The organism is Desulfovibrio inopinatus DSM 10711 (genome assembly GCF_000429305.1).
Taxonomy (GTDB): Bacteria; Desulfobacterota; Desulfovibrionia; order Desulfovibrionales; family Desulfovibrionaceae; genus Alteridesulfovibrio; species Alteridesulfovibrio inopinatus.
Map to the genome: position 1 here is coordinate 1 of NZ_AUBP01000030.1, position 57,671 is coordinate 57,671.

The window sequence follows — 57,671 nt, forward strand, 5'->3', positions numbered from 1 at the left end:
TACGTCTTCGTCTCCCCTTCGTCAAGCACTTTCTGAAAACTTTTTTTCAGCCGCTTGGCGAAGCCGGCAAAACCGGCCCCCGTTCGCGTCGGGAGGTGGATGTCTATGAGAATGACGCGCCAACGTCAATCACTTTTTTTGAAGAAGAGTACATTTTCTTGTATTCTACTGATTTTAAATGTTTTTATTTTGATTAATTTCATCCAGTACTTTCCGAGTTCCCTTTTGGCTCATGTCCTCAAAAGAGCTTTCTTGTCATTTCAATATCTGCCGTTTATGAATTGTATCTTAACTACTGAAGTTGAATATCCTCCTTCACGGCAGCTTCGGTCCTTCCCTTACGATAAATACCATGAATGCAATTCTTCATATTGGACTTGAAAAGACTGGCACCACAGCACTTCAATGCTATTTCGACCAGAATCGCGCTCTCCTGCTTCAACATGGGATTGCCTACGCGACCTCGCCAGCACTTCCCGATCATACCAAACTCGCTGCATACGCGTTACGCGACGACGTCTTTCCAGACATCAGACGTCGCCATCGAATACATTCTCCTGAAACTCTTGAGTCTTTTCGTCAGCTGTTTGAACAGGATTTTGCTCAAGAAATGGCCTCGTTAAAAGCCAAAACTGTTGTTTTTTCCAACGAACATTGTTCATCGAGATTGATTTCAGTTCAAGAAATCCAACGATTATATGACCTGCTCAAGCCATACTTCGAGCACATCACCGTTGTTATCTACTTGAGACGCCAAGATAAATTTTTTCTCAGCTCATACTCAACGAGTATCAAATCCGGTCACAGTCAGCCACTCACTATCCCTGATACAGAAACCATCAAGGCAACCCCTCACTGGATTCAGCGATATGATTACCGTGAGCTTTGCCAACGCTGGGGGACGGTGTTTGGCGAAAACAATCTCCTTGTACGAATCTACCAACGATCTCAACTCTACCAAGGAGATATTGTCTCGGACTTCTTACAGGGAACAAGTCTTCCCGAGGTAGCCAAACCCAAACGCCTTCGAATTAACCCTTCCATGCAATTTCCTGCTTTAGAATTTCTTCGGCGCATGAATGCATACCTTCCCGCATTCATTGATGGTGCTCCCAATCCTCTTCGCGCGGATATTGTGAGCTTGCTCGAACGAAATCCCGATTTCAATCGAACCCCACTCCGTGCCGATATGCGTCGGTTTCTCGATTTTTTTAATGAGAGCAATGCGTATGTAGCGAAACACTATTGCAACCAATCTGATGGACTTTTGTTTGATGAAGAGGGGTTTGAGGACCTGCCAACCAAAGAGTCTGCTGATCTTGATGTCGAAACGGCAGCGGCTATTAGTGCCTTTTTATGGAAAGAGAAACAACAGGAGATAGAAAAAATCAAAAAAGTCAGGATGAAAATTCAACGCCGCCGATCCTAAATTCCATGTGCTTTTTCAATTCAATATGTTTAAATCACAATGAATGAAGCCAATTCTCGCACTATCGACATGACGTATGTTGAATGCTTTTCGTAATACAAGACCGTAGACAACGCGAAAAAAGTTATATGATCAGTTTTTTCCACAAACATATGATGATGCGGAATTCACCATTCCGATATATCCTTGAAAAGCATGAAACAAACTGCTCCCATCTCAGATCGCAGCGCGACCAGCTCCTTGATAAAATAGGAATTATTGGGCAAATAAATTCTTAAATTGCTTTCTGCGGTACGCCGATCCTTCTCTCTCTTTTTTACTGGATATCGGTGGCGCACCTCAATACGCTGTAACTATGGAAATATCTCAAACAAAGGGGTAACCTGTATGATGGCATTTATATTTGTATTGGGACTCTTTTCAATTGCCCTCGGCTGGAAAGGTCGTCGCAGGCAGGCCACAATGGTAGTTCTTCTCATGCTCGTCGTTAGTGCGATCGTGTTCTGGCATCACGTTACATCCCCGCTCACCATTGATCTGTAAAGGATTTTACGAATGTATAGGACACTTGGTCGAGTTCTCAACGCACTTTGTGTTTTCATGGTCGATTTTGTCTTGGCCGGCGCATTGTTTTTTCAATTCGTCCTCCAAGAAATGCCCTGCCCTCTTTGCTTGCTCCAACGAATCGCTTTTATTGGGTTGGCAATTGGCCCCATGCTGAATGTTCGTTTCGGTGTGCGCGCCGGGCATTATGGTATCAGCCTCCTGAGTGCCGTGTACGGCATGGCTGTATCTGGCCGGCAAGTTTTCCTTCACATTATTCCCGGCACCGGCGGCTATGGCGGAACTGTTTTGGGTCTCCACCTGTATACTTGGGCTTTCATATTTTTCATTACATCAATTGTAATTATTGGAATTTTTCTTTTTTATCATGATAATTTCCTAGAAGAGCGAGACATTGTCTATTCTGATGGTTTAACGAAACTCGTATTCATTATCACGGCTTTGATTGTTTTGATTAATATCATTTCAACTTTCTTTGAATGTGGTATGGGGCAATGTCCTGACAATCCAACGCATTACAAGATTCTCCCGTAGATATTACCTCAACGCAACACTATTCCTATTGCATAAACAATGCTTTTTAGCTGGACACGTTGTTTTTTCTCTCTGCAAATAAAAAAGGCCGACATATCGGCCTTTTTTATTTTAAATACAAACTTATAAAGCTCATTATAATGATGGAATATCCACCGATTTATTCGATTCTTCGAAAGAGTGAAGCGCCTGCAATAGTTTTTCTTGAGAAACTGGTTTTACGATGACTTGATCGGCGCCAAAAGCCTGAGCATATTTAAGATAGTCGACTCCACTTCCAAAGTATGCGCCACCAGATATTGCGATAGTCTTACATGGATACCCTTTCTGCTTGAGCTCAATAAGAAATTGAATTCCATCTTTCTCCGGCATAAAGATATCGAAAAGCAGGACATCAACAGCATTCTCTGCAAGAAGACGCAATCCTTCGTTACCATCGCTTGCGAGTAACGTACTGTAACCAGCTTTTTCTGCCATCAATGACAGTAATTCTCTGGTGGTTTCATCATCATCCACAATTAGGATTATTTTTTTTCCCATTGCATCTTTCTTCTTTTTGGGGACTCATCCCGTGATAAATAGGAAGTCTTTCTCATGGAATAATACTGACGTCGTAACAGTACATTAATACCTATATAAAAAAGGAATCGAAATCAATAAAAACCAACAAGTACCGCCATCAGTGCTTTCACAGCGAGAACACGTTTTGCCAAAACGCTCTTGCTACCTACAATATGTCCCTCAATTCATCTATTATAATGCCACATGCGAGAATATTTCTCCATGAATACGACACATGAGAAATAACGAATTGGATATTTCCTTCCTCCACGAGGGGATATAACCATATAATCAATTTTTTCGTTTTTTCTTTTGTGAAATTCCCCACAATAACCACATCCATTTACTATGGTGTTTGAAATAACCAGAAAGAAAAATCAGATTTTTCAAACTGCTTATTGCCGGAAAGAGAGTTATGTTTGAGGAACAAACTTGGCTCGTATAAACTTCTCAAGCTCAACCAACAGCATTGCAGTAAAAGAAACCATGAAAATACGGAGCCATGAAGACCAAGAGAGCGGAGAACTCTTAAATAAATCATTCATAACAGGAAGATATGTATACAGAACTTGTAAGATCATCATGAGAACAATACCAAACGGTATCCAAAGGTTCCCTCGCACATTCTGTCTCCAGAAGGGATGACGAAGAGAGCGACAATTCAAAAGATATAAGGAAGATACGACGACAAAAACATTAACGCTTACCGTTCTGGCCTGCTCAAGTGAGGCATTCAAAGAACGTTCATAAAAAAAGAGTCCAAAGACAACAACCAACAACAATACGCCGACGACGGTAATGCGAAGAACCAAATCGAACGACAAAATGGACACCTGAGGATCTCGTGGTGTCCGCTCCATAATATCTGATTCCATAGGCTCAAAAGCGAGCATGATACCAAGCGAACCAGCCGTTGTCATATTAATCCACAAAATTTGAACCGGAGTCATGGGCAACGTGATACCGAGAAAAAGAGCACAAAGAACGACCAATCCTTCTCCCAAATTAATGGGCAAATTCCACACAATAAATTTAATGAGGTTATCAAAAACGGCTCGGCCTTCCTCTACTGCCGCTTCAATTGTAGCAAAATTGTCATCGGTCAGAACCATATCGGCGGCTTCTTTGGCAGCTTCAGTTCCAGTTTTCCCCATGGCTGTACCGATATCGGCCTGTTTTAAAGCAGGGGCATCATTGACCCCGTCGCCGGTCATCGCAACAATTGCGTGATCGTGTTGAAATGCTCGGACTAAACGCAATTTTTGCTCAGGAGCAACACGGGCAAAAACCGAAACACTACGGCAAGCCTGCTCGACCTCATCATCTGTCAATGTCGCGAGCTGCTCCCCCGTCATAACACGACCAAACGTAGGTGTTGCCATTTTCTGATTGGGAATATTGAAGGATTCGGCAATCGCCAATGCTGTATGCGCGTGGTCCCCAGTAATCATAACGACCCGTATTCCTGCCTTCATACAAGCATCGACTGCGTGGACAGCCTCTTTACGAGGAGGATCAATCATGGCTTGAAATCCAAGAAAAACAAGCTCGCTAAGGTCACTCTGCTCAACAACGTTTCTTTCTCGTGAACTATGACTATATGCAAAACCAAGCACTCGCATTCCTTCTTCAGCCAAAGTCGAGAGAGTAGCTCGTGCAGTAGCCGTATCAAAACATACAACATGATTATCGCTGCCCAATGCCTGTGTGCAAAATTCTATAATTCGTTCCGCTGCACCCTTTACATAAATTATATTTTCGTCACCACATTCATGTAGTGTTGCCATATATTGACGTTCTGAGGAAAAAGGAATGGCGTCAATACGTTTGCATTGTAAAAAAAGTTCATCAATATTTATACCAATTTTGACAGCAGAAACGAGCAAAGCACCTTCTGTCGGATCTCCAATAAGAGTCTGAACATTGTCTTGCATCACGAACGTTGCATCATTACATAACGCCCCTGCCTTCAGACATTCAAACAAAGCATAATCGCGCTCTTTTGAAACAATTGAATTGTCTTTACTACCTGTAATATGAAGAATTTCCCCTTCAAATTCATACCCCTGCCCTGTCAGCTCGTATTGACGGTCAAGAACCTCAATACGAGAAACAGTCATTTGATTTACCGTCAAAGTGCCTGTTTTATCCGTGCAAATCACTGTCGTGCCGCCCAACGTTTCAACGGCGGGCAAACGCCGAATGACTGCTTTTCGCTTTGCCATTCGGGACACCCCAATTGCCAAAATAACAGTCACAGCAGCAGGTAATCCTTCAGGAATAGCTCCAACAGCGAGAGCAATCGCCGCCATAAGCATCTCGACCATGGGCTCTCCCCGAAGGACGCCGGCTCCAAAACCGGCAACACCCAGGCCAAGGATGATATAAAGTAATATTTGACTAAACCGGCTAATACTTCGCGTGAGTGGGGTCTCAAGTTCTTCGGCTTGTGAAACTAATTCGGATATACGACCGATTTCTGTTGCATCGCCCGTTGCCACTACAACTGCTTTCGCTTGTCCGGCAGAAACAAGTGTCCCCGCATAACTCATACAGGTTCGGTCGGCGAGTCCAACTTCTCTGGAGACAGGCTGAATATCTTTTTCAACGGGAAGTGACTCTCCCGTCAAAGAAGATTCATTAACACGGTATTCGTTCGATTCAACAAGACGAACATCGGCTGAAACTTTATCCCCCGCTTCAAGAAAGAGAATGTCACCAGGAACAAGATCGTGCGCAGCAATTCGTTCAGTTCCTCCGTCGCGAACAACACGCGCTTCAACTTGCAGCGTTTGTCGCAAAGCAGTCAGCGCCTTTACCGCCTTGGATTCCTGGATGTAGCCTAAGGTCACATTAACAAGGACAACACCGAAAATAACACTTGCGTCAACGTATTCATGAAGAAACAATGTAATAAAAGCTGCAGCATTGAGAATGTATAATAAAGGTTGATGCCACTGCCGAACAAAACGCATCCACGACGACTCATCTCGATATTCTCGAAGTATGTTCGGGCCGACAAGCTTCAGCCGTGAAGCTGCTTCTGTCGATGTAAGTCCTTGTCGTGAAGACGTGTTTAAGATTCTCAGGACATCCGCAACACTCAATGCGTGGGAGTTATGAGTCGCCTCGTCAAAAGCATTACCAGTATTTTTATTCATAATTATCGTTATAGAAAGCCAGCGACGACTTGTAAAGATATTTTTATGTTTTCTCAAAGCATGCACAACAAGGAAAATGATGGAATAAATTCGCACACTACATATAAATAATCACCAATCTTATTCAATTGCAACGTTTAAAAAAAAGATTACAATGAATGTGATGATGCGACTGCTGTGTTGATAAAATCATTAGCATTCGTCACAGCTTCTTCTCCCCCTTAAAACAGAGCATACTTCAAATGAATTTCTATTGATACGAAGGTGAGTATGACTGATCCCCACATTTCGCGTGTGCTGGATATCGATTCCAGCAGGCGCTTTGTCCTGAAATATCTTGGCTTGATTGCTCTTCTTGTTAGTATCGTTATCGCCTCTCTCTTTTTTGCATTTAATATCAACGCTTCGAAGACATACCTTCAACAACTCCACGAATATGGAAAAACTTTTTTTGATGAGATTGTCGTCACGCGAAGTTGGGTGGCAAAACATGGAGGAGTTTATGTCCCCCTCGATACAACAGATGGAATCAATCCTTACCTACAAAGAATAGAAGGAATTCAAGCTGTAATGACTTGCAATAATCGCGACTACACCTTGAAAAATCCAGCACTTGTCACGAGAGAGCTGTCTGAATCCCCTAGTCACAGGGAAAGATTGCAATATAAAATCACAAGCTTAAAAACATTAAATCCTTCAAATGCTCCTGATACATTCGAAATAGAGTCTCTTCATGCTTTTGAGCAAGGACAAACTGAACATACAAAGTTCGATATATTAGATGGCAAGTTGTACTATCGATATATGGCTCCGCTCATGACCGATGACACGTGCTTAAAATGCCATGCTCAACAAGGGTACAAACGTGGTGATATTCGAGGAGGAATTGCCGTTTCCATCCTTGCAGAAGACTTCAATAAAAAAATATCTGAATCACGCTTCTACATGGTTGTCAGTGGCATTGGGGTCGTCGCCTTGGTCATCTTTTCGATTATGTATATTTCACGTCATTTCATTCGAGATTTACAAAAAGCACAAACCGTTCTGACCAATGTCGCGCTGACAGATTTCTTGACCGGTCTCTATAACCGATTCACGGGAATTCGCCTACTCTCTCAAGAAATTGCTCGATGTCAACGCAGTCATGATGCTTTAAGTATCGCGCTTTTCGACCTTGATCACTTTAAAAAAGTCAATGATACCTACGGCCATAACGTTGGCGATGAAGTATTAGTCGCTCTGGCTTCACTTTTGAAAAAAAGTGTCCGGACTTATGATATCGGATGTCGGTATGGGGGAGAAGAGTTTCTTTTTATCATGCCACAAACTTCGCTTGAACATGCGAGTATGATCACCAATCGTCTTCTGGAAGAATTGACGTCAGCACCTGTTATCACCAGCGCTGGCCCTCTATCTATTTCATTTAGTGCTGGCATTGCTCAATATATGCCCGACGAACGGCTGGAAGAATTCATTGCCAGAGCTGACACGCTGTTATACGAAGCCAAAGCGAAAAACCGCAACCAAGTTTGCAGTTAATATCTTTTACCATCAGTACACATATACCAACACCAGGGATTGGTTCTAAAGACCAGTCCCTCTTTAAACTATCCGTGCTGTTTCACACAATAACCTGCCTGCTGCCGTCATTTCTTTTCTCAAACGCTCTCACTTCATAGAAAAATTATCACTATTTCTTTATTCATCGTCCACCCAATGCGCTTTGGCAGAACTATACGGCGTCACAGGGGTGGGACAATTTTTGTCGCAGTGAATGTCAACACATACCGGTCCACCACAATGCAGTGCATTGGTGAACGCTGGAATGAGTTCATCCGGTTCATGGACTGTGATACCTTCAAGTCCCAAAGATCGAGCAAATGCCGCCCAATCATGACAAGGAAGTGTCGTCAATGTTCCCGGTACAACTCCCTGAGTATGCGCGCGAAGCCATACATTCCCGAGTGCAGCATTATTGATGACGACAAAGAGAACAGGCAGGTTGTATCGAGCTGCAGTTTGCATCTCAATACCATGCATGAGCATGCAACCATCTCCCGTAACAACAGCAACCCGACGGTCCGGCAGCGCGGCCTGTACACCTATGGCTGCTGGAATTCCCCATCCCATCGGTCCGATGTTGGCCGCGGTAAAAAATGTCAACGGTTCATAGGTCTGCCAATAGTGTGTGCAAAAAGCCCGATGCGCCCCAGAATCCATTAAAAAGGCACCATTCCGGGGAAAAACCTGGCGCAACGCCGTGACAACACGTGCAGGATGAAGGGGCGAAGCATTACTTTCACAATTTTCTCCCTCATAAACGCGCGGTCCGCTCTCAAGAATGAGCTTCACCCAAGTCCTGCGCCCCTCTCTCGTCGTTTCCAGACCAGCGGCTCCAGCACCAGCCATCTCAAGCAATCTCGCCAAAACGACACCACAATCTCCCATGATACTGACTTCATCATCAAATGTTCGTCCAAGTACGGTTGTGTTGATATCAACATGAACCATGGAGCGAATAGGACGCATTTTCCGATTCCAAAACATGGTATCACGTTGGCTCAGCCCCGAGCCAAGCACAAGCAAGACCTCCACATCACCGGAAAGCAACGCATCAATAGCAGGTCGGTGACCGGCATACCCAAAGATTCCCAAACTTAGCGGGTGGTCTTCGGGTAAAACACCTTTCGCTTTCATGGTCGTGGCAACGGGAATATCGAAACGCTCCGCAAACATTCGAAGCTGTTTCCAGGCATTCGATCTGACCACACCATATCCGGCGAGGATCGCTATTTTTATTGGAGCCTGAGTTGCCTGCATCGGATTCAGCATCTCCCACAAGTTCCTTAACGCTTCATTGTCACAAATTTTTGCATGTGCGCCAGACTTATGGACGGGATACCATGAATGTTCGACATCTGATCTCTGCACATCCACAGGCAAACTCAAATGCGCTGGTCCTGGGGGAACTCCAACAACACCGGCAACACATGCTCGAAGATGATGATGAACAAGACGAACATGCTCGGCTGACAACGAGGGATTCGCTACAGGAGACAGCATAGCAACATCATTAAGCGATGCAGGTGAAGAGTCCTGAAATCCTCCCCGCCCTTCCCATGATGTCGGGACTTGGCCGCTGAGAACCAAGAGCGGCACACCGTCTGCCCTGGCCGACGCAACGGCGGTGGCCATATTCGTAACTCCGGGCCCACCAATGGCAAGACAAGCACCAAAATGATTCGTCGCACGCGCATAGCCGTCTGCCATAAATGCTGCACCACCTTCATGTGCACATACAATGGGAGTCAGTTCCGGATTATTTTCAAATGCGGAAAGAAACGGATCGACAAGCCCTCCCGGAACCATAAAGATGTGTCCAAGTCTCTCGTCAGCAAGTGCATGAAGAATATATTCAGCAGCTTTCATGGATCATATCTCCTGACGTTTCGGAAAAAGGATCACTTTCACCATGAGGAAGTGGTACGTCGAAACATGTAATGATCCCACCAATAAGCCGATAGAATCCTACCAAAGCGACAAGTTCCAACATGCCGTGCATACCGACATGACGAACAACGCGATCTTGAAGTTGTTGTGGAATATTTTGCAATGATAATGCGCAGTCTGCGATGGAGACCAAATCAATCTGAAGGTTATCCAAAGGATCACGGCCACCTTGCCGTAATGCTTCTATAATGTCTTCTGAAATTCCTGCATCGCGAGCAGGTCCCTTATGCTTAACCCATTCATAGGCAATACGAAGACGTGAAGCGACATACAAAATAACGAACTCTCTGGTTTCATCATCCAATACAGAGTCACCAAATCGAAAAAATGTCCCTAAGTCGCCAATCATCCCGGCAAGCTGTGGGTGATTCAACAGCGTTGTATACATGCCGTCAATTCGACCACGTTTCGCTATCAGTTTCTCAAATAGTGCAGCAGCTTCACCGCGAACGCCAGACTCAACAGCATCGGGTAAACGGGCCATACACGTTTCTCCTTGGGCATCAGCTTGGTCAATAAACATGCATAGTTTTACTTCTTAATTGTGCATTACATAAGAATGTATGTTTCGTCACTATTCGAACGACAATAAACACAAGTCAAAATAATACTATTTTGTTCAATCTCTACCACAAAGAATACCAACATCGCTTTCATCGTTTTTACAATACCACCGACAACATCCTGTTTTTATAAAGAACTATAGTAGTTGAAGATCATTAGCATAAGAGATAAAGCGATATTTCTATGAAGAGACCGCATAACGACACTTGTAATCATTGCGAACGACAAAGAGCACACCAAGAAATCACGACCATGGCGCGTGTTATTGGGGCCAAACCACGAGTATTATATGAGGCGCCGCAACCATTTGGGCACTTTGGTTCGCTTTTGGCTCTGCGTCCAGGGAATTACTTTACGATTGAAACCTGTCTATCCCCGCATCACGGGCCATCAAAACTTTGGCTGACTGTAAGGGTATCCCGTTCATCACGACCGTTTTGGGGGTTACGAGATCATGTCGTTCGGCTTTTTCATCATGAGCCGGATTGGTTGCTTGTCTTGCTTCGTCCCGGTGGATGCGGTTGGCTTTACAATAAAACAGAAATTCAGACAAAAATACGGACAAATCGTTGGCGAGTCGCCAATGACGATGAATACAAAATCAATCCACCTCTTGATGCGACGAACCGCTTCGAAACCTTACACACACTGCGTCAACAAATCGAAGACCGTATTGATTGTCTCTCATGACGTATAAAGAGTCACAGCAATCGGGGAAAACAGAAGAAAGGAGGCCGTTTATCTCGACCTCCCCTCATAAAATCTATGCGTTCATGGCTTCTTTAAAAGCCCGATGCGCTTGAATTTCTCCCCTGGGAGGATGTGCTCCAAACGCAAGCCCAAGAACAAATTCGTCTGGTACTCCAGGGTATGTCAGCCCGGAATAGGATCTCAATCCAAAACGCGAATAATACCCAAGATCGCCAACAAGCACGACACCTTCTACGCCTTGGACTTGTGCTTGCTTGAGCGCCACTTGCATCAACGCAGTGCCAATTCCCTGCCGTTGGTGTGCGGGTAACACCCCTATCGGTCCAAGCAAAAACCATGGGTTGTGGGTTTGTCCAAGAATTGCGGGTGAAAGAGCAATATGCCCGACGATTTCATCATTCTCTTCAGCGACAAGCGAAATCGTTAATTCGCCAGCCTGTCGCAGCAATATAACAATCAGGTGTTCACATGGTTCAGCGCCTGATTCATGGGCGGGATGTCCTTGAAATGCAGCGTAGTGCAACTGTGAAATCGCTTCGATATCAGACGGCTCTTCCTGTCGAATACGCATAGATGTGGCTCCATATACTGAAAGAAAACGGAATAATTCTACATACCCACGGACAACTCCCCTCCGACAACACATACCCCCTCGCCAAACGTCGAACAATGGGACAGAGGAAATATGAAGAATCAGGATCATGCGAAAATATGCCAACAACCGGAGGGAATACCACACGTTCTTTCGGTTATTCATATAGAACTATGGAGTATGCACACAGAGAACGAGCATGATCATCATATCCAAGACAATCATGCTCGTGTTGCTAAACAAATTTTATGTAAAAAGACAAAGTTTACATTCCTTGGCGTATTTCAAAAAATCTTCAGCCGTCCACACAATGACGCCTGAAACGAGTTTAGACTCGTCGATTTCCATCATATCAACGGTCATCTTGCAGGCGATGAGCTCCACCCCTTCAATCTGAGCCATTTCCATCAGTTCGCCAAGGCTTGGGATATTGGCTTTGTCGATCTTTTTTTTCATCATACCAGTGGCGAGCGACACCATACCAGGAATTGCCCCCATGACCCCTGGGGGGAAAAATTTGGCATGGTCTACCCCGCCTTTCAAGACAAGGTTCAGCCCCATGAAAGAATAGAAAATTTTGCTTTCCATGCCCAACCTGGCCGCATTAATGCCCAGAACCAGAGACGGATAGGCTCCATCCAAAGTGTCCTTGACACAAATGAAACCGGCTTTTTCCTTTTCTTGCGTCATAATTCCCCCCCAAGGTGGTTGGATTAATATTGCTGTATATGTACTACAGAAAAAGCACGGGGAGAATAGAAAATAATATATTTGTTTCAGGTGATCTTTGTTCACGAGTCAAGAAGCAAAAGAAGGACATAACCAAGGTCCGGCAATGTTGTCATCGTGTCCGCTCCAATATCAGTTGGGTTCTGACGTAATTGTCCATCGAAATCCTGCGGGGCCTGTGAAAGAAGAGGAGCGGCACCTACCACTGAATCCACAGCCGAAACAAGGTGCAAGTCGCCTGACGAAAGATCGACAAACCAATCAGCTTGCGCTGTGGTGAGATTATCTGACACGGACGCCTCTCCTCCATCGCGAGAAACAATGGCTCGATTCGTCAAGTTGTTAGCCAGAAGCACATTTTTCGTCGTAGTAAATCGATATTCTATGGCATTAGGATAACTGGAAGCCATATATATGGAGTTCTGGACCACAACGGCTCCTTCAGCAGATTCCAAACCGATGCTTACATCAGCAAAAGATCCTGAGCCATCATGAACAATCATATTGTTTCGGATAATTCCATTCACATGCCCGCGGTCACCAAGTCCAAACCCAATCCCGCGGTCACAATTGATAATGATGTTGTTCTCAACAAGAGTTCCGGACGCTCCCGACCAAAAATGAACGGCGTGTTCGGCTAACGAGCCTGAAGGACTCTTGATGTTTTTAAACGTATTTCCACGCACAATCCAATCGACACCAGCATGAACATCGATCCCTCCAATATATGATTGAGGTCCGATCCCTGCTGTGTATTCAAACAGACAATTTTCGATAATACTTTCACGTGACACAATATCCGGTTGACTGGAATCATAGGCACCTTTGACCATCTGCTCCCGACAATCAATAATCCGCAAATTTTGTAGCACGGCCAGCGAGGCACCCGGTTGAAATTGAACACCATGATACGCCACTTTGCCGATGGTCACGTCGTGCAGATGGAAGCCGTCAGCATAAACGAGGAAAACATGAGAAATCGTTCCATTCATTCCATTTCCAAACACTGTCACGTTATCACGATCTCCAGACAGTGACCGGACAGTAACGTTGTCTACGCGTACAACGAGTGGTCCACTCAGCGTGTACTGTCCATTTTCCAAAAAAATTGATCGATCCCCGCCTTCATGAGCTGCAGCCACGGCTTCTTCAAGTGCAGTCGCATTGCTGACGACAATGGCGTACGCGGGAATACAGCAAAACAAGCTCAAGATGCTTGCCATGATAAATTTAATCAGCATGCCACGTTCTCCTTGCTGGTATATATTGATACTCTTTATGCAAAAGTGCGACCGTCTGAGGTTCAGATTGTGGAAAGAGTTGCCCGATGTCTCGCTTCAGTATAAAAATCAATTAACTATAATGTAAGGGAGCAGACCATGATCCGTGTTTTTTTAGGGACGAAAGATATCATTTTACCGGAAGTTGCGCCTCAAACAGGTGATCCCCTTGTCTCATCCAGTGTAGACAAATTTTATACAAAGGAATCACAACGGTGATTGTCACAGAGACTGCCGCTCATGGGGCCTACTCCATACAGCAACAGCGGCTGCATTTCGTGGATTTGATATGATTCTTCCCGTTACTTGCTTATCTGCCTCGACGTTTATATATTAAACAGGCGTCGGCCTATCTACTCGAAACCGGTCCAGCCACGCGAAATCGTCTGACGTTGACCAAGGCAAGTAAAATATCCATCCCTGCTTTATCATAATATCCGTTCGTCATTGGTGCGTCTTTGTTCGTTCCCTCAAGCAGTAAGACGAAACAAGGCGTTCTACGAAATTCGCGTATGAAGGATAGTGCACATCACGTGTGAAATTTATTTGATTGGATGAAGCAACTGAACGTATTATGAAATTATGAAAATTTATCTTGTCGGTGGTGCTGTTCGCGATTTGTTGCTGGGCAGACAAGCCCATGACCGTGACTTTGTTGTGGAGGGGGCAACACCAGAAGAATTTCAAGCGGCATTCCCCAAGGCCATTCCCGTTGGCAAAGCCTTCGAGGTTTTCTTAATAGATCACGAAGAATATGCACTATTACGCGACAGCGATATCCATGCCGACCTGATGGCCCGTGACCTGACGATCAATGCCATGGCCCTGGATACAGCCGAAACGGGGGCATGCTGCATTATTGCACATCCGAATGCCATTGCCGACCTGGCTGACTTGATTCTCCGACCGGCCTCGGACACAGCGTTTTCCACCGACCCTGTTCGCGTTTTTCGTGCGGCCCGCTTTTTTGCAGAATTCCCGACGGCGACGCCCCATATAAGCCTGCACCAGTTGATGCATGCTGCTGCCCAAGCCCATCTTCTCAGCACGGTTGCTTCGGAACGAGTTTGCGCAGAAACGCGCAAAGCTCTGGTAACAGCTCGACCGGATCGTTTTTTCCAACTCCTTGCCGACACAGCGTGTTTATCACCATGGTTTGCTGAACTCGTTCGATCTGATACAATCCCTGCCGGCCCTCCGCAGTACCACGATGGCTCCGTCTTCCAACATACACTTGAGGTTATGCGCCGCTTAGCCGGAAACCCACTTCAAGTATGGATGGGGCTTTGCCATGACCTTGGAAAAACCATAACACCATCAGCGTGTTGGCCGCATCATTATAGGCATGACCATTACGGAATTGATTTGGCACAGAATCTTGGAAAACGTCTTGGTATGCCTAACAAATATATCCAAGCTGGTATGACAGCAGCAGCCGATCATATGCGCGTCGGCAAATACGATACACTGCGACCGGGGACACGCGTCGATCTTTTGGATCGACTTCATCGAAAGAATTGTGTTGATGACATGATCGCTCTGGCCAAAGCCGACCACGGTCACGACGTTGCCGGTGCAATGAAGCGTGACCTTGCGGTTATGTTATCTATCAGGTTGCCAGAAGAAGCACGGAACAAAGGACTGGAGTCAGGGAACCGACTTCGAGAATTACGATGTGAAGCTGTCGCTCAATCCATGAAGACAATAATATGAATACCGCCCCCTTTTCTCTCAATCAAACCCGTGTTATTTGTTTTTTTTAACAGAGCTTTCAGCCTAAGGAATATACTATGACATCTGTTCCGTGTTGCATTATCGGCGGTGGCCCCGCCGGCCTCTCCGCCGCTATTTATACGGCTCGCGCCGGCATTGAAACACTTGTTCTTGGTTGCCAACCCAAAGTGGCCGGTGATTACGACATTGATAATTATTTCGGATTTGATGAAACCATTTCCGGACGTGATCTTATTGCCCGCGGAGTACGCCAAGCCTCGCGCTTCGGTGCGACTCTGGAATGCGAGCGCGTTTTGACGGTCCATCATGCCGATTCCGGAGAAGGATTTCATATCAAAACGGTTGATCGAGAAATAGAATGTCAGGCACTTATCATTGCTGCTGGTGTTTCACGTCTGCGGCCCGGAGTACGTAATCTTGACGATTACGAAGGCAAAGGCGTTTCATATTGTGTAAGCTGCGACGGTTTTTTCTACCGCAACCGTCCTGTTGCTGTTCTCGGAGAAGGTTTTTTTGCAGCAAACCAGGCGCTGGAGTTGCTTAATTACACTCCCAATGTTCGTCTCTTCACGCAGGGCAAAACACCAACGTTCAGTCAAGAATTCTCAGATCGTCTTGAGAAAGCAGGGATTGTTGTCAGCCAAGAAAAAATTGATGTCTTGGAGGGAGAACCGGCGTTAAGCGCTGTTGTCCTCGAATCTGGAGAAAGCATCCCATTGGACGGCCTCTTCATTGCGATGGGAGAGGCTTCCGCGCTTGATTTTGCCAACACACTTGGACTCACGAGACGCGGTGTCTTCATTGATGCCGAAAGTGATCAGACGACGAATATTCCAGGCGTTTTTGCCGCGGGCGATTGTGTTGGCCGCTTTCTGCAAATAAGTGTTGCCGTGGGGGAAGGAGCGCTCGCCGGGCGATCCGCTATCAATTACCTCAAAAAGAAATAAACACTCTCGTACCAAAAGAGATCGTGAAGGGGATACGGAAATTTTCCGCCCCTTCAGCGAAAATAATTTGACAAAAGCAAATTGACACTATATAGGATCATGTTTCTGTACCTATGGCCAGGGCCTATAGCTCAGTTGGTAGAGCCTCCGGCTCATAACCGGCAGGTCCCAGGTTCGAATCCTGGTAGGCCCACCACGAGGAATACTGTGCTTCTTCATCGAAATGTGACGAACTTCGCTCGATCGAAACACAACTCATCAACTGGCAAGGTGCTTTCTCACCGGCCGATTCGGTGAAAGCGCTTTTTTTTGCCCATGAAACCACGCAAGCTTTTCTCTATTATCGAGCAATTCGCCCCGCCGCAATTCGCTGAATCCTGGGATCACTGTGGTATCCAGGTTGCCGCACATCGAGATACACTCACGCATCTCGCGGTCGGTCTTGATCCCTCCCCGGCATTCATTCGCGAAGCGCTTGCGTTGGGGGCTGATGTCTGTCTGACTCACCACCCACTGTACTTTAAGCCCATAGCGCCAGATGCTACAGGGGATTATTTCGATGTCCTTCATCTCCTTATGTGCGCTGATGCATGGCTATATAGTGCACATACAAGCCTGGATTGCCAACTGACCGGGCCTCCTGGGTGGCTTGCCGATGTATTGGATTTACAAAACCGGCGACCGCTTTCTCCGGTAAACCATCCAGACGCCCCACCCCATCTTGGGATTGGGCTCGTGGGAGATCTTCAAACTCCTGCCCTCTTTAGCGATTTCTTCGGCACCCTCTCGAATCACATCGGTCGAACACGATTTGCCATGACTGGAATTGCGCCGGAATCGGTGCGTCGTGTCGCGTACTGTCCCGGCTCTGGTTCTTCCCTTGCCCGTGAGGCTTTCGATTGTGGCGCCGATGTTTATATCACTGGTGACGTCAAATACCATACAGCCCTTGATGTCTTTGATGCAGGCTGCATGATTGATGTCGGCCACTTTTCACTGGAAGAGCGCATGACGCGCATTTTCGCCGAAACACTTGCCGCCGCTTTGGAAAAGGACGGTGTCACCGTCTCTTTTATTCCTGGACGAGACCCTATCAACATCGTCGAGGCACCCTCCCTCGGTGCCAATACATGACACCACTATCCACGAGCGACTGGAGATAACCATGTCTATGTATTTGAAACAAATTGAGCAACTTGTTGTCCTGCAAAAAGTTGATGGAGAAATGGTTGGCCTGCAGGAAGAACTTGAGCAGGCTCCCAGAGAAATCGCCAAGCTCGAAGAGAGAAACAAAGAGCTTGACGCCTCCAAAGAATCGATTCGCGAAAAACTCGAATTTTTGCGCGTCCAACACAATCGACTTCATACTGAAATCGAAGACGACAGTGTCAAGCTTAAAAAAAGCAAAAGCAAGCTCATGCTCGTTGGCAACACCAAGGAATATCACGCAATGATGCGTGAAATGGACAACCTTGAAAAGCTCAACCGCATGCGCGAAGAAGAACGGACCGCCTTGGAAGAAGAGATTGAACGTCAGGAGCTGAGTTTGAAAGAACTTGAGGACGGCTCAAGCAGTTTGCAAAAAGAACTGCAAGAAGGACGCGCCAATCTTGAAGCTCGCATGAAAGCAGCGAAGGAGCGTCTTGACGAACTTGAGGCCATCCGGTCCACTGCTGCCCACACGGTGCCGAAACCGATTCTCAAACGATATGAGTTCATTCGCTCACGTTTGCACAATCCCGTTATCGTAGCCGTTGATGCTGGCATTTGCTCGGGATGTAACATCAGCATCCCCCCGCAGACGTTTATTGAACTGCAAAAGGGTGAACAAATTTTAAGCTGTCCCAACTGTCAACGACTTATTTTCTGGACACAACATGTCCCGGAAGCCGTTGCAAAAAAAGAAAATGACGCCGCTTCGGCCGAAGATACCTCCGAAAACGCCTAATACGATTTATATATACAACGTCAAAAAGCGAGCCTTGGAAAACCTTGGCTCGCTTTTTTCGTCTTAGATATGTCCACATTATCATAGAGCACGAAGCAGGAGAAAATACACGATACCAAAAACAAACAATCCCATACTCGGTATGGCTATGCGGCGCCATGCATTGGAAATCTCCACATTAAAATACTGACACGTCAACAAAAAGCATATGTGTATGGGAGAAACCATTATGCCTGCAAAACCGCAAATCAGAAGCAAAATTGTATATTCCGGAATTTGCGAAGACATGCCAAGCCCTTGCAGTAAGCCTAAGAGCAACGGCAGGCTGGCACCGACATAGGCAAGCGCAATACCGGCAACAACACCAACAATAAACGGCAAAATAATGGCAGTGAACCACAATGCGACATCGGCTCCAGCTGAAGATGACATCGCTTCAACGACTCCAGCCTGACGCATGACATCCTTGAAAATAAATATGGAGGCTATGACTCCAAGCATCGTATACAGATGCTTCTTCCGAAAAATATTTGCTATCTGTTCTGTTGTGACTTTATTCTGTCTCACGCACACCACAATACTCGCTACAAGCCCCACAACGATTCCGATTTCCGCATTCGCGGCAGGATCAACAAAGCCAATACCAGCTTGAAGTCCAATGCCTCCAATAATTGCCGTCAACAAAGGTGCGGCATGAGACAACACTGATCGTGTCGAAAACGAAGACACAACGAGTTGAGAGTCCTCCACAAACGTTGATAGCGTTTCAATTTTATTCCGAAGCAGAAACCGCCACCCCAAAAGAAGACAGACCACCATGGCAGGACAGGCCATAAGGGATAATTTGGCAACAGGAACGCCGGACAATGCCGCTGACAATAAAAAGCCTGGATACAATGGCCATCCCATCTCCCATATATGTCGGAACCAGTAGTTGATGACAGCTCTGTCAACATCGGTCACATCAAGGTCTTTGGATAAATTCTTCACCATAGGTGCGGAGAAAACTGCTCCTCCTGGCATGGGTAACAACCCAATCAGAATAGGAAAAAAGACAAGACGCAAACGCGGCTTTGTCAGTATTCCGCGCATGGCTTCCATGAGTCGAGCAGCTTGACCGGTTGTCTCGAATAGGTCGCTCAAAATAAGAATCAGAGCAACGATAACCGCAAGAAAAATTGTATCGGGATCAATAAGAGCCAATGCTGCCGCTTTCCCCCACGAAAGTGGACCGAATCCGAACAGGAAGCCGAGCAAGACGCTTCCAGCGAGAATTGAACGCGCCAAACCAAACTTTTTCCGGATTCCGAAAAGCATGGCCGTAAATACCAATGCAATTTTGAGAAAAGGCCACATGGTGCATATCCTTGTTGCAAGTGCCGGAAGAAAGATACTAGATGTGCGCCTCATTTCTCTGGAGGTCAAGATAGAAGCAGGTGAAATGCATACGAATATCACCCTCTTTACAGTGAAAAAGGCCGGGTCCGTATGGACCCGGCCTAAGATGCCTTGGTGTGGTACTATATTCTGGGTTAATTAGAACTGGTACTTCAGACCGATGGAGACTTTCCACATATCGCCAGCGGCATTGTAGAAACGACGACCCCACACGTTCTTGTCAAACTCACCATGAGCCCAGCCGGTTTCAGCGATCAAAGCCAGGTTTTCATAAATCATGTATTCGTGGTCGAAAGACAGACCGAGAACGTATTCGTTGACGGCAAGGTCTTTACCCATAATGAAGTAGTTGTTCGTTCCCAGGACGAGGTTGGCATCACGCAGAGCGGTCTTGGAGTTGGTACCGCGAGCATACGTGAAGGTGATACGCGAGGACAGATCTTCGATGAACGAAATGTTTGCCAAAGCTGCAGTGATACCCCAGCTACCGATGGGGTTGACGTCAACCGTGCCATTCTTGAACTGCTGGCCACCGTCGAACAGGAAGGAAGTCGAGGCGTTCCAGGCAGGAACAACGTACGGCATACGTTCAGAACCGTTGCGAGTGCTTCCATCTTCACCGGAGCTCCACCAGGCGGACAACTGAGGAGTCAGCATGTCGAGGCCAGTGTATTCGATGGCGCCGTCGATGAACCAACCCCAGCGCTTGTTCTTATCGTAGTCGGCGCGGACACCTTCACCGTAAATAACGTCAGCATACAGTTTGATGGGATCAAACGCATCGGCTTCGAAAGCACAACCGGCCCACCAGTAAAAATTCTGATTATTCTTCCAACCGACAGGTGCGAGCATAAACGTAGCAGCAGAAGTTACACCAGCCATATTGCCATCTTCAAACACACCGGAGTTGGCAGCAATACCAGCAATACCAACGGTACCCCAAGGCGTGATGCTGAATCCGTCAAGTGTGATGGGCAAAACGAGGAAGAAGGAATCAAGTTCGTCAGCAACCTGCGTCGTCGTGGTGTCGGATTGGCCGTTTGTATCAAGGTAACGGACGAAACCGAAAACGACATTGAATGTATCTTCGACTACAGGCACTGTAATACCGATACCAGCTATATCTGTATCGACAACGACACTGCCGTTAAAGAACGAGCTTTGCGGCATACTCATGGGCTGATAACCGGCGGTGATTGTAATATCTGTATCAGGCCATTTAAATTGGACGTATGCTTGATAGACTTGGACGGCAACAGCTGAATTATCAGCTGTGAATGTGCCACCACCCCAAACATCTTCAACTTTAAGACCGAGGCGAAACTTCAGAGATTCATTGGCAATAAAGTCAGTACGAAGGCGAAAACGTTCCCAAATCGTGACGGGGTCAACTGTCCGCGTACCAGCACGGTTCCATCCAGTGAACTGGTAGTTTGAATACCAGTTTGCGTGGATACGAGCATCACCAACCATACGTACTTCAGTTGCTGCTGTGGCGATACCGACCATTCCAAATACGAAGGCAGCCAATGTGGCGAGCATGACAAAGCGTTTCATCAAAAAGTTCCTCCATTGCTTAATACAGGACACACCAAGGGCATCAAAGCAACTGGGGGAGATGCTGCTTTCTCACTAAAGACAGGCCGGATATAACTTGATTCCAAAATCAAGTCAAAATTTTTCAACCAAAATGTTTTATTTCGTTTCATTTTGAGATAACAGCAATAAAAGCAGGATAACTGCCTAAAAAAAAAGAATTTAAATAAGTAAACTTAATCACGATTTGATCCAAAAAGATGATTACTTCAAAAATTTTTTTTATTGAAAAGAAAATTTTTTATACCAATTCATCATAAAAGATCTTTTTTGAGGAATCATTTTGATCACAAATTCATTCCAAACCATTTTGCCCTGAAATGCCTTGGTCGTAAAAAAGCCGGATCCTTTCGGACCCGGCTTTTACTCATAACGTGATGTTCTCGCTTAAAGAAATTAGAATTGATACTTCAAGCCGAGGGAGACCTTCCACATATCATTGGCTTCATTGTAGAAGCGGCGTCCCCAAACGTCTTTGTCAAATTCACCATGAGCCCAACCGGTTTCAGCGATAAGGGCCAGGTTTTCGTAAATCATATACTGATGGTCGAAAGACAGACCGAGAACGTATTCGTCAACGGTGAGGTCCTTGCCCATGATGAAGAAGTTATTGGTACCAAGCACAAGGTTGGCATCACGCAGAGCGGTCTTGGAGTTAGTACCGCGAGCGTAGGTGAAGGTGATGCGGGAAGTCAGGTCTTCAACGAAGGAGATGTCGTTCAAAGAAGCCGTGATCCCCCAGCTACCGATAGGATTGACGTCAACCGTGCCATTCTTGAATTGCTGACCACCGTCGAACAGGAAGGAGGTCGAGGCGTTCCAGGAAGGAACGAGATAAGGCATACGTTCGGAACCGTTGCGGGTGCTTCCGTCTTCACCGGAGCTCCACCAGGCGGACAACTGAGGAGTCAGCATGTCGAGGCCAGTGTATTCAACAGCACCGTCGACGAACCAACCCCAGCGTTTGCTCTTACCACGGTCAGTGGGATTGCCTTCACCGTAGATAACGTCAGCATACAGTTTGATGGGATCAAGAGCGTCAACTTCAAACGCACCGCCAACCCACCAGTAAATATTCTGGTTGTTGTCCCAGCCAGTGGGAGGAACCATGAAGGTGCCTGCAGAAGCCAGGCCAGCAGCATTGCCGTCTTCGAAAGCGCCGTAGTTGCCATTGATACCGGCAACGGCAACGGTACCCCACGGGATGATGGTGACACCATCAAGCGTAATGGGCAACGCGAGGAAGTACGCGTCAAATTCGTCAGCGACCTGCGTGGTGGTGGCGTCTTGCTGACCATTATCCAGGAAACGAATAAACCCAGCTTGAACGGCCAAGGTATCAGCAATAACAGGCGCGTTCACGACCAAAGCCGCAGCTTCCGAGTCAAAAATGATGCTTCCATCAAAGAAAGAACTCTGGGGCAGGCTCAGGGGCTGATAACCAGCGGTGATTTCGATATCGGTGTCAGGCCACTTAAACTGCAGAAAAGCCTGGTAAACCTGTAAGGAAACAGCCGAGTTATCAGCCGTAAAGGTACCACCACCCCAAACGTCTTCAACCTTGAGGCCCAAGCGGAACTTCAGGGCTTCGTTGGCGATGAAGTCAGCGCGAACGCGGAAACGTTCCCAAATGGTGACAGGGTCAACAGTTTGGGTACCGGTACGGTTCCACCCTGTGAACTGATAGTTCGAATACCAGTTAGCGCTGATACGAGCATCGCCGACCATGCGGACTTCAGTAGCCGCACTGGCGACACCGAACATACCGAGCACAAAAGCACCCAGCGTGGCGAGCATGATAATACGTTTCATGAAACCTTTCTCCTGTTAAATTATCTTTATCGAGAACATCACTATGACGCTTTTTGTTAACTAATGTTCACAAAGAAGCGACAAGTGTGCAGCTGCTTATAGCTCACCGCACCTCAATAAGTTTACAAAAGTTAACTTATTGAGCCTTGTATCCAGAAGCGCGCAAAATCACGCCCACTTCAGTGAACACTTGTTAACAATGACGTCGGATCTTTTTTTACTCTCTTAACAAAACAGAGTCAAAAATTTTTTACAAAATCTTTTAATTTATTTTTTCCGTTCAAAATCCTCTACAGGAAAAACATAATACACTGTAAAAATTGACTTTATAATCTCACAACAAACAGACAGACTTAAAAACATCGTTATGGAGTCGAACGCATCTTTGTGCCAGGAGCTGCCACGGGCTCAACATCCTTTATGAGCAATTCAATAGAAGTGATGCCATTATAGGTCTCAAGTCGAGGAGTAAAAGCAGTCTTAATTTGCTGTCCAGCCAGCGATGGACCAAGAACATCAGCCTGACGCCAAGCTTTTGCCCTCAACGTCTGACTCGCGGCCTCGTCGCGAAGTTGCATTGAAACATGATTTTTGCCAAAAATTTTATACGATCGCACACTGACTTCAGGCGTCGTAAAAACCGGCTCAGGGTTTCCGAGACCAAACGGTTGCATGAGTTCAATTTCTTTCAATAACCCCAAATCAATGTCACGAAAACTCAGCTCCCCATCCACTCGTAATGTAGGATATAGACGAGACTCACCGAGTTGAAGTCGTGCTTGCTCATGAAATCCTTCACGTAATGCTTCAAAATTATTTGTATCGAGACTCAGTCCCGCGGCCAGTTTATGTCCACCAAACTTTGTCAAGACGGGAGAAAGTTGATCAAGCGCTGCATAGAGATCAAATTCACGAATACTCCGACCGGATCCTTTTAGGATGCCATTCTCATACGTCAGCATGACCACAGGCTTATATTCTGCTTCAACCACACGTGATGCAACAATCCCAATGATACCAGCATGCCAATTTTTTCCACAGAGAACCAAACCAAGCCGATGAGGTTGCTGGGCCGCCTGCTCTTTTGCTTCCTCCAAAATACGATCTTCTTCGCTTTTTCGTTGACTGTTTAAATCATCCAGTAAAGCGGCCAATGGCCTTGCTTCATCAAGATCTCGAGCCAATAATAGAGCGAGGGCTTCATCTGCCGTATCCATACGTCCGGCAGCATTGATACGAGGAGCAAGGCCAAACCCCACCTGTCCGGCGCCCATGGCCGCAGCAGGAGCAATGCCGGCCACTTCTTTTAATGCATGAATTCCAGGCCGTTTTGCTTCAGCCAAAAGTAGCATGCCGTTTTTCACAAGAATACGATTCTGTCCGGTCAACGGAACGACATCGGCAATAGTACCTAGCGCCACGAAATCAAGAAAACGGCGCACATCTATACGTTCTCCTGGCAATGCATTATTGAGTCCGGCGGCAAGAAAAAACGCTACGCCAACCCCGGCAAGGTCGGTTCCAGCGTTTTCACCGAGTTTAGGATTACAGATAGCTGTCGCAGGCGGTAGCGTTGACGGAGGCAAATGATGATCCGTCACAACGAGCGCCACCCCAAGTTCTGCTGCTCGCTGTGCTTCTTCATGACTTGCGATTCCACAGTCGACGGTAATAATTAAATCAATTCCCTGTTCAGCTAGACGTTCGATCCCAGCGCAGTTCAATCCATACCCTTCTGCACTGCGTTTGGGTAAATACGCCGTGGCTTCAAGACCTTTTAATCGAAAGAAGTCGAGCAGAAGAGCCGTGGATGTGACACCATCCACGTCGTAATCTCCCCAGACAGCAACACGTCCTCCCCGATCGAGACACGCTGCGATGGTTTTGACGGCCGCATCCATTCCCGGCAGAAGCGAAGGGGCCATAAGGTGACGCAACCCCGGACTCAGATAGACATCCATCTCGTCTATTCCGGATAACCCACGAGCCCATAGCAAGCTGGCTGTCAATTCCCGAATGCCCAACGAATTGGCCCATTGTGTAAAATTTACAGGGGCAGCATGTCCTACGCGCAACACCCAATTTTTGGTCATGTCACCACTCCATTTGCCCCTATTGGTCTATGAGGGCTCTATCAGTAATCACAATGAATGGATAGAAAAGAGGGAAGAAAAGAGGTACAGGCAAGCACAAACGAGCACGACGTCTTGATTACATAAGAGCCTGGGCAAGTTGTTCAATATTTCGAGACTCCAACACAGCGCTCATTGTTTCGACGGCTTCAACTTCCTTCAGTCCAAATTTGGAAACAACCCTTTGCCATGGGCAATTATGCGGATACTCTGGGTCGTCAAGGAGATGAGCCAAAGCGTCAGCTGTACATAGAGTTAAGGCCTGTTTTTTAAATGACGGGGCATGTATTGGTGAATGATGCCAATTCACCGGCTCGGTCAATTCTTCAGGTAAATACCAGGATTTAAGGACCATGGACCCGATGACCCCATGTTCCAACCCCCAATACTGGTCTTCCGCATCGGGATAGCTCATCGCTTCATCATGCACCATATGATAGATTGCTGCGAAGTCATCACTGCGATGCAAAGCCGTTATGATTTTGCCGACGTCATGAAGAACACCCGATGTAAACAGATTATCCGCATCGAGATCTGGTTGGCGCGTGGCAAGCTCGGACGCAATAACGGCAACACTCAATTGGTGCGTCCAATATTGCTTCAAGTCAAAACCATCAGGGAAGATAGCTTTTCGGGCCAACGATGACACCCCGAGGGCAAGAACCAATGTACGGATTTCATTAAGTCCGAGAATTGAGACAGCTCGTAACACGGTGTTGACTTCAGACTGCAAGCCATAAAATGCCGAATTAGCCAATCGCAGGACTTTAATGGTCAAGCCCTGGTCCTGGTTTATGGTTTCGGCCACATCATGAAGGCTCGCCGTTGAACCAGAATCGGTTTGGACAAACAATGTACTTAACATTGCCGATGAATATGGCAAGTCGTGCTTGAGACTTGGTAACTCCAAAAGAAACTGTTGTCCGCGTTCGTGATTCATATTCTTTCTACAAAACGATTAGAGATCGATCTTCAAACTTGTTTTAGGCCTGGGCCGTGAAGAGTCACCACTCTTTCTTGTCACCTCTCCTAAATTTGACGCTGGCGCTGTATCGGCAAGATCAGCAATAAGAGGGACTGCATGGGATTTATTTTCCTCGCTGAGCAAGTTCTGATCAACAAGATACTTGATGAATTTCTTCGCTTCCATCAAATTGGGATTACAGGACAACGATTTCGCCAAGTATTGAAAACATTCATCAATACTCTTTTTCTCAAAAAACGCTCGAGCAATATTATAATACAGATTTTCATCTGTGTCTGCCAATTCTTCGGCACGTTTGTAATATTCTAGAGCTTGGTCATGCATATTATTTTTGCGCAAATTGATGCCAAACTCATTGAATAAGTGCTTATGTTCTTGCTCAAAGGCAGCATCAAGCCGCACAAGCCGTTCAAAGATATCCTGCGCTTTATGAGTTTCCCCTCGATCAAGGTACGTCAATCCCAGCCCAAAGTTTGCCCGGACATTCTCTTCATCCACCGCCAAGGCTTGGTCGAATTCAAGTTCGGCACTGAAAATTTCGCCTTTTTTCCGGTGTGATTCCCCTTTGGAAATCGTCTGATCTAATTCTCGAATTTTAGGGTAAACGGTTTGGACATAAAATTCCGGCTCGGGTGAAAACTTATCGAGCAATTCATCCATTGTGATTTTTCGTTTCGGTCCAGATGGAATATAGTTCTTATTGAGCGGTTGAATCTCCAAGAGATTCACATCTTTTTGCTCAACAAACCAAAACGTTTTCTGAATCGTTTTTCGTGTTGTCGTTCCCGTTCCAATTTTTTGGATGGATTGACTGGAAAAAACGCCTTTAATATTTTCCTGTTTGCCAAGCTTTTTGACCATTCCTCGAACAAGATCCGGGTCTTTTTGAGGTGTTTTGTCGACAGATGTTCTGTCTTCACCCTGCTCAGTCATGGCTTGCCCCTTATTTCTCTGCTTCATGGCAATATTCGGTTTAAAACGAAACTCTACTCTTGTTAGGTCTCAGCTCCGCGCAAACTGAATCTATCGTACATTCATCGAACCGACAATCACCAAACATCCGTTTCTGTCAATAAAACACATAATTCCGTTTTCCTCAGAAATAATTCACGGAAGTCCATTCTCACAGTATGTCCTTACCATTCGGCAAGCAAACGATCCAACACCCCCGGCAAAGATTCGCGTTTCGTTCGCTCGGCCAAATAGATGGCACGTAAGTCATAGTACGCAAGTTCAAGCACATCATTTACGATAATGTAATCAAAATGACGTGCTTCATTTAATTCTGCACGAGCATTGTCCAAACGTCTGGCAATAACCTCTGGAGCATCAGTTGCACGACCGACAAGTCGTTCGACCAATACTTTCTTTGAGGGTGGAACAATGAAAATATATGCGCCTTGTGCAAGGTTTTGTCGGAGTTGATTTGCTCCCTGCACATCAATATCAAAGAGTAAGTCTCGTCCTTGCTCAAGAAAATCAAGCGTGGCCTGTTTCGGGGTTCCATAAAAATTATCGTGGACATTAGCCCACTCAGCAAAAAAACCAGCGTCGCGACGTCGCAAAAATTCGTCTTTGTCTAAAAAATGATAGTCTTTGCCATCAACCTCCCCCGCTCGAGGCTTACGTGTTGTGCACGACACAGAAAAAGCAATATTACTATATTCCTTCATTAACCGCTTAATGAGAGTACTTTTGCCTGTACCTGAGGGGGCGCAAATAACAAGAATGACACCACGACGTTCAATCTTCATTGTCCGGTTCCTCCTGACTAAACCGCTGGCTTATGGTTTCGGCCTGAATAGCTGACAAAATGACATGGTTGGAATCGGTAATAATAATTGAACGCGTTTTGCGTCCTTGAGTGGCATCGACAAGTCGGTTCCCGCTCCGCGCATCTTCACGCAGACGGCGCATAGGTGAAGATGCGGGGTTAACGATCGCAACAACACGCGAATTGACGACAAAGTTCCCGAACCCGATATTGAGCAGTCCGTTTTTTTGCATAGATCCCCTCGGCGACCTAAACTTGGTCTCCGGTTCTGTTCGAATTTATCGTAAAGGTCGGTTATTCAATATTCTGCGCCTGTTCACGACATTTTTCAAGTTCGGCCTTAAATTCTACGGCAATCTGACTTACTTCAAGACTCTGTGCCTTATTGGCAGACGTATTGATCTCACGGAAGCACTCTTGCAAGAGAAAATCCAATCGCTTGCCGATATGATCATTGTCTTGCAAAAGGGAGCGTAACTGCTCCAGATGTCCAGTCAATCGAGTCAACTCTTCGGTGATATCAAGTCGATCGGACAGGATCGCGACCTCTTGAAGAACTCGTTCCTCGGAAGATTGCATCCCGACGGTTTCAAGAGCCGTTTTGATACGCTCAACCAAAGCATCGGTTTTGTCTTTTTTCAGCACAGGAACGCGCGTTTTCAAGTCATCCAATAAGGTTTGCATGCGCATGACCCGAGCAATAATATCATCGGCCAACAGTTGGCCTTCGCGATCACGTGACACCCGAAAATCTTCCAATGCTTGGGCAAGACCGAACGACAACTTTTCAACAAGTTTCGGATCAGTATTTTCTCCGGCATCGCGCCATAAAAACGACGTATCGAGCAAACGGTTAATATCAGGAGTATAGGGAATATTCATATCCTGTGCGAGACTGGACAACTGCTCGAACATCGCCCGTGCCATTGGTTTATCCAATGTAATGGATAAGAGATCAGCACGTTGAGGTTGAAAAATAAGTGAAATTTCAACTCTTCCCCGTCCGGCATGAGCCTGAACGATCTTTTCCAACGCTTGTTCGTGACTGCGCAAGAATACGGGCAATCGCCATTTAATATCAAGAAAACGGCTGTTGACCCCACGAATCTCCCATAACTGGGTAAAACCGTCATCTTCAATCAGACATCGTCCAAATCCGGTCATGCTCGTCGGCATGGTTGCTCCTTAATTTGAAGGCATGCATTCGGCGAAGAGCCGTTATGTGTGCCTGGGTTTCTTTGCTTTTATAGTCGGGGAAAGTCCAGGGAAAGACTTGCCATGTCTTTCCCTGATACATCAAAGTAAGATCGCCGAAAATTCCTTGACCAAGATAAATGCGATGCGTGAAGTTTTTCCCAGTAGCCAAAACAAGGCGTTCCTGAGTTATAAATCCGGGATCAAGATTCACTCGTCGTCGATTATCGGACCGAGCGAAATGATTTTCAAGCTGATTTGTGTACAGCTTGATGTCGACAAGTGTATCTTGCTGAAACAACTGCTTAAAACCAACAAATTTCCGGGAAATCGATTCTCCAAGTTCCGCATTGTAGTATGACGTATGATCAAAAGGCAAACACGGGCTCTCATAGTCAATAGTCCCGAAATGTTCTTCAAGACGTTCCTTGAGTTCGGGCCACACCTCGTCCCACTGCGCTGACATCACAGACATCATAAGTTGGGCTGGAACGGGAATTCGGGGTGTACTCATACATCGCTCCCCGAACTGGAAACACTCTCCTCTGGCTGAACTAAAATGCTATTATCTGTTGCGGTGAGGGGGGTGACCGATATAAGGCCTGCGCATTCACTCCCTTTCAGTTGAATATCTTGTGACATCGCGCATTCAACATAATATTCGCACACTCCATGAACGGGAGCTGTTCGTTCAACCGCCATAGTCAAATGCGACATTGATGCAACGCGACGAATAAAAGCGACTTTCGCATCTGCGGCAACACGACGCAGAGCGGCAGCTCGTGTTTTTTTGACAGACGCCGAGACCTGTCCTGAAAAAGTTGCCGCTCGTGTTCCCGGGCGCTTCGAATACGGAAAGACATGGGCATAGGTCAATGGCATATCCATCACTGTTTTCAAGGTCCGGTCAAACATATCGTCGGTCTCTCCAGGAAACCCAACTAAAAAATCCGCACCTAAAGCGAACACAGGCCAAAATGCCGTGACGTCATGGAGACGCTCCAAGATTTTTTGAGGAGAGTAATGGCCCCTCCCCATTGCTCTCAACACATCACGGTCAGCACTTTGCATGGATAAATGCAAATGGGGTGTAACAAGGCGTGAGCCAGCTAATATATCCAACGCTGATTCCGTTAGCTGAGCAGGATCGAGAGAGCTGAGACGAATCCTTGAGCGACCGGCAAACTCAGGAGCAAGAGTAGCGTCGACTTCGGCGAGGAGATGAAAAAAATCACTTCGCTCTGGCTTGTCATATCCATACAGTCGCAAGTTAATACCACTTAAAATAACTTCCCCATACCCAGCCAGAAAGAGTTGACGCACTTCACTGATGACGGCATCGGCCGGCTTGGACGCCAATGATGATCTGGCCAGCGGGACGATACAATATGAACAGTGTTGAATGCACCCATCTTGGACTTTTACCACGGGTCTCGATCGTCCAAAAGCTGTCAGCGGCCCCATGATAATCTGGTGCTCTCCTGCCAGTTCAGCTTTTGCGCACTGGTCCATAACCTGAATACGATCGGGGAATGAATCATCAATATCGAGAGCTTTTGCACAAAACATTTCCGGTGTGGTTTGGGCCGCACAGCCTGAAACGAGAATCGTCGCATCAGGCCAATCTCGTGCGACGCGACGCACAAGCTGTCTGGAATCAGCAACAGCCTTGGCCGTTACCGCACAGCTATTGATCACAACGAGAGAAGGAGACTCTCCGTTTTCAGCCTCATGAGCTCCCCGAGCCACAAGTGCTTGATGTACAGCTTGACTTTCATATTGGTTGATCTTGCAACCGAGTGTGAAGATACGAAAAGCCGTTGAGCTATCCGCATTTTCCTCATCTATGACAGAACATTGTGGCATGGTTGCCGATAGAGTATTTATCATTATGCAGGATTGAGTTTTGTCCGTGAACGAACAATGGGGTCCAACACCCCGGTCTTTTTCATTTTTTGGTCTATCTCATCATTTGTGCCGGAAACCGTCACAAGAATACGGTACAAAGTCGTACTCTCAACTTCCACCGGCTCGACAACAGGGACAAACCCGTCACGACGGAGCATACGTACATAACGATTGGCAGCATCCTGTGTTCCCAAAGCGGCAAGCTGAAAAACCACCGTATAGCGTTCTGTTGACGAAGATTGCGTTTGCCGACTGTCCCCCGCATCCTCAGCTATCCCATATGATGGCGTGGCATGCTCCAAAACTTGATCTTCGGGCAATGCAGCCGGTGGATTTTGTTCGGTGCGAGACACTCCGGATTCCAGAGACGTCCAGACAGGAATCGGCATCGTAGCTGTAATGAGCTCCACTCCGGGAATAGATTGCTTGCCTAGTTCCTGGACACGAAACAGCAAGAAGAATTCTTTATTTGCTTTCGCTGTGGCCACATCATTGATTAATGCTGAAGCCAGGTTATCCATTGCATTGCAGGTCTTGGCTTTTTGAGACCGCCCTTTGACCCCACGGATAAAATCCGTTCGAAACGGCAAACGATCCCGTTCAAGGCGGTCAACGGGGATACGTTTATATATAATGGTATAAGCCGAATCCGGGCACACAGTATTCCCGCGACACGAACTTCTCCACGTCAGTTTTTGTGATTTAACATTATCGACGACTTCACTGATGGCCAAAACCGTATTTTGTCTATCTGAAACCAGGTCTTCAAGTTCCTGTAACAGCGCACGATTACATTCACATTGCCGAGAATCGGCCGGTAAGGTCTGAAAGTTCCCGACATCACGGCGTAAATCCGAGAGCGATGTAATATCTCGTTGAGGTGTTGCAGCGGGCTTTGGTGAAGGAGTCAACTCCTCCTGGATGATTGAGCATCCTCCAAAACAGAGGAGTCCGATGAAAACCGCACAAACAGCGCAAAGCCCCCCTAGACCACTCTTGACCCCGGCCCTTTCCTGGTTGAATACTAATGTCGGCATATCCATTTATCCTTAACGAAGTCGTCTTGATCGTTTTATGCGTCGGATGCGACGCGAGCAGCGCATCCTAGCAAAGACGCCCTAAATTTCAAACGTCTTCAATTGGCCTGAAATCATATTCTCGTGGTTGCTAGCCTCTGAATTGAAGTGTCATCTAAAAAGGAGTTCATCATGCATATTCGAAAACATGTTTCTCATCTTGTTGTTGCCGTGGCTATCCTTTTGGCTGTGCCAAATATTGGTTTTACTGAAGACTCGATGTATCCCCCTGATAATCCCGTTATAGATACGGAAAAAGAACTCGAGATCGGGGTGACACTCAAAAAAGAATGCGCGGATGGAGACGCCGCCTGCAAAGCGGATTGCGCTTCAAAAGATGGCGACGCCCAAAAAGAATGCCTGAAATTATGTGAAGAATCGTATCAACGCTGCTTAGCGGTTTCCCAAAATCAACCGTAAATACTTGATGCACAGAAACGCGGTCTGTCCAGCAACAGATGCCGGGCAGACCGCGTTTCTTCATCAGGCGGCAATTGGATATTTAGATATCTTTGCCGACGAGTCTGATTAAACGAACAAGCTGGTTGGTAAAACCGGCTTCGTTGTCGTACCAAATAAGCAATTTGGCCATGGTTCCATTAATGACCGACGTTGTCAGGCCGTCTATGACACCACCATGTGTGTCGCCTGTGTAGTCGATGGAAACCAGGGGCTCATCACTGAATCCCATGTGCTCATTGGCATTTTTTCTCAACATATCGTTGAGTTCTTCCGTCGTTGTCGGTTTTTCCAACTCCAGGACAAGGTCGACAATGGAAACATCGGGAGTGGGAACCCGAACAGCCATACCGTCCAGTTTACCCTTCAGTTCTGGAATAACCATGGTCACGGCCCGGGCTGCCCCCGTTGTGGTCGGAATCATGGACATACAAGCAGCTCTGGCTCGACGAGGATCCTTGTGAGATCCATCGAGAATACGTTGACTCATCGTATACGCATGAATTGTCGTCATCAGGCCATGTTTTATACCGAACCCATCGTTGACGAGCTTCGCAACTGGAGCCAGGCAGTTCGTTGTACAGGAGGCATTAGAAATAATACAGTGCTTTGCCGGATCGTAATCCCCGCTATTGACGCCTGTCACAATAGTGACATCGGCATCTTTTCCGGGGGCACTGATAACGACTTTCTTGACACCAGTGGCAAGATGTTTTTCGCATGACTGACGGTCGACAAATTTTCCGGTGCTTTCGACGACCATATCACAGCCATAGGCTCCCCAATTCCAGTCAGCCGGAGCATTGCGCGTCACTGGAACCGATTTTCCACCAATGACAAGACCATTGTCATCGTAACCGACGTCAAAGGTACAGGTGCCGTGAACAGAATCGTATTTCAGCAGTCTGGCCAGGTCTTCATTGCTGGCGCGAGCGTTGATGACCGCGATTTCGAATTTTGAATCATTGTGGAGCAGACGCACCAGATACCGACCGATGCGGCCAAATCCATTCAAACCTATCTTCAAAGCCATTTCTCTTCCTCCTGGAAAAGTCCTTCGACAGCGTGCAGGCGTCTTTGTAGCACTTCACTCAGCAACAATGCCGATCACATGTCGACCTGGTCGCCATGTTCCCCAAACCACACATAGCATACCGTGTCGGCCACGGTACGCTTAGACTGGAATAAAACGGCGCCCATCGCCCCACACTTCAGAAGAACGCCGCAAAGACCTCCAACGAGCACTCGATATACGATATCACGTTGGTTTAAACTCGATACTGACTAAGCTTGTCCAGAACAGCCAAGCACGTTTTTAATTTTATGTTTCACCATATTCTTCACGGCTTCACGCGCCGGTTTGAGATACTGGCGAGGATCGAAATCGGTTGGGTTTTCAACGAAATGTTTGCGAATAGTCGCTGTCATTGCCAACCGGATATCCGTGTCGATATTAATCTTGCATACTCCGGAAGCGGCCGCTTTACGCAGAAGCTCTTCCGAGACGCCTTTCGCATCACCGATTTGCCCACCGTACTTATTGGCCATTTGAACGAATTCTTGCGGGACACTTGAAGCACCATGCAGAACCAGCGGGTAGTTCGGCATCATTTTACTGATTGTGTCGAGACGCTCGAGATCAAGCTTGGCTTCGCCTTTGAATTTGTAGGCACCATGGCTTGTTCCGATGGCAATGGCCAAGGAATCACATCCCGTCCGTTGAACGAATTCTACGGCTTCATCGGGATCGGTATACACATTCTCTTCCGAATGCACTTCGTCTTCAACACCGGCCAAACGACCAAGTTCCGCTTCGACCCAGACTCCTTTGCCGTGAGCATATTCAACGACCTGCTTGGTCAATGCAATATTTTCATCAAAAGGAAGATGCGAACCGTCAATCATAACAGAAGTGAATCCACCATCAACGACTTCTTTGCATATTTCAAAATTCTGTCCATGATCAAGGTGGAGAACGACAGGCAGATCCGTCACTTCCAATGCGGCTTCCATGAGTTTGATGATATAATTCTGGCCGGCATACTTGCGAGCACCTGCCGATACTTGCAAAATAAGAGGTGAATTCTCTTCTGAACCAGCCTCCATGATACCTTGAATTATTTCCATATTATTGACGTTGAATGCACCAACGGCAAATCCACCATTGTAGGCTTTCGCAAACATCTCTTTGGGAGATACGAGCGGCATGGTTTCCTCCTTGGGTCAAACGGTGTTGTATTCGAAACATTTGGTATTGATTGCCAAATCAGCTAAAATGAGAGGCTTGTTCAGCATAGCGAACAATTCGCATTTGAACAAAGCAGCGCATGCTGCATGGCCGCCCCGACAAACTCGCCAGGATCATACGTCGTCTGTTCGGACATGTCGATATGTTTGGAGAAATATTGCATAAAAGAAAGGCTGATAATGATTATATCGATTTAATAAATCAAGTTTACTAATTTATATACAAAAATTCTTGCACGTGAGAAAGAATACCATGATACTGCGACAGTGGAGTTACCGAGTCGTTTCAACAGCAACGACGGTTCCATTTTCATCAAATTCGACAGCCACAGAACCATGAGTTGCCGTAACATATGTTCGACATGGCAACGCCTCCATCAAGCTCAAAACTTCAGGCGACGGCAAGACCCCGTGTCTCCAATAGCCGGCCGAAGCCAGGCAAATCGACGGACGAACACGACGATACCATGCCTCATCAATACTTGTACGACTTCCGTGATGCGGCAATACAAGAATTGCAGCTTTTTCATCCCGAGCCGAAGTTCGTAGTAACTCCAGTCCGCGTTTTTCTATGTCTCCAGGAAAAAGTGCGAGTCCCACCCCATTTTTTGTCAATCGTACAACAAGTGATTCATCGTTGGCAGATCCTGAAAACTCAGAAGTTGGATGTAAGACTTCGAGATGTAGTCCAAAGCCGAGTGACAGATCATTACCGGCGTGGAGAGTATGTATCGGGATTCCCGAATAACGAAGGTCGTGAAGAAAATGTCGTCCAGATTGCGAAGGAGCCGACCGACCATTGCAATAAAAACCATCAATGCGAAGAGCGCGTAGGAGATAAGGATATCCACCAAAATGATCAGACTCTGGATGGCTCAATATGGCCATATCAAGATGAGGTTCCCGTCCATTACTCAAATATGGTCCTACGACAAATCGTCCAGCATCAAAAGAACCGAACCCACCCCCCGCATCAATCAATATACGTTGGTCATATCCGTATTCCACAACAAGACTTTGGCTTTGTCCGGTATCAAGCAAACGGACAACAACATGGTCGCGGTTGGCACCCAGACGTACGACGAAAGCTGGAGTAAGGACCAAAAGAATGCCGACAATGGCAATGTATCGGCAGTATTGAGCATTTCGCCGGCCCATTGTGGCACCTAACGCAATCAATAATAATGCATATCCGATAATGGCAGGCCACGTCGGTCTCCAGACAACGACAGGATCAAGCAAGCCGGTTGTATCGAGCGCAAAGAGTCCATCAATAAAGAACTGACAAATTGTTGCGGCCATGTTGACGAGAATAGCCGGAAGGGTTGCGGTATGAAAAACAAAGACAAGAATCAAAGACACCAAGGTCAAAGGGAACACAACGCATGACAAGAGAGGTGGCCATACCAGGTTCAGGAGAATGTGCGGTGATATTTCACCGAATGTCCGAGCGGTCACGGGTAAAACGGCAATTTGCGCGCACAGCGAAACCCAAAGCAGGGAGAATATGCCGTTGAAAAACGTTTGTATTGCCGAGTGACAACCGTGATCAGACAAAAAGAGCAATGCCTTGCGGCGTATACGCCGACCCAAAGGCCAGAAACAGACAATGCCTGCCACAGCAAGTCCCGATAGTTGCAATCGAACGTCAAAAACGGCTTGGGGGTCAACAAAGACAATGGCGGCGAATGCGGCGAAAAGGCCATCCAGCAGAACATGTCTTCGGTTTGTCAACATAAGAAGGCCGAAACAAGAAAACATGAGCCCGGCCCGCAGCAATGACGGCGAAAAACCTCCGAGCCAAATATATATTGCAACAACGGGAAATGCTAAAATCACACCGAGCTTGGCACGCGGGATAAAAAGAAAACACTGTGGTCGTATATACCCGATGGCATATGAAAGCGCGAAACCAAGCAACGCCACCATACCGACGTGCATACCGGATAACGCCAACGTATGCGCCAAGGCTGCACGACGAAAAAGATCAACCACCTGATGGGAAAGTGCTGAACGATCCCCGGTAAACAAGGCGAGCAAAACCGCATTTCCCTGATTGACGAGCTCATGATTTTCACCCAACAAAAGGTGCTCTATCGCTTGGCGAAAGCGGTCTTTGGAACCACTATGCCGTACGATCTCAACAGCACCCTGCCCTTGCTTGAGATAGGCTCGGGTAAAAATACCTTGCCGCTGTCGGTACAAATCGTAATCAAAGCACCCAGGATTTTTCAGACCGCGTATTCGTTCTATGCGATCAGTAAACGTCACGACATCTCCGGAGAAGGGAACAATTTCCGGATAACGCATGGTCAGAACCAACTTTTCCGGCAACGTGTCCTTGCTACCATCAACGCGGTGCACATCGCGGCAAATAACGTCGAATCGTTGATCTGGCTTCCGTTCAACACGAACAACGACACCCTGTACTCGAACCGGATGTTTTGACTCCACCCAGGGGGGAAAAGATTGTGGTATAGCAGGAAGACTCAAGACACCCACAGTAATCCCGAGAAGAAAACAGGCTGAAAAGATAATGAGGGAACATTGCCTGGTTGAAAGGAGTCTATTTAATCCGACCAACAGCAGGAACCCGAGACAGGCTCCCCAACCATCTGCTGTGGCATAACACCCTAAAATCCAAGCGAGAAAAAAAAACTGCCACGCCACAAGGCCGGGCGTTACTTCCGAACTCGTGGCATGGCGTGTCATATCAATTCCGTCATGAGAAGAAATCGAACAGCTGGTATCACGCCTCCTTGGCGCGAGTAATGTCGGCTCCGACAGACCGGAGTTTTTCTTCCATAGCCTCATATCCGCGATCAAGGTGATAAATACGCTGAACTTCAGTGGTGCCTTTGGCCGCAAGCCCAGCAAGAACGAGACACGCGCTGGCTCGTAAATCCGAGGCCATGACTGGAGCGCCCTGAAGATGTTCGACTCCGCGAACAAAGGCCGTTCGGGTTGTGCATTTCACATCAGCACCTAATCGAACCAACTCCTGTACATGCATGAAACGATTTTCGAAAATGGTTTCCTTGATGGTGCCTGCCCCTTCGGAGACACACATAAGCGCCATGATTTGCGCTTGCATATCGGTTGGAAACCCTGGATATGGCAACGTCGTTACGTCAACACAACGTACGGTTTTACGAGCCGTGACCACAATGGCATCATCGCTGTCGTCTTGTATATGGACTCCCATATCACGCAATTTATGAATGACGGCTTCCAAGGCATGCGTTGGGCAATTCACCAGTTCCAGACTGCCACCGGTAATCGCTGCGGCAACCATATATGTTCCTGCTTCAATGCGATCGGACATAATGGGATACGTGCACGATGTCAGCGAATCCACGCCCTGAATAGTAATGACACTCGTACCGTGCCCATGAATTTTGGCTCCGCACGCATTCAGAAAATTGGCCAAATCGCATACTTCGGGCTCACGAGCGGCGTTTTCCAAAATGGTTTCGCCCTCCGCCAAACTGGCGGCCATGAGAAGATTTTCTGTTCCGCCGACGGTGGGAAAATCAAAAGTAATGTGGGCACCGTGCAACTTCTTGCAACGACCATCGATATAGCCGGAATCAAGATCGAAACGGGCTCCCATCTGCTCCAGAGCCGACAAATGCATATCGACCGGGCGTGCACCAATGGCGCAACCGCCGGGCAAGGCAACACGCGCTCTGCCAAGTCTCGCGAGAAGCGGACCTAAACACAGCACCGAAGCTCGCATGGTTTTCACAAGGTCGTATGGTGCTTCAAATTGCAACTCGTTGGCTTGCTTGACCTGCACCGTATTGCCTTCAAATTCGGTTTCACAACCGAGTAAGGTCAAAAGACGCAAGGTGGTATGAATATCGCGCAACCGCGGCACGTTTTCATAGCACACACCGCCATCAATAAGCGGTGCAGCCATGAGAATAGGCAAGGCGGCATTTTTGGAGCCGCTGACGGCAATGCGGCCAGAAAGGGGAAGACCGCCCCGGATAACAAGTTTGTCCATGGTCGCCTGTTCCTTGTTTTCTTTCTTCTTGGGTTATGGCGAATACGTAGCGGCCAGACACCAGCCGCAACCGCTCAAATGCATACCGGCATCACTCACCCCGCGCAAGAGTGGAGATTTTTTTTAAAAAAATGAAAAAAGATATTGACGACCGCAGCAAGTTTACCTAAAAAGTCTGCTCGCACGGTGGCTGTAGCTCAGTTGGTAGAGCACCTGGTTGTGGCCCAGGTGGCCGTGGGTTCAAGTCCCATCAGTCACCCCATAAATTTCTTAAGAATAAGGCTGGTTTAAAAGACTGGCCTTTTCTTTTTCCTACCCTATTCCTACCCTTTCGCGGGAAAACGGCCCTTTCCCTGTCCCTCATTCAGAAAGACTTTCCCCCTTTTTTGCCTAAATGAGAGGCAAGGGTGAAGCGCCTGCCTTAGGCCCCATCGACTGATCCACAACTTCATACCCCATCGACTTATACCCGCTCAATCGTTTATTCCACATCCGTGCAAGCTGGGGATGGTCATGCTCACAATAATCATAAATACGAACATGTTGTTTGAGGGAGTGCTCACGGTGAAGACGCCCTGCGTATTGTTGAAGCGTTCCCTTCCAAGAAATAGGCATCGCCAGGAAGAGCGTATCAAGCGGCGGATGATCAAAGCCTTCACCTACAAGCCTGCTGTACACTGAAGAGCGTTGTTTTGCAGTCATGCGGCCATGTAAAACAAAACAGTTCTCCAACTGGGGCTCAAGAGACTCCTGAAGGATTTGGAGATGTCTTGTCCGCTCCGTCAGGAGAAGTATTTTTCTACCTGCTTCATATGCTTTAAGGACATGCTGGATGATTATATTGTTCCGCTTTTCATCTTCAACAATGATGCGAAAAACTTCTTGGATGGAGTCTTCGGGAAGATCTTGTGGGGCATCAAGCTGATACGCGAAGACTTCAAGATTCACGGGCGCGTTTTCAGGCATCTTTGCCTTGTGGACGATATCTCCACACTGCAAAAATAATATGGGGTGATGACCATCCCGTCGAATGGGAGTCGCGGTTAGACCTATGACATATTTGGCTTTTGCCTGCTTGAGAATGGCCTCGAAGGAATAGGCGGATATGTGATGACATTCATCAACGATGACCTGCCCATAGTTATCGAGAAAGGTCGCAAGGTCCTCCCTTCTACCGAGTGACTGCATAATCGCTATATCGACTTTTCCTGTTGGAAGGTCCTTTCCCCCTCCTATCACACCGGGAGGCGAAGGAAGGTCGAGAAATGATGACAATCGCTCCTGCCATTGACGCATCAAATTGGCCCGGTGAACGAGGACCAACGTGCTTACTTTTCGCTTGGCGATGAGCGCCGCCCCGACAATCGTTTTCCCAAAGGCGGTGGGTGCGCATAATGTCCCGACATCGTTTTTCAATATGTCTTTGAGTGCTGCCTTTTGGTCTTTCCGCAGGTTGCCCCTGAATCGTGCTTTAATTGGGGCTCCAGCCAGTCGTTCGTCTTGAATTCTTGCTCCAACCTCGTTCAGTTGCAGCAAATTTTGCACAGCAGGAAAGCATCCACGCGGCAGGCCAATATGCTGAGGATAGTTCTCCGCACAGCCAATGATGCGGGGCTTGTCCCAAACAGGCATTCGCATGGCCTGAGCTTTGTAAAATTCCAAATTCTGGAAAGCGGCAAGGCGTATCAATTTGTTGAGTAACGGTTGAGGCACATTATCTTTTTGAATGAAAATTTGATTTGCCAAGACGACATCAAGTGGATGCCTTCCGCCTGCTGTACGGAGTATGGCATCCTCCAACTCACTTCGAGACAACGAAATCAGCGAAGCAAGAAAGCTCCATTGGTCTGGATAAGGCGTGAAATCATCACGGACAAAAACGCTTCCGCCCCTTTCTCTTGGTATCTTTTGCAAAGGAAGGGCGATGAGATTGCCAAAACCGCCTTTGGGCAGAGTGTCCTGATTGGGGAAGAGTCTGTCGTAGCTTTCCAACGACGATTGCCTCAACCGAGCGCAGGTATGACAGATCAGAGCTGTGCCCAAACTTCGCGCCTCTCTAGCTGAAACTGCTTCCGAGAAGAATATCCAAGCATGTGCGCCATTACGGGACCGTGATATTTCCAATGCCGCTGGGACATTGATCTCATGGCAAGATTCCATGAAGGCCGTAGCGTCTTTGCGCCATTCAGCCTTGTCAAAATCAACAGCCAAAAACAAACACGTATCATCGGGCAACAACGGATAAACACCCATGGTTTGCTTGCCCGTCAAATGATCATAAATCTCGGCGTCAGTAACTGGTTTCAATGACCGGTTATCGCATAAAGCACATTTCACTTTCGGCTTATGACAAACTCCAGGCCGCCATTCATTGCTGCACGCTGGTGAATATCCGGCTTTCCCCGTTTTTGCTGATTCCCACCTCAACGGGAATACATCTTGTCGTCCGCGAAAGAGACGCTTGAAAAGAGCTATCTTTTCAGATGGGGTCATTCCCGCAGTGCAGGTATCATTAGAGATAGCAATGGCTACTTCTTGTTCGTTTTGAGCAGGAGGCGCTTCCCAGGCAATGCCATGCGAATCGAGGAGAGATTTGAGGCGTGAGTTTTCTTCTTTCAGGAGCGCAAGGTCATCCTGGAGTTTCTTGAGTTCATCTTTGGGTTCAGATTCGTTCATTGTTGTGGGGGGAACAGTCAGATCACGGCTTCAGTCTTCCAACCGTTCTATGGCCTTTTTCCAAGGCAACCTGCGTCCCGATTGTTCCATCTTCTCGTACGCAGCCTTAGCGATACTTATCGTGATCTTTTCGCTCTTCACCATCTCTTCTACAAGCCATATCCTGCAGTGGACACTCACACCTTCCTCTTCAGCCTCCATTTCCAGGTGCTTATCCCCTGTGAGAAGTGAACAATTTTCCTGTTTGGCCAATGCCAGTGCAAAGAGGTCATTCCGGCTGGGGTGTCTGTAGGACTGCATCATTTCCATTGCGACAAGCATGGACTCTGCACTCAATGCTCTTTGCTCCAGCCCATAGTCCAGAAAATACGCATGGAATTCGGAAAGCTCCTCAACGAAAAGGATGTTGGGAATAATGAATTGGCATTTGAGACTGAACATGGAGACAAGCAGCCCGCCTTCCTCCATGTCAATCAAGATATTCGCATCACTGACAAGGAGCAGCATCTATCTCTTCCATGCTACGGTAGCGACGGAATTTGTCCAAAGGAAGGCTGAGAAGTTCAGCAGCCTTGGAGTCCCCGATGTACTCTTCCGCAAGGGCGTGGAAAACAAGGTTGCAGAAAACCTTGCCCGTCTCGGAATTAACCGGCTCCCCAGGCTCACATTTGCGCCACCCCTTCTCTCCGAACTGGATGTTGAGGTGCTTGTAGTACCCTTCCTTGATGATTCCCAGATCAAGCGCCCGGCGTATGATCGCGGCCATGCTGAGCCCAAATTCATGCTTGAGCGACAGCACCTCGCGAAATTCAAGAGAAGAGCGCTTCTGGCCTAAATAGGCTTTGACCGAATAATCGGGAAACAGAAAGGCCCCCGCAAAACGATGACAAGCCTTTTCACTGTCAAGTTCGTCACTCAAACGGTTAGCGAGAACAAGGTGTCCCAACTCGTGAGCCAGGGTAAAACGCTGGCGATCTCCAGGCCAATATTTCCCAACAACGACAACAGGAGATTCTGCCGCATAGGCCAGCAGGCCATCAAACTTGGCGTCTTCTCGGGCATCAATGCAAAAGACGCGGATGCCTTTCATTTCCAGCAGATCAATTAGAACCGGGATCGGATTCATCCCGAGGTCCCATTGATGCCGGACATGGTTGGCAACAACCTCAACCTGATCATAACTCTGAATCTTGGCGGGCAGACCTTCTGGAAGAGTGAAGGTTTCCACAGGCGTTTGGGGGAACAAGCCCTCAAGTTCCATGCGCCGTTCAATTTGATCCAGAATTTCGTGTGTAATCGCCTGCAAACGTTTTTTCGGAAGACTACTCTGCTTCCGATAATCAACTTGCGACAACGTAATCTTTTCAGGCCGGAAAAAATACTCGGACCGAACGCCAAGCACCTTGCCCAGCTTCAGCAGGGTTGTCGAATCAGGCATGGCTTGATCCTTCTCAAACTTGTTGATCCACGTATGGCTAACACCCACCTCCTCGGCCAAACTCCGCAGGGACAGGTCGGCGGCCTTTCGTGCGCGATGCAATCGTTCACCGATCATGGCTTCATTCTCCTTGTTTACAAATGTAGTCTCTCTTCTCATTTTGTAAACTAAAAGATAAAATGAGGCACTACTTTTTGTGCAAAAAATGATAGCGTGGGAGGTGCCCATTGGAGATGGAAGTCCCAAATAGCTGCTACCCCTCTTGACCAAAGTTCAAGAGGCCTATGATAGCACCTCTTAATACACTGTAATAGCCAGGAATTCTTTGGAGAAACCACTTAAATGCCATACCTGGATAACGACTACGAAGCGTTGATTTTCTTCAACTTATTTCGGCACGAGTGAACACTCTTGCTGGAAAAGCATAGGAATCTGGGGAATCCAGGTTCACCGAAGGTTCACCGAAAAGTGACGCTCACAGACATGCGAAAGCTTTGTACCTGCCCCCCCGGCCTTTAGGCCTGGCGGGGGAGGTTCAGTGGTACCTAAAGTGGTGCGTGACACGGTCGGTTGCCAAACGATTTTGGCAACTTACTTGGCAACAAGAGTGGTAACTTGCTGGTAACCAAGGCCAAGTCCTCGTATTTTGTAAAGCCATGCGTGTATTTTTTATACGGCTGCATTTTCACCCAAACGAGCAAAGATAAGTGTTCATAGGGATATCGAGACAGTCGATTTGTGAAAAGTGAACTATTCTCAAACTTGATTCTCTAGCGTGAACCTGAGGCTCAATCGCCCCCGTATATTTTGACGCATGGGAAGGATCCTTTTTTTCTTTCCACGCCATAAGCAATGTACTTTTCAACTTAGGCACCACTTCATTTTTCACTGGTGCCTTGAGGTGGTGCGTGACACGCTCGGTTGCCAAACGATTTTGGCAACTTGCTTGGCAACTCACGTGGAACGCTCGGTGGAACGGTATTCACTGTGGTGTTCACAAAAGCCCTCAGGAACCCCTGTTTTCTCTGGAAAAATCTTCTGTTCGCTGTTCACATGAGTGTTCACAAAATGATGCCTCTCCGTCACCCTACTCATTCAGAAGCAACCGTTCTTCTCTTCCCTTGACCCACAATCAAGCGCCTGCCCCCCCTCATTCACCAATTCTCACAGACTTTTCCCAGCTCAGTCAACACTGCATCCTCCACCATGATTAACCGGCTGCTCCACCACCGAATTTTTCAGGGGGCCGGTCAGCGTTTCAACAAACCGTGCCCTGAAATATATTCGGGGTGAAACTGACGAGGATTGAACTCCTGACCTCATAAATTCAAGAGGCCGTGGGTTCAAATCCCTCCAGCCCACCAAAAAATTTCCAATACATTGGCCCGGTTATCCTTCAAGATAACCGGGCCTTTTCTTTTGCGGTGAACCTATCGGTGAACCGGGTGTGAACATCTCTCCACCGAGAAACATCTTTACCCGCTGAAATAACTCTGTTTAAAAGCATCGGGGATATTTTCTTAGCATAGCTATAAAGATTACAAGGATCAGATAATGGAAAGTGAAGCTGTAGAAGTCAAAAACATAACCAAATGTTTCGGAGAGGTGCAGGCGGTAGACGGCATCTCGTTCAGTATTCACAAGGGAGAATTGTTCGGGTTTCTCGGTCCCAACGGGGCCGGAAAGACAACCACTATCAACCTGCTTACCGGGCTGGCGAGAGCCGACTCCGGTTCAATTCGGATATGCGGAATAGATTGCACACGGAACCCTCGGGCCGCACAGCACCTGATTGGCGTAGTTCCGGATGAAAGCAACCTCTATCCGGAACTCACCGGATTCGAAAATTTATGTTTCTGTGCAGCACTGTATGGAATACGAAAGGAGGAACGCCAAAACCGGGCCAGCAAGCTCCTAAAGGATTTCGGTTTGGAAAAGGCGGCGAAGCGTAAATTCGCCGGGTATTCCAAAGGGATGAAGCGTAAGCTGACCATAGCCGCAGGAATCATCCATCATCCGGATGTTCTTTTTCTCGACGAGCCCACCACCGGTATCGACGTGGCCAGTGCCAGACAGGTCCGGCAACTCGTGTCCACGCTTCACCATGGAGGAACCACAATTTTCCTGACCACCCACTACATCGAGGAAGCCGAGCGCCTGTGTGATCGTATAGCATTTATAGTCGCAGGGGGCATCAAGTGTATCGATTCAGCGCAGCATCTTATTCAGCCGCTCCAGTCGCGACATATACTTCAGATCGCTTGTAATGAGGTCTTGCCCGAAAACTTGCCGGAGGTTCTTGCCAACGCGTTTCCGGAAATCGACTTTTCACTGTCCGACCTTCACTCAATTCGAGTTGAAGCGGATAGTCCCGTGAATGTCGGGCCACTTGTCCGCATCCTTGAGGAGCAACACTTTACAGTGATGGAAGCCCGGAGAAAAAGACAATCTCTCGAAGATGTGTTCGTGCAAATTACCGGACTCGAAACCAATGAGCTGCGCAACGAGAAGGAATTGAAGGGTGGCAGGTCATGAAAAAGCTCATCAGCTACTGGAACATACTGGTCAAAGATATGCGGACATATTACCTGAAGCCGCCGAATATCAGCTGGGGCCTTATCTTCCCGCTGGCGTGGACCGCCATGTTCTTCATCCGGTCAGGGAAAGGCTTGGAAAGCGTGCCGCAATTGTTGCCAGGAGTTGTCGCCGTATCAATTCTGTTCGGCACCACATCAATGTTGGCGGTGACGGTGACCTTTGAAAAAAAGAACCGATCCTTCGAACGACTGCTGCTTGCCCCCATCCCCTTCGAGTTGCTCATGTTCGCCAAGACGAGCGGAGCCATTCTCTTCGGTATGGCCAACGCGTTTGTGCCAGTAATCATGGCCATATTCCTAACTGATTTGGCACATGTGGACTGGATGCTGTTTGTGTCGTCTGTTCTCCTTATCGCTGTGGCTTCAACGTTCTTGGGGCTGTTCATCGCAGTGGCGGTCAACGAAGTTTTTGAGGCACAGACGTTTTCCAACTTCTTTCGTTTTCCCATGATCTTTCTGTGCGGCCTTTTTTTCCCCATAGAGAAACTTCCCATCCTGTTGAAGCCGTTATCCTATGTATTGCCCCTGACGTATGGAGTGGATGTGCTGCATGGGGCTGTGAACGGCAAACATATTTTCCCCTACACGGTTGATTTGTTTATTCTTTGTTTGTTCTGCGCCGGATTGTTTTGGGCAAGCCTTTATAATATCAAAAGACGGTGGATTGCCTGATCGTCCGCAACAGAATCCAGTGACAAAATGTTGCTGGAAGCTTGAAAGCGTAGACAAGTCTACCATTGGCGTCATATTGCCGCCGCTGCTTTCCGATGGAAGCCTCTTGTGCACAGATGGTGCTCATGTCTACAGTTCGGTCGTGAAAGACTACAAAATTCCGCATGGGAAGGGGACGTTGCGACCAAGTACTTACCCAACTTCCTTGGCTGGCTGTGAGTGCTTGAGCGAGTTAAAAACCAGTTGTCTCCAATCCGAGTTTTCACAGTGACTCTGGAATAAATTCAACACAAATGTGCGATCAGCTCATGGAGAAATATCTCCAGCTCGCCAAGGTCGTTTATCGTTATTCAACACCTCGGGTATGATCGATAAGAAAAAGTCGACCTAACCCGTATACTGCATAATGCCCCAGGTCTTATGACTCGGGGCATTATGCAGTATACGGGTTAAAGACCGATTTCGGCGAGATCGTCTCCGAGATATCCTCTTTCATTTTCTCCTAAAATACCCAGAGAGAGACAAATGAGGGTCCACAAGTGAACAGAATGGAAGCCTCCTCCGTAGTACTTGGATAAATCGTGAATTTGCGAGTGACAGTTGTGGCAAGGCGTAATGCAATAAGCTGCACCGGTGGCCATAATCTGGTCAAACTTGCGTTTGCCGTAAGCACGTCTCGCTTCCGTAAAGCCCGATTGGAGAAAACCGCCTCCACCGCCACAGCAATAGTTATTGCTTCGGTTAGGCCACATTTCGAGAAGATTTTCTTCCCCTACTACGGCTTTCGCCACGAAACGCAAATCCTCAGCAACCGGATCTCCCAAGGACTTACGGACTAACTGACAAGGATCTTGAATCGTAAACTTTACGCCTAGCTCCCTATTCCAGTCGGAACTCACGGGAAGCTTTCCCTCTCTGATCCAGCGGGCATAGTACCGAATGATGCTGTCTAGCTGGAAATCCACCTTCAGTCCAAATTTTTGCAGTCCGAACCGGACCGCGTAGAATTCGTGTCCTCACTCCGTGTTGAGCCAGACCTTGCAATTCAGCTCCTTAACGGTGTCCATCTTGTTTTTGAGGTTTGCTTTCCAACCTTCATCATCAGCCAAAAACATGCAATAGTTTTCGGCAGCCCATCCTTTAGAGGCATATGTCCAATCAGCGCCGACCATCTTAAGAATTTTCCACAAAGGAACCATTTCATCCGGTTCGGTGACCGGTTCCCGTGAATTTTGGTTGAGGAAAAAATGTGCTCCTTTGCGGTCCATGCTGATCTCCATGTCTCCGCAATAGGGTTGTGCATCGCGTACCTCTTCCAAAATATCAGTGACCACGAATTTAAAATCTTCGGATGAAGTCCCCATGGCACTATTTGTCGGCGTACTCAAAGCGACATCACAGGATCCACGGATACCTTTGGGGCGTTCGTCTCGAGGTCTGCATGCTCGGGCCAAATAGACAAGCTGGGGAATATCTACTTCCATAGGGCAGGCATAGACGCAACGACGACACATGGTACACATCCAAGGCCAGTCGCTGGCCGCAATCTCGTCATCCAGACCCAATACCGCCAACCGTACGAATTTTCTCGGATCCATGCCAGCCAGTCCCGTGGCGGGACAGCCCGCTGCGCACAGACCGCAGGTCAAACACATGTCGATATTCCCGCTTTCTGGTATAAGTTCCAAAATTTTTTCTCGGAACTGGCTTTTTCCCCGATCATCAAGAACAAAGGGCTCCCGGCCTCCCAAATCGACACTATTGTGTTGTATATCCATACGCCCCCCCTTGACCGGCCCGTTTTCAATCAACGGGCCGGCATATGGTCTTCTGCGTTGATCAGACGAGGATTTTCTTAGCCAGTAGCTGTCACGGCCCCGCCCTGGTCGTACATGAGGCCGCACCGCATATCGAAATGGTGGTTGACGCTCATAGTCGGGCACAGCGAGTTCATGGACACCTGAGCCACGGTGCTGCCGAGCAATGCCTGTTCAGGATCGACTTCCTTGGAATGGTGAGCCATAATTACCAGATCCGCCTTAATCCCTCTGGCCATCTTAAGAATTTCAATAGCAGGCGAGCCTTCGCAGCACTCGTACGTGCAGCTCTTGATACCAGCGAGCCCCTGGGCGTACTTGTCAATCATCTCCTTCTTGCGATCCTCGAGTTCTCGGACAATTTCATCCTGCGCCAGGGTCTGTCCCTTTCCAGAAACATCAAGGACGTTAAGCACAGTCAGGGCCGCATTGTACTGCCTTGCCATTTGTCCACCGTAATTGACCGCGCATCGGGATTGCTTTGAGAAGTCGGTGGCCACCAGGATGTTGGAGAACTTCTGTTCTCCGTAAGGAGTTTCCTTGGTCACAATGATAACAGGGCAACGGGCGTGTCGGCTCACCTTTTCCACCGTACTGCCTGCCATCCCCCACATGAGAGCTCGCTTTTCGGCATATTCCTTGGTATGCGGTCCCATGACAATCAGGTCAGTATCAAGCTTACGCGCCAACCGAAGAATTTCGGTATGCGGCATTCCAGGAACCACGAAAATCTGGTACGAGGATACGCCCTTCAGCTTTTCAGCATAATAGCTCTCGATATTGGCCTTCAGCTTTTCAGTGGCTCCGGAACTGGCCATAAACTCAATTTCGCCCCAGCCTTGTTCGATACCGCAAACATGCACGATGTACAGGTTGGCTTCGAAACGCTGTGCGAATGCTATAGCCGAGTCCGCCGCGCATTCGCACATTGCCGACGGGGTGATCGCCAACAGGATATCCTTAAACATACGCCACCTCCATCTTTTCAGGTTGAATATACTTGCTAACTTTCCGACATCTCAGGGAGGTTCATCAGGTCGGGGAAGGAGCCACTGTCGGTTTTTGCTGTTCGATCCTGGTGAACAATGTCGCATTTACGGCCATATTTTTTCCAAGCATGACCTCCTCTTCCTTCATTCCAAAGGCCAATCCCACAAGCTGTGGCAGATAGAGAATACTTATAGTGTCCTTTCTTTCTCCTTCCTGAAGAGCCTCTTTCTGGTACGCCTCCAGGTTCATCTGGCACATAGGGCAAACCGTCACGACAACATCTGCCTCTCGGGCAGAGCGCAGAATGCGGGCCACAGAGGGCAGTGCCACATTTTTTTTGGTGGTCATAAGCGAGGCCCCACAACATCGCCCCCCCATGTCCCAATCAATGACATCTGCTCCGAGAGTCTGAACGAGGCCGGTCATTACCTCCGGCCGTTCTGGATCATCAAAGACCCTATAGGGCCTAATGGCCTGACATCCGTAATACGGTGCGACCTGAAGGCCGGTCAGCGGATGGGTAACTCGTTCGCGGATTTTGGCTTCACCCACGTCCGTGACCAGCACGTCCAATAAATGGCGCACGTTAGCCTTTCCTTGAAAGTCAAGTCCTTCGGATGACATGATTTCTTTGAGGGCATTCTTAAGTCCCTTGTCCGCTTCAGCCTCGCGCACAACTCGAAGATGGGTGAGGTAGCAGGCGCTACAGGGCGCGAGGATGTCTTGTCCGGGAAGTTGTGTTTCGGCCAAGGCCACGTTACGAGCGGGCAAGGCATAGGCCAGCAGATGACTCACAGACTCGACCGCAGCTGCCCCGCAACATGTCCAGTCAGAAAGTTCCGTAAGCTCGATATCAAGGGCGGCCAGTATTGCCCGAGTGGATACGTCGTATTCACTGGCGGTACCCGTTAGGGAGCAACCCGGATAGTAGGCGTATTTCATGTTTTGTCCTCCAATCGCGCGACGGAGTTGAACAAGGAGTCAAGTTTTCCCCGACGCTCCGTTGAGGGCATGTGTAACTTTCCCTTCCTCATCAGTTTCATGCCCAAGGGTACGTATTGCAACGGAAGAAACACGTCGCGTTTGGCAATGAAATAGCGAAGCATAAGGTCTGTTTCCTGAATCCGGCCGTACCTGTGAATATTATCCAAAAAAGTCCGATAGAAAGCCGCGTTCTGGTCGACACCTACAGAGGTTTCTTGCCCCGCCAGCCTTTTGAGCGCTCCGATAGTCTCCGTCAAAGGAAGCCCTCGTGGACAACGCAGAGTGCAGGTATAGCACGTTGAACAGAACCAAAAGGTTCTACTGCTTAACACCTCATCCAATAAACCCAGAAGAAGCAAACGCCACATACGACGAGGGCTGACGTCCATAGCGAAGGCATTTGGACAGGAGGCAGTGCAGGTACCGCATTGAATGCAACCTCGCATTGTTTCCTGCAGGCTTTGCAGGGTTTCCCTGACCAAGGCGTTCATTGTCTTTCCTCCCTTGCGCTTACGTGGGACGAACGGGTTGTTTCCACTAGCGCCGCGTCAATCACGGACAGAACCTGGCTATCCTTGAAGCCCCGGAGAACACTGGCGCCGTTAGGACACACGGCCGCACAGGAACCGCATCCCTGACAGAGCAGTTCATCCACAACAATGCGATCCTGATCCATGTCTAAGCGCCTCGCACCGTAAGGACAGACGTCAATACACTTGCCGCAGCGCGAACACAGACTGTGGCGCACTTCGGCGACAATGTTGCCGCAGACGAGACGTTTTTCGCTGAGTATCCTTAAGGAACGTTGTGCCGCCGCTTTGGCCGAGGCAATCGTTTCCACCATGGTTCCAGGTGCTCGCGCCAGGCCACATGTGAAAATCCCTTGTTTGAGTAAATCAACAGGACGCCATTTGATCTCGGCCTCCTGGAAAAAACCGTCTTGGTCGAGCGGTACGTCGAGCATTTCGGACAGTTCGCTTACGTCGTTGGGTTCGATGCCTCCGGACAACGCAACGATATCAGGATGAATTTCGATGGCTCTGTCCAAAATAGGGTCTCGAGCCAAGATGGTCAGCTTGCCGTCTTGCAGCAGCACTTGAGGCTTCTTCTTCAGATCGTATCGGATAAAGACCGCTCCGGCCTTGCGCGCCTGGGTGTAATACGATTCCGAGAAGCCATAGCTCATGATGTCGCGATAAAAGACATAAATAGGCAGCTTTGGATGCTTCTTCTTGAGAAAAAGAATATTCTTCAGCGCCCCGGCGCAGCAAATTCTGCTGCAATAGTTGCGGGATTCTTCTCGAGAACGCCAACATTGGATCATAACCACACTCTTCAGAGCGGCCGTATCCAAAACCCCCGTGGCCAGCTTGTGTTCCAATTCGAGCTGAGTATGAACGGCTTTGTGTACACGCAAGCCATACTCATAGACTTTGGACTCATGTCCGCCGGTCGCGAGGATGATGACCCCATGATCCAAGTTGATCACATTACCGTCTGTAGTCAGAACGCTCCGGAAGTGACCAGCCCGGCCGCGTGTAAGGGCCAATCGACCATTTTTGACAACACGGATGTGTGGATGTTTCTCGACTTGCTCAATCAGTTCGCTCATGAACTTGATCGGATCGTGGCCTTCCAGAGTATAAAACAACTTCATAGCCACACCACCCAGGCTCTCGCTCTCTTCGAGCAAACACACATCATAGCCATGGTCCGCAATAGCTAATGCAGCTGTCATTCCAGCTAAGCCTCCGCCGATGACCAAAGCCTGAGGAGAGACCGGCAGGGCTGGAGGCAACGGCGAGGGATCGGCTCGAAGCAGTTTGACTGAGGCCATATTCAGTCGGGAAAAGAGATCATTCAGCGTTTCCTCATCGTGTGTGTCCACCTGTTTACCCATGATGGGGCTACAAATATCCACGACATCCATAAGCGCAGGTGGAAGTCCGGTGGCCTGACCTAACTGGCGCAGCTTCGACACGTAAGCATAGGGCATACAGGCCCCGATGAGTATCCGGTTAGGATTTTTTTCCTTAACCAATCCTTCGATTTCTCCCCACCCCTGTTGGGTACAGGCTCGTTCAATGCGGACGACCTGGCACACGGCTTGAAGTTTAGACAGGTGTTTGTCCAACCATTCGCTCTCCTGCTGGCCGAAACGTTTGCCCATTATCGGACAGGAGAAACACAGAGCGACGAGAATACGTGGAGTTTCCCGGCTCACGTCCCTGTATACGGGTTCAGCTTCGGCTTTCCTTTCCCGAAGAGGGGCATACAGAGAAATAAGTCGCGAAGCTTCCATAGCTGCCGCCCCGGACAAAATCACCGATTGAGCGATATCGCTGGGAATAGCCATGGACCCGGCGGCCATTACACCCAGTTTGCTGGTTCTGGCCGGCGATAAGGCAGGGGTGTGGACGAAACCCCAGGGATTGAGTTCCACGCCTGTGGCTTTAGCTAATTGCTCAATACCTTCCGGAGACCGGACACCAGTAGCCAAAACAAACATGTCGAAAGATTCGCTGATAAGCTCTCCAGCTTCATTGAGATACTCAACACGCAGACTTTGACCATCATCCTCTGGGTCGGGGATCACAGAGTGAACACGGGCGTGGATGAACCGAATCCCCCCTTCACGTTCAGCCATATCCCGATACCGCTGATGTGTTTTGCCGAATGTACGCATATCCATGTAGAAAATGGCCGTGTCAGCCTCTCCTCCAGTCACCCGTTTGGCGAGCAATGCTTCCTTAATGGAGAACATGCAGCAGATAGATGAGCAGTAATTCGCGTTCAGCTTCGTGTCTCGGGAGCCTACGCATTGCAGCCAAGCAATTTTACGAACAGGCTTCCCTGTATCCGACCGGATGAGTTTTCCGCGCCCTGGGCCGGTGCCACTGAGATCGCGTTCGAATTCCAAAGCGGTCACCACCCCAGGATGGCTTCCGTAAGCCAAGACATCGGCGACACCAGAAGGGTTACGTCCAGGATTATAACAGTCGAAGCCACCGGCCAGGATCACAGCAACCACATCCAAAGCCAACGTGGTATCGGAAACGATACGCATGTAGAGTTTATCCAACCAGGGAACCGTGTGGCCGCGAGAAAGTGGTTTCCTCAAAAACTCTCGAACACCCTTACCCAAAAATTGGCGTGCCATTTCCAGATCAGAGTCTTTAACCATAAGTATGATGGTCAGTTCCGGACGTATTTCCAGACTGCGCAGCACGACGCGTTCTGTATCCATATCCGGCAGGTGCATATCCAATAAAAGAAGCTTGTAACGGTCGTCAGCCGCCAATTTTTCGAGGACGTTTTCTCCTGTAGACATAGCATGAATGGGGAAATTCAGGTCGGCAAACCAGTCACTGAGTTTCTTCCCTGTTTCCGGATCGCTATCGGCTACCAGAATGGGAAAATCTTTGCGTTCATCCAGCTTGAAATCGATGGCTCCGGTCGGACAGGCTTTAAAACAACGCCAGCAGCGTTGGCAGTTATCCAAGTCGACTGCATAGGTATTGGGGATGGCATGAGGCACGGGCAAACGCACAGCCGGACGTTGACTCAGACCGGCGTTGAATTCGTCGGGTATGCGCACCGGACACACCTCAGCACATCGGCCGCAGCCAATGCACTTGTGGGGATCTACAAATGAGGAACGTTTCCGCAATACAGCATGAAATCGACCTGGATCGCCGTCCAGACTCACAAGCTCCGTGGAAAGCATTATATCGATATTCTTGTGGAAGAGCCCCTTGCGCATGCAAAACTGAGATGAAGAATCTCGCTCGGTCAGAGGGAGCATTTTGCACATTCCACAATGATCAGTTGGGAATTGCTGATCGAGCTGGGTCAAAATGCCGCCTATGCTCGGCCGTTTGTCGATGAGGACCACGGCATGGCCCGTCTCGGCCAGATCCAGGGCCGCCCGGATACCGCCGATACCGGCTCCGACCACCAGGGCTCCGTAGTTCTTTTTCATGACAACCTCCGTTTCGACACTTCCCCACGAATCAATCTACACCACCAGTCAATTCGGGAAATTCTTTCTCGTGAAATACCGTGAGCGGAGGGGCATCTCCTACGCTACGGCCTGGTTCGTACCCAAAAACCTCTTGTGTCTCAGCGGCAACCATCCTGAAAAGTTGCATGACAGGTACATCATTGGGACAGGCGTTGGAGCACTGGCCACACCCCACGCAAGCCGTGCTCATATGGGCCAATCGGGTGAGGTGGTAGAATATCGTGTCCGTAGGCATCTTGATGGCTCCGCTGTCTCTGGCCCAACTCAGATACTGCCAGGGCTGATGCTCGAAGACATCGGTAACGAAGACACATTCCCGACAGTAGCAGACCGGGCAGGCGACGCGACAATTGTAACAGTTGATACAATCACTGAGATAGCCGTTGAGTTTGTGCAGATCGGAAGTGGCTTCGGCGGTCTCTGCGAATAAAACATCCCGATAAGCGATCCGCCGGGCAATCAATTCCTCAAGAGCCTGTTGACGTGCCGAAGTTTCCCCGGTGTCTACCATACCCAGACGATTCAACAGCCCCTCCCCTCGTGCTGTCTTAGCGGCTACCGGGATGGACGAGAAGATGTCGGCCCCCACGAGTTCGATAGCCAGGTCCGCCTCTTTCGGGGAAGGATGTTCACAGGCCTGACAAGCTTTGGCCAATCCGACCTCTTTTGCAGAATCACTTCCAGCGCCGAGGGAATGCAAAAATTCCAAAGTGGCATCGTCCCCGGTCTTGTTGTGGGCGAAAATTGGATAGTCAATATTGGTATATGCTCCATAGCAGTCGGCTCCAATGAGAATCAGGCTATCCAGGTTCCCTTGGTTGAGCTTGACCAATTCGATGAAGGCCCGAATTTCACATGGTCTGAGAACGGCGACGATCAGTCCGTCCTGTCGTGAAGATTCACCCCGGGTCAATCGCGATATCAGTCGTGCGGCATTTAATGGAAATGCCGGGGCCAAAGGATCAGCTTGATCCAATACCGTCGGATCGGTGACCAGAGCGGGCATGACTGCACCGCTTCCACGTTGAGCTACAGGTGTAAATATCGCGCTCACAGACTCGTCCGCGAGTATCGTTTTCAAAAATTCGCGTATCGCAGAAATCGGATTATTATCCTGTACAGCGAGTTTGGTGGTCGTGGCCATGTCTTCCCCCAAGCGGGCCGTTAGACGGCCATCATTGTTCGGGCCTGATTCGGTCCGAGTTCCTTAATTTCCGCGGCAAGTTCATTCACGGTCTCGGCGAATACATTGCCTTCGCTTGCCCCTATCCAGGTCAGCTTGAGCCTGCGCTCATCAACGCCGAATCGGGTCAGGATGGTCTGAAGCAGTTTAACCCGGCGCCGGGCTTTATAGTTGCCGTTGATGTAATGACAATCCCCAGGGTGACAGCCACTGATGAGTACGGCGTCAGCGCCGCTTAAGAGAGATTTGATGACGTATTTGGGATCAACCATGCCGGTACACATCATGCGGACCAAGCGAACGTTGGGAGACTGAATCAACCGGGAAGTCCCTGCCAAATCCGCCGCTGTGTAGCTGCACCAGTTACAGACAAAGGCCACGATAGTCGGTTCGAAATCATCCATGACTTCCTCCTGGGCGGTATTGCATTATTCCATAACGCTTAAAAAAGTCGGGGAGGCAGGTGTGCGTTTTGTTGGCTCGTTGATATTTCCCAAGAGCCCCTCCAGTTCCCCGAATAATTGTTTTTCCTTGAAATGCTTGATCTGAGCGGCCCCGCTCGGGCAGTGCCCGGCACAGCTGCCACACCCCTTGCACATTGCCTCGTTAATAACGCATACCCCAAGCCGCTGATCGTATTCGATAGCGGAATAGGCACAGAGATTCATGCATGACTTGCATCCGACACAAATATCCGGATTGATGCTCGCCACCACGGGGGAAATAGTCACCTTGCCGCGAGCGGCGAGAGACAGAGCTTGGGCTGCCGCTCCCGATGCGTGGGATACGGTATCTGGAATGTCTTTGGGCCCTTGGCAAGTTCCGGCCAAAAAAATGCCGTCTGTGGCTGTTGATACCGGTCCAAGTTTGGGATGTTCCTCCAAGTAAAAATGGTCCATGCTTTGGCTTATACCAAAAATTCTGGCAACTTCGGCCGCATCCTTGCGCGATTCTATGGCTGAACACAGCACAACCATGTCTACAGGCACTCGTAGAATGCGTCCGAGCAAGGTATCTTCCACAACCACTACAAGTTTGCCTTCTTCCTCGGGAATCTCGGCTTTATCCGTAATTTCTCCGGGACGTCCTCTGACAAAGGTCACGCCCTCGTCCTGAACTCGGTGGTAAAACTCTTCGTAGCCTTTGCCGAAGCAGCGCATATCGATATAAAAATTAAAAATCTGAGTCTGGTGGCCGAGCTTATCTTTGATAAGATGACCGAACTTGAGGGCATACATGCAGCAGACTCGAGAGCAATATTCATGATAGTTTACATCTCGGCTTCCGACGCAGTGCACTATGCCCACGCTGCCCGGCGGTTGGCCGTTTTTCATGAGTATCTTGCCCCCCCTAGGCCCCATGGCGTTGTTGAGACGCTCAAATTGCAGGCCGGTATACACCTCGTCATAGCGGCCAAAGCCGTATTGCTTAAGAGGAGTCGGGTCGAAGGTGTCGTAGCCTGTGGCCAAAATGATCGTCCCCACATCCACTGTGAGGGCCTGTTCTTTCTGCTCGAAATTTACAGCTCCCGAGGGACAATTCTTTTGACAGGCTCCACACTTTCCCTTGGTGAACCAAAGACAGTTTTCCGTATCAATGACCGGCTTGTTCGGTACGCTCTGGGGAGAATTGCGATAAATAGCTCGACGCGTGCCAAGCTGCTCTTCAAACTCGCTCGTCACTTTTTTGGGGCATTTTTCCATGCATAGGCCGCAACCCGTACACAGATGTTCTTCAATATAACGGGGCTTGCGTCGAATGGTCACCGAGTAGTTGCCGACGAAGCCTTTAACTTGCGACACTTCGCTATAAGTCAGGAGGTTGATGTTCGATTCCTGAGATACGGCGACCATCTTGGGTGTGGAAATGCAGGCGGCGCAATCCAGAGTGGGAAATGTTTTGTCGAACTGCGCCATATGCCCGCCAATGGATGGCCCACGTTCCACCAAATGAACTTTGTGCCCGGCTTTGGCAATGTCCAAGGCAGCCTGAATACCGGCGATACCCGCTCCCACCACCAGAACATCGGGATGCACATGTTCCTCACGAGAAGACAGAGCCACGTGATAGTTTACCCGCTCCACGGCGGCGGCGACCAGCGCCATGGCCTTATGCGTCCCCTCATCGGGGTCCCGAGTAATCCAGGAACAGTGCTCCCGAATACAGGTCATTTGGAACAAAAAAGGATTAAGGCCAGCCCGTAGACACGCATTCTGGAAGGTCTTTTCATGCAAACGAGGAGAACAGGAAGCCACGATAACACGAGAGAGGCCCATTTCCCGTATGTCTCGAATAATCATCTCTTGTCCGGGATCGGAACACATAAACTTATAGTCCCGGCCAATAGCGACGTTTTTGAGTCCCGAGGCAAAAGCTGCGACCTTGGCCACATCGATTTTGCCCGCGATATTCGTGCCGCAGTGGCAAACATACACT

General features: G+C 48.3%; 47 protein-coding genes and 2 tRNA genes (1 of these 49 running past the window's edge). 15 read left to right on the plus strand and 34 right to left on the minus strand.

The features are described from left to right. The 4 genes from G451_RS34815 to G451_RS0117710 form a co-directional block, all read left to right on the plus strand. Positions 1 to 197, plus strand: a 197-nt coding sequence (locus G451_RS34815; protein ID WP_034642711.1) for a hypothetical protein, incomplete at its 5' end; no start/stop codon positions are given. 155 nt (positions 198 to 352) lie between these two features. Then, positions 353 to 1,429 carry a hypothetical protein gene (locus tag G451_RS0117700; RefSeq protein WP_027185301.1) on the plus strand — a complete coding sequence of 359 codons (1,077 nt, stop codon included), beginning with the start codon at positions 353 to 355 and terminating at the stop codon, positions 1,427 to 1,429. A gap of 390 nt (positions 1,430 to 1,819) precedes the next feature. Next, a complete protein-coding gene (locus G451_RS35380) occupies positions 1,820 to 1,972 on the plus strand; it encodes a DUF5993 family protein (protein WP_425387514.1) in 153 nt (50 codons plus the stop codon). Between the two features lie 12 nt (positions 1,973 to 1,984). Continuing rightward, positions 1,985 to 2,527: a disulfide bond formation protein B gene (locus G451_RS0117710; RefSeq protein WP_027185302.1), complete on the plus strand. Its 543-nt coding sequence runs from the start codon at positions 1,985 to 1,987 to the stop codon at positions 2,525 to 2,527. Positions 2,528 to 2,662: 135 nt separating this feature from the next. Here the strand turns inward: G451_RS0117710 and G451_RS30165 are convergent, their stop codons facing one another. Next, on the minus strand, positions 2,663 to 3,067 hold the full coding sequence (locus tag G451_RS30165) for a response regulator (RefSeq protein ID WP_051261639.1): 405 nt from the start codon (positions 3,065 to 3,067) through the stop codon (positions 2,663 to 2,665). 434 nt (positions 3,068 to 3,501) lie between these two features. Next, entirely contained in the window at positions 3,502 to 6,249 is a 2,748-nt protein-coding gene (locus tag G451_RS0117720; protein ID WP_084448635.1) for a cation-translocating P-type ATPase, read from the minus strand. Between the two features lie 270 nt (positions 6,250 to 6,519). On the opposite strand from G451_RS0117720, the gene G451_RS0117725 reads away from it, so the two are divergent. Continuing rightward, positions 6,520 to 7,788 (plus strand): diguanylate cyclase, encoded by a 1,269-nt coding sequence (locus G451_RS0117725; RefSeq protein WP_027185304.1) that lies wholly within the window; start codon positions 6,520 to 6,522, stop codon positions 7,786 to 7,788. A gap of 159 nt (positions 7,789 to 7,947) precedes the next feature. Here the strand turns inward: G451_RS0117725 and G451_RS0117730 are convergent, their stop codons facing one another. Both G451_RS0117730 and G451_RS30170 read right to left on the minus strand, forming a co-directional pair. Then, complete coding sequence (locus G451_RS0117730) at positions 7,948 to 9,678, minus strand: thiamine pyrophosphate-binding protein (protein ID WP_027185305.1); 1,731 nt, start codon at positions 9,676 to 9,678, stop codon at positions 7,948 to 7,950. Further along, positions 9,665 to 10,243, minus strand: a complete 579-nt coding sequence (locus tag G451_RS30170; protein WP_156921701.1) for a carboxymuconolactone decarboxylase family protein — start codon at positions 10,241 to 10,243, stop codon at positions 9,665 to 9,667. Before G451_RS30170 ends, G451_RS0117730 begins: the two co-directional genes overlap by 14 nt. A gap of 332 nt (positions 10,244 to 10,575) precedes the next feature. Here G451_RS30170 and G451_RS0117740 point away from each other — a divergent pair, with 332 nt between their 5' ends. After that, complete coding sequence (locus G451_RS0117740; protein WP_027185306.1) at positions 10,576 to 11,013, plus strand: hypothetical protein; 438 nt, start codon at positions 10,576 to 10,578, stop codon at positions 11,011 to 11,013. A 73-nt stretch (positions 11,014 to 11,086) separates the two neighbouring features. On the opposite strand, the gene G451_RS0117745 is transcribed toward G451_RS0117740, so the two are convergent. The 3 genes from G451_RS0117745 to G451_RS30175 all read right to left on the minus strand — a co-directional run bounded on the left by G451_RS0117745 (position 11,087) and on the right by G451_RS30175 (position 13,596). After that, on the minus strand, positions 11,087 to 11,605 hold the full coding sequence (locus G451_RS0117745) for a GNAT family N-acetyltransferase (protein ID WP_027185307.1): 519 nt from the start codon (positions 11,603 to 11,605) through the stop codon (positions 11,087 to 11,089). A gap of 267 nt (positions 11,606 to 11,872) precedes the next feature. Continuing rightward, positions 11,873 to 12,316, minus strand: a complete 444-nt coding sequence (locus G451_RS0117750) for a DsrE/DsrF/DrsH-like family protein (RefSeq protein WP_027185308.1) — start codon at positions 12,314 to 12,316, stop codon at positions 11,873 to 11,875. A 101-nt stretch (positions 12,317 to 12,417) separates the two neighbouring features. Next, entirely contained in the window at positions 12,418 to 13,596 is a 1,179-nt protein-coding gene (locus G451_RS30175; RefSeq protein ID WP_051261641.1) for a right-handed parallel beta-helix repeat-containing protein, read from the minus strand. Between the two features lie 621 nt (positions 13,597 to 14,217). Between G451_RS30175 and G451_RS30180 the strand changes: the two genes are divergently transcribed. The 5 genes from G451_RS30180 (at position 14,218) to G451_RS0117785 (ending at position 18,264) form a co-directional block, all read left to right on the plus strand. Further along, positions 14,218 to 15,348, plus strand: a complete 1,131-nt coding sequence (locus G451_RS30180; RefSeq protein ID WP_034642714.1) for a tRNA nucleotidyltransferase/poly(A) polymerase-related protein — start codon at positions 14,218 to 14,220, stop codon at positions 15,346 to 15,348. Positions 15,349 to 15,425: 77 nt separating this feature from the next. Then, positions 15,426 to 16,316 carry an NAD(P)/FAD-dependent oxidoreductase gene (locus G451_RS0117770; RefSeq protein WP_027185309.1) on the plus strand — a complete coding sequence of 297 codons (891 nt, stop codon included), beginning with the start codon at positions 15,426 to 15,428 and terminating at the stop codon, positions 16,314 to 16,316. A 120-nt stretch (positions 16,317 to 16,436) separates the two neighbouring features. Beyond that, positions 16,437 to 16,512 (plus strand) — tRNA-Ile (locus G451_RS0117775). A gap of 119 nt (positions 16,513 to 16,631) precedes the next feature. Further along, the gene (locus tag G451_RS30185; protein ID WP_034642716.1) at positions 16,632 to 17,450 is read left to right on the plus strand and encodes a Nif3-like dinuclear metal center hexameric protein; all 819 of its coding nucleotides are present in this window, start codon (positions 16,632 to 16,634) and stop codon (positions 17,448 to 17,450) included. 37 nt (positions 17,451 to 17,487) lie between these two features. Next, positions 17,488 to 18,264 (plus strand): zinc ribbon domain-containing protein, encoded by a 777-nt coding sequence (locus tag G451_RS0117785; RefSeq protein ID WP_027185310.1) that lies wholly within the window; start codon positions 17,488 to 17,490, stop codon positions 18,262 to 18,264. Between the two features lie 81 nt (positions 18,265 to 18,345). Here the strand turns inward: G451_RS0117785 and G451_RS0117790 are convergent, their stop codons facing one another. The 12 genes from G451_RS0117790 to G451_RS0117845 all read right to left on the minus strand — a co-directional run bounded on the left by G451_RS0117790 (position 18,346) and on the right by G451_RS0117845 (position 32,100). Then, complete coding sequence (locus G451_RS0117790; protein WP_034642718.1) at positions 18,346 to 19,620, minus strand: DUF401 family protein; 1,275 nt, start codon at positions 19,618 to 19,620, stop codon at positions 18,346 to 18,348. Positions 19,621 to 19,800: 180 nt separating this feature from the next. After that, complete coding sequence (locus G451_RS0117795) at positions 19,801 to 21,219, minus strand: outer membrane homotrimeric porin (RefSeq protein ID WP_027185312.1); 1,419 nt, start codon at positions 21,217 to 21,219, stop codon at positions 19,801 to 19,803. 435 nt (positions 21,220 to 21,654) lie between these two features. After that, the gene (locus G451_RS0117800; RefSeq protein WP_027185313.1) at positions 21,655 to 23,070 is read right to left on the minus strand and encodes an outer membrane homotrimeric porin; all 1,416 of its coding nucleotides are present in this window, start codon (positions 23,068 to 23,070) and stop codon (positions 21,655 to 21,657) included. 365 nt (positions 23,071 to 23,435) lie between these two features. After that, positions 23,436 to 25,163: a single-stranded-DNA-specific exonuclease RecJ gene (recJ, locus tag G451_RS30195; RefSeq protein ID WP_051261642.1), complete on the minus strand. Its 1,728-nt coding sequence runs from the start codon at positions 25,161 to 25,163 to the stop codon at positions 23,436 to 23,438. A gap of 118 nt (positions 25,164 to 25,281) precedes the next feature. After that, positions 25,282 to 26,142, minus strand: a complete 861-nt coding sequence (locus tag G451_RS0117810; protein ID WP_027185314.1) for an HDOD domain-containing protein — start codon at positions 26,140 to 26,142, stop codon at positions 25,282 to 25,284. Positions 26,143 to 26,160: 18 nt separating this feature from the next. Then, positions 26,161 to 27,048 (minus strand): tetratricopeptide repeat protein, encoded by an 888-nt coding sequence (locus G451_RS30200; RefSeq protein ID WP_051261652.1) that lies wholly within the window; start codon positions 27,046 to 27,048, stop codon positions 26,161 to 26,163. 275 nt (positions 27,049 to 27,323) lie between these two features. Then, positions 27,324 to 27,941: a guanylate kinase gene (gmk, locus tag G451_RS0117820; RefSeq protein WP_027185315.1), complete on the minus strand. Its 618-nt coding sequence runs from the start codon at positions 27,939 to 27,941 to the stop codon at positions 27,324 to 27,326. After that, positions 27,931 to 28,194 carry a DUF370 domain-containing protein gene (locus G451_RS0117825; RefSeq protein WP_027185316.1) on the minus strand — a complete coding sequence of 88 codons (264 nt, stop codon included), beginning with the start codon at positions 28,192 to 28,194 and terminating at the stop codon, positions 27,931 to 27,933. Before G451_RS0117825 ends, gmk begins: the two co-directional genes overlap by 11 nt. 61 nt (positions 28,195 to 28,255) lie before the next feature. After that, positions 28,256 to 29,137, minus strand: a complete 882-nt coding sequence (locus tag G451_RS0117830; RefSeq protein ID WP_027185317.1) for a YicC/YloC family endoribonuclease — start codon at positions 29,135 to 29,137, stop codon at positions 28,256 to 28,258. Further along, on the minus strand, positions 29,097 to 29,669 hold the full coding sequence (locus tag G451_RS30205) for a DUF4416 family protein (RefSeq protein WP_051261643.1): 573 nt from the start codon (positions 29,667 to 29,669) through the stop codon (positions 29,097 to 29,099). The genes G451_RS0117830 and G451_RS30205 overlap by 41 nt, the downstream gene beginning before the upstream one ends. Next, on the minus strand, positions 29,666 to 31,021 hold the full coding sequence (locus G451_RS30210; protein WP_051261644.1) for a MiaB/RimO family radical SAM methylthiotransferase: 1,356 nt from the start codon (positions 31,019 to 31,021) through the stop codon (positions 29,666 to 29,668). The genes G451_RS30205 and G451_RS30210 overlap by 4 nt, the downstream gene beginning before the upstream one ends. Positions 31,022 to 31,044: 23 nt before the next feature. Then, positions 31,045 to 32,100: an SPOR domain-containing protein gene (locus G451_RS0117845; RefSeq protein WP_027185318.1), complete on the minus strand. Its 1,056-nt coding sequence runs from the start codon at positions 32,098 to 32,100 to the stop codon at positions 31,045 to 31,047. A gap of 171 nt (positions 32,101 to 32,271) precedes the next feature. Between G451_RS0117845 and G451_RS0117850 the strand changes: the two genes are divergently transcribed. Then, positions 32,272 to 32,559 (plus strand): hypothetical protein, encoded by a 288-nt coding sequence (locus G451_RS0117850; RefSeq protein WP_027185319.1) that lies wholly within the window; start codon positions 32,272 to 32,274, stop codon positions 32,557 to 32,559. An 82-nt stretch (positions 32,560 to 32,641) separates the two neighbouring features. Here G451_RS0117850 and gap read toward each other — a convergent pair whose 3' ends face one another. From gap to murA, 4 genes are all read right to left on the minus strand, one after another. Further along, on the minus strand, positions 32,642 to 33,631 hold the full coding sequence (gene gap / locus G451_RS0117855; RefSeq protein WP_027185320.1) for a type I glyceraldehyde-3-phosphate dehydrogenase: 990 nt from the start codon (positions 33,629 to 33,631) through the stop codon (positions 32,642 to 32,644). 251 nt (positions 33,632 to 33,882) lie between these two features. Next, entirely contained in the window at positions 33,883 to 34,806 is a 924-nt protein-coding gene (gene fba / locus G451_RS0117860) for a class II fructose-1,6-bisphosphate aldolase (protein WP_027185321.1), read from the minus strand. A 312-nt stretch (positions 34,807 to 35,118) separates the two neighbouring features. After that, positions 35,119 to 37,557 carry a DNA internalization-related competence protein ComEC/Rec2 gene (locus G451_RS30215; RefSeq protein ID WP_034642726.1) on the minus strand — a complete coding sequence of 813 codons (2,439 nt, stop codon included), beginning with the start codon at positions 37,555 to 37,557 and terminating at the stop codon, positions 35,119 to 35,121. 37 nt (positions 37,558 to 37,594) lie between these two features. Further along, positions 37,595 to 38,854 carry a UDP-N-acetylglucosamine 1-carboxyvinyltransferase gene (gene murA / locus G451_RS0117875; protein ID WP_027185323.1) on the minus strand — a complete coding sequence of 420 codons (1,260 nt, stop codon included), beginning with the start codon at positions 38,852 to 38,854 and terminating at the stop codon, positions 37,595 to 37,597. A 186-nt stretch (positions 38,855 to 39,040) separates the two neighbouring features. Here murA and G451_RS0117880 point away from each other — a divergent pair. Then, a tRNA-His gene (locus G451_RS0117880) sits at positions 39,041 to 39,116 on the plus strand. 128 nt (positions 39,117 to 39,244) lie between these two features. On the opposite strand, the gene G451_RS30220 is transcribed toward G451_RS0117880, so the two are convergent. The 3 genes from G451_RS30220 to G451_RS0117900 are packed head-to-tail and all read right to left on the minus strand — an operon-like array spanning position 39,245 to position 43,085. Beyond that, positions 39,245 to 41,530, minus strand: a complete 2,286-nt coding sequence (locus tag G451_RS30220; protein ID WP_051261645.1) for a TOTE conflict system archaeo-eukaryotic primase domain-containing protein — start codon at positions 41,528 to 41,530, stop codon at positions 39,245 to 39,247. A gap of 30 nt (positions 41,531 to 41,560) precedes the next feature. Beyond that, positions 41,561 to 42,037, minus strand: a complete 477-nt coding sequence (locus G451_RS0117895) for a PIN domain-containing protein (protein ID WP_027185324.1) — start codon at positions 42,035 to 42,037, stop codon at positions 41,561 to 41,563. Next, positions 42,018 to 43,085 (minus strand): helix-turn-helix domain-containing protein, encoded by a 1,068-nt coding sequence (locus G451_RS0117900; RefSeq protein WP_027185325.1) that lies wholly within the window; start codon positions 43,083 to 43,085, stop codon positions 42,018 to 42,020. The genes G451_RS0117895 and G451_RS0117900 overlap by 20 nt, the downstream gene beginning before the upstream one ends. A gap of 1,437 nt (positions 43,086 to 44,522) precedes the next feature. On the opposite strand from G451_RS0117900, the gene G451_RS0117905 reads away from it, so the two are divergent. Further along, positions 44,523 to 45,503 (plus strand): ABC transporter ATP-binding protein, encoded by a 981-nt coding sequence (locus G451_RS0117905; protein WP_027185326.1) that lies wholly within the window; start codon positions 44,523 to 44,525, stop codon positions 45,501 to 45,503. Next, a complete protein-coding gene (locus G451_RS0117910; protein WP_027185327.1) occupies positions 45,500 to 46,237 on the plus strand; it encodes an ABC transporter permease in 738 nt (245 codons plus the stop codon). The genes G451_RS0117905 and G451_RS0117910 overlap by 4 nt, the downstream gene beginning before the upstream one ends. Positions 46,238 to 46,686: 449 nt before the next feature. On the opposite strand, the gene G451_RS33740 is transcribed toward G451_RS0117910, so the two are convergent. The 8 genes from G451_RS33740 to G451_RS30225 all read right to left on the minus strand — a co-directional run. Beyond that, positions 46,687 to 48,015 (minus strand): (Fe-S)-binding protein, encoded by a 1,329-nt coding sequence (locus G451_RS33740; protein WP_084448639.1) that lies wholly within the window; start codon positions 48,013 to 48,015, stop codon positions 46,687 to 46,689. Positions 48,016 to 48,092: 77 nt separating this feature from the next. Beyond that, on the minus strand, positions 48,093 to 49,022 hold the full coding sequence (locus G451_RS0117925) for a universal stress protein (RefSeq protein WP_027185330.1): 930 nt from the start codon (positions 49,020 to 49,022) through the stop codon (positions 48,093 to 48,095). 64 nt (positions 49,023 to 49,086) lie between these two features. Next, on the minus strand, positions 49,087 to 49,986 hold the full coding sequence (locus G451_RS0117930; protein WP_027185331.1) for a CoB--CoM heterodisulfide reductase iron-sulfur subunit B family protein: 900 nt from the start codon (positions 49,984 to 49,986) through the stop codon (positions 49,087 to 49,089). Further along, positions 49,983 to 50,519 carry a 4Fe-4S dicluster domain-containing protein gene (locus G451_RS0117935; protein WP_027185332.1) on the minus strand — a complete coding sequence of 179 codons (537 nt, stop codon included), beginning with the start codon at positions 50,517 to 50,519 and terminating at the stop codon, positions 49,983 to 49,985. The genes G451_RS0117930 and G451_RS0117935 overlap by 4 nt, the downstream gene beginning before the upstream one ends. Further along, positions 50,516 to 54,010 (minus strand): 4Fe-4S binding protein, encoded by a 3,495-nt coding sequence (locus G451_RS0117940; RefSeq protein ID WP_027185333.1) that lies wholly within the window; start codon positions 54,008 to 54,010, stop codon positions 50,516 to 50,518. The genes G451_RS0117935 and G451_RS0117940 overlap by 4 nt, the downstream gene beginning before the upstream one ends. Before the next feature lie 31 nt (positions 54,011 to 54,041). Further along, complete coding sequence (locus G451_RS0117945; RefSeq protein ID WP_027185334.1) at positions 54,042 to 55,196, minus strand: 4Fe-4S binding protein; 1,155 nt, start codon at positions 55,194 to 55,196, stop codon at positions 54,042 to 54,044. 20 nt (positions 55,197 to 55,216) lie between these two features. Then, positions 55,217 to 55,639, minus strand: coding sequence for a hydrogenase iron-sulfur subunit (locus tag G451_RS0117950; protein ID WP_027185335.1), 423 nt, complete (start codon positions 55,637 to 55,639; stop codon positions 55,217 to 55,219). Between the two features lie 24 nt (positions 55,640 to 55,663). After that, positions 55,664 to 57,671 carry the 3' portion of a CoB--CoM heterodisulfide reductase iron-sulfur subunit A family protein gene (locus G451_RS30225; RefSeq protein ID WP_051261647.1) on the minus strand. 17 nt of this gene lie beyond the right edge of the window, so only the last 2,008 of its 2,025 coding nucleotides appear in the window; its start codon lies off the right edge, out of view; its stop codon occupies positions 55,664 to 55,666.

Excerpts from the sequence above, each read along its gene's own strand:
- G451_RS0117700 (WP_027185301.1), top strand. The coding sequence starts at position 353 with ATGAATGCAATTCTTCATATTGGACTTGAAAAGACTGGCACCACAGCA.
- G451_RS35380 (WP_425387514.1), top strand. The coding sequence starts at position 1,820 with ATGGCATTTATATTTGTATTGGGACTCTTTTCAATTGCCCTCGGCTGG.
- G451_RS0117710 (WP_027185302.1), top strand. The coding sequence starts at position 1,985 with ATGTATAGGACACTTGGTCGAGTTCTCAACGCACTTTGTGTTTTCATG.
- G451_RS30165 (WP_051261639.1), bottom strand. The coding sequence starts at position 3,067 with ATGGGAAAAAAAATAATCCTAATTGTGGATGATGATGAAACCACCAGA.
- G451_RS0117720 (WP_084448635.1), bottom strand. The coding sequence starts at position 6,249 with ATGAATAAAAATACTGGTAATGCTTTTGACGAGGCGACTCATAACTCC.
- G451_RS0117725 (WP_027185304.1), top strand. The coding sequence starts at position 6,520 with ATGACTGATCCCCACATTTCGCGTGTGCTGGATATCGATTCCAGCAGG.
- G451_RS0117730 (WP_027185305.1), bottom strand. The coding sequence starts at position 9,678 with ATGAAAGCTGCTGAATATATTCTTCATGCACTTGCTGACGAGAGACTT.
- G451_RS30170 (WP_156921701.1), bottom strand. The coding sequence starts at position 10,243 with ATGGCCCGTTTACCCGATGCTGTTGAGTCTGGCGTTCGCGGTGAAGCT.
- G451_RS0117740 (WP_027185306.1), top strand. The coding sequence starts at position 10,576 with ATGGCGCGTGTTATTGGGGCCAAACCACGAGTATTATATGAGGCGCCG.
- G451_RS0117745 (WP_027185307.1), bottom strand. The coding sequence starts at position 11,605 with ATGCGTATTCGACAGGAAGAGCCGTCTGATATCGAAGCGATTTCACAG.
- G451_RS0117750 (WP_027185308.1), bottom strand. The coding sequence starts at position 12,316 with ATGACGCAAGAAAAGGAAAAAGCCGGTTTCATTTGTGTCAAGGACACT.
- G451_RS30175 (WP_051261641.1), bottom strand. The coding sequence starts at position 13,596 with ATGCTGATTAAATTTATCATGGCAAGCATCTTGAGCTTGTTTTGCTGT.
- G451_RS30180 (WP_034642714.1), top strand. The coding sequence starts at position 14,218 with ATGAAAATTTATCTTGTCGGTGGTGCTGTTCGCGATTTGTTGCTGGGC.
- G451_RS0117770 (WP_027185309.1), top strand. The coding sequence starts at position 15,426 with ATGACATCTGTTCCGTGTTGCATTATCGGCGGTGGCCCCGCCGGCCTC.
- G451_RS30185 (WP_034642716.1), top strand. The coding sequence starts at position 16,632 with ATGAAACCACGCAAGCTTTTCTCTATTATCGAGCAATTCGCCCCGCCG.
- G451_RS0117785 (WP_027185310.1), top strand. The coding sequence starts at position 17,488 with ATGTATTTGAAACAAATTGAGCAACTTGTTGTCCTGCAAAAAGTTGAT.
- G451_RS0117790 (WP_034642718.1), bottom strand. The coding sequence starts at position 19,620 with ATGTGGCCTTTTCTCAAAATTGCATTGGTATTTACGGCCATGCTTTTC.
- G451_RS0117795 (WP_027185312.1), bottom strand. The coding sequence starts at position 21,219 with ATGAAACGCTTTGTCATGCTCGCCACATTGGCTGCCTTCGTATTTGGA.
- G451_RS0117800 (WP_027185313.1), bottom strand. The coding sequence starts at position 23,070 with ATGAAACGTATTATCATGCTCGCCACGCTGGGTGCTTTTGTGCTCGGT.
- recJ (WP_051261642.1), bottom strand. The coding sequence starts at position 25,163 with ATGACCAAAAATTGGGTGTTGCGCGTAGGACATGCTGCCCCTGTAAAT.
- G451_RS0117810 (WP_027185314.1), bottom strand. The coding sequence starts at position 26,142 with ATGAATCACGAACGCGGACAACAGTTTCTTTTGGAGTTACCAAGTCTC.
- G451_RS30200 (WP_051261652.1), bottom strand. The coding sequence starts at position 27,048 with ATGGTCAAAAAGCTTGGCAAACAGGAAAATATTAAAGGCGTTTTTTCC.
- gmk (WP_027185315.1), bottom strand. The coding sequence starts at position 27,941 with ATGAAGATTGAACGTCGTGGTGTCATTCTTGTTATTTGCGCCCCCTCA.
- G451_RS0117825 (WP_027185316.1), bottom strand. The coding sequence starts at position 28,194 with ATGCAAAAAAACGGACTGCTCAATATCGGGTTCGGGAACTTTGTCGTC.
- G451_RS0117830 (WP_027185317.1), bottom strand. The coding sequence starts at position 29,137 with ATGCCGACGAGCATGACCGGATTTGGACGATGTCTGATTGAAGATGAC.
- G451_RS30205 (WP_051261643.1), bottom strand. The coding sequence starts at position 29,669 with ATGAGTACACCCCGAATTCCCGTTCCAGCCCAACTTATGATGTCTGTG.
- G451_RS30210 (WP_051261644.1), bottom strand. The coding sequence starts at position 31,021 with ATGCCACAATGTTCTGTCATAGATGAGGAAAATGCGGATAGCTCAACG.
- G451_RS0117845 (WP_027185318.1), bottom strand. The coding sequence starts at position 32,100 with ATGCCGACATTAGTATTCAACCAGGAAAGGGCCGGGGTCAAGAGTGGT.
- G451_RS0117850 (WP_027185319.1), top strand. The coding sequence starts at position 32,272 with ATGCATATTCGAAAACATGTTTCTCATCTTGTTGTTGCCGTGGCTATC.
- gap (WP_027185320.1), bottom strand. The coding sequence starts at position 33,631 with ATGGCTTTGAAGATAGGTTTGAATGGATTTGGCCGCATCGGTCGGTAT.
- fba (WP_027185321.1), bottom strand. The coding sequence starts at position 34,806 with ATGCCGCTCGTATCTCCCAAAGAGATGTTTGCGAAAGCCTACAATGGT.
- G451_RS30215 (WP_034642726.1), bottom strand. The coding sequence starts at position 37,557 with ATGACACGCCATGCCACGAGTTCGGAAGTAACGCCCGGCCTTGTGGCG.
- murA (WP_027185323.1), bottom strand. The coding sequence starts at position 38,854 with ATGGACAAACTTGTTATCCGGGGCGGTCTTCCCCTTTCTGGCCGCATT.
- G451_RS30220 (WP_051261645.1), bottom strand. The coding sequence starts at position 41,530 with ATGAACGAATCTGAACCCAAAGATGAACTCAAGAAACTCCAGGATGAC.
- G451_RS0117895 (WP_027185324.1), bottom strand. The coding sequence starts at position 42,037 with ATGCTGCTCCTTGTCAGTGATGCGAATATCTTGATTGACATGGAGGAA.
- G451_RS0117900 (WP_027185325.1), bottom strand. The coding sequence starts at position 43,085 with ATGATCGGTGAACGATTGCATCGCGCACGAAAGGCCGCCGACCTGTCC.
- G451_RS0117905 (WP_027185326.1), top strand. The coding sequence starts at position 44,523 with ATGGAAAGTGAAGCTGTAGAAGTCAAAAACATAACCAAATGTTTCGGA.
- G451_RS0117910 (WP_027185327.1), top strand. The coding sequence starts at position 45,500 with ATGAAAAAGCTCATCAGCTACTGGAACATACTGGTCAAAGATATGCGG.
- G451_RS0117925 (WP_027185330.1), bottom strand. The coding sequence starts at position 49,022 with ATGTTTAAGGATATCCTGTTGGCGATCACCCCGTCGGCAATGTGCGAA.
- G451_RS0117930 (WP_027185331.1), bottom strand. The coding sequence starts at position 49,986 with ATGAAATACGCCTACTATCCGGGTTGCTCCCTAACGGGTACCGCCAGT.
- G451_RS0117935 (WP_027185332.1), bottom strand. The coding sequence starts at position 50,519 with ATGAACGCCTTGGTCAGGGAAACCCTGCAAAGCCTGCAGGAAACAATG.
- G451_RS0117940 (WP_027185333.1), bottom strand. The coding sequence starts at position 54,010 with ATGAAAAAGAACTACGGAGCCCTGGTGGTCGGAGCCGGTATCGGCGGT.
- G451_RS0117945 (WP_027185334.1), bottom strand. The coding sequence starts at position 55,196 with ATGGCCACGACCACCAAACTCGCTGTACAGGATAATAATCCGATTTCT.
- G451_RS0117950 (WP_027185335.1), bottom strand. The coding sequence starts at position 55,639 with ATGGATGATTTCGAACCGACTATCGTGGCCTTTGTCTGTAACTGGTGC.